Genomic DNA, 57,671 nt, shown 5'->3' with positions numbered 1-57,671 from the left:
TACGAAGGCGTGCTGAGTGCCGCGACACTGACCTTTGGCGCGCTGTCGGACCTCAAGGGGCTGAACGGGGATGAGACCCTCAAGCGCCTGTCGGTCAAGGCCCAGCCCGGCGATGCTGGGGGTCCGGTCTTTGATGAGAATGGCCACGTCGTGGGCATGTTGCTGCCCCAGACGGAAGCGGACCGCAAACTGCCCGAAGACGTGAGCTTTGCCCTTGATGGTGATGTGATCCTCAAGGCAGCGCAGGAGGCCGGGCTGGCCAGCAAGCAGGCGCAGGGGGCCACCGGCCCGATCGCGCCGCGCGACCTGACCCTGCGCGCGCAGGGCATGACCGTCTTGGTCAGCTGCTGGGAATAACGCGGGGGGATCAGCCCCTAGCGACAAAGACAAAGGGCGGTGCCATCCGCGCCGCCCTTTTACGTTTCAAGCGCGCCAGAATTTGGCGGTGAACATGACGTAGACCGCCATCAGCTCCAACCGTCCGATCCACATGGCGATGATCAATATCCACTTCGCCGTGTCATTAAGGCTGCTGAAATTCCCCGCCGGGCCGATGATCTCTCCCAAGCCCGGGCCGATGTTCGCCAGCGCCGCCGCGGCCCCCGAAACCGAGGTGACGAAATCCAACCCCGTCAGGCTCAGCGCGACCGAGATCAGGCCGAGCGAAACGACGAAGAACATGAAGAAAGACATCACCGAGCTCAGCACGTCCGCCCCCACCGGGCGGCCATCGTAGCGCGGGGTAAAGACACCGTGGGGCGAACGGATCCGCCGCAGCTGCGCGCGGATCGACGCAAAGAGCAGTTGATAGCGGAAGATCTTGATCGAACAGGTGGTCGATCCGGCGCAGCCGCCGATCAGGCCTATGAAAAAGAACAGCGCCACGGCAAAACTGCCCCATTGCATATAGTCCGCCGAGGCATAGCCGGTGCCCGAAATGATCGAGGTGATGTTGAACAGCGCTTCGCGCAAGACCCGCTCGGATTCATAGGTCGTGCCGCTGCGCAGAACGAAAAAGACGATCACCACCAGAAAGGTCATCGTCATAAAAAAGCCGCGCACCTGCGGGTCGCGGTGGAGGGCCACGGGGTTGCCGTTGATCAGCTGCACATAGCGTACGAAGGGCAGCGCGGCGAGGATCATGAAAATCACGGCGACATATTCGGCGGGGCCGGAAAAGGTGCTGAAGGAGGCATCGTAGTTGGAAAAACCACCCGTTGAGACCGTGGTCAGCGCATGTACGGTCGCGTCAAAGGTGGTCATCCCAAGGGCCAGATAGCTCAGCATGCAGGCCAGCGTGAGCCAGAGGTAGATCACCGAAATCTGCGTTGCGATCTGCCCCGCGCGGGGCAGGATTTTCCCGAAAGTGTCAAAGGATTCGGATTTGAAGATCTGCATACCACCGACCCGCAACTCAGGCAGGAAGACCATGGCGACAACGACGATACCGATGCCGCCCAGCCATTGCAGAATACCGCGCCAGATCAACAGACCTTTGGGCAGGTCTTCCAACCCGGTCAGCACCGTGGCCCCGGTGGTCGTCAGCCCCGACATCGCCTCGAACATCGCGTCGGTCACGCTGGCCTCGGTCGCGCCAAGCACGAAGGGCAAGGCCCCGAAGAGCGGCAGCATCAGCCAGACGCCGGTGGTCAGCATGAATGTCTGTTGAATGGTGAGCCCTTCACGGACTCCATTGGCGCTGGCGAGGGCGATCATACCGCCACCCAGCGTCGTGATCAGCGCGCTTTCGACGAAGACCCACCACTGGCCCCGGCCTTCGGCCAGATCGACCAAGATCGGGATGATCATGGCAAGGCCGAGCACGGCCACCAAAAGGCCCACGACATATCCGACAGGTCGTATATCCAACATGCGCGCAGCGTTGGCTTGGCCGCTCGTCGCTGTCAAGCCGAGACGGGACCGGGGCGCGATTTGGCCCCGGTCCGTGTCGTCTTAGATGTAGTAGAGGTCTTTGAAAACGTGGTGAACGATGTCGTCACGCTTGATGCCCATGGCGGCCAGTTCTTCGTCGCTTTTCGCTTGCAGGCCTTGGACCTGCTCAAAACGGCGTTGGGCGGTGGAGCCCATCATGATGCCATGGCCGATCCCCGCGAAAAAGCGGCGCAGACCGGCGCCGGCGCGCCGCAGCCCTTCGAGGGGAGAGACGGAGTGGGCGGGGTGAGCAGTGCTCTGGTAGGTCATCTGATTGCCTTTGCAATTTCCAGTATTTCGATGACCGTTAGATAGGCAATGCTGCGCCGCAGCAGAACCGACGTTTTCGCATAGCCGCTGGTCGGGACTTGCAGGGCTGACAGGGCGACATTCACCATTTCCGCGCTAAGACAGGCGGAATGCCCCGCAAAGGGGCGCGGCGCGGGCTGCGAACAACCAATGCGCGATTGCCGCGCCGTCCGGGGTCAGCCGACGTGGAAGAGCGTGTTGAAAAGCTTGGGGTCGATGCTCTGCGCGGCAAAGGTCTCACCTTGGGTCAGCACGCTGATCGCATCGTGGCTGTGCAGGCTTTCTTGATGGCTGGCGACGATGCGGAAATCGCCCACCCGGTCATCGGCCAAAAGCTGTTCGCAAAACAGCCGCGCGGCATCCTCGACAAAGATCGGATTGGCGGCGTTAAGCTCTGCAAACGCCTGTTCGTCTTCGCGTTTGACCATGACCTGCGTCTCGGTCGGCACGGCGCGGCGGCAAATCTCGATCAGGTCTTCGAACCAAAGGCAATCGCCCTCATCCCGCGTCTCGATCGATATCCGCGCGACGGAGCGTTGCGAATGCGGCGTCGCCAATTGCCCGCGGGTCTGGCGCGCGTGTTCGCTCAGTTCCAGCGAACAGGGGCAGGTGCTGGAATAGACATAGTCGAGATGCACGATCTTCTTGCGCTCGCTGTTCTGTTCGACCAATTCGAGCGCGATGTCGTAATACTGATAGCCCGTGAGGCCCGAGCGCAGGCTGCCGATCTTCATCGGGAAGGAAAAGCGCATCTGAATTCGCGCGTCCAAGCTCTCAAGATCGGCCTTGTAATCGTCCAGCGCCGCTTCGATCACCTCGAAGCTGAAGGTCGCCTCGGCGTGGCGGTAGAAGCTGCGCATGATGCGGGACATGTTGATGCCCTTCTTCTCCGCATCGAGCGAGACCGTGCCGGTCACGGAAGTCTCAAGCCGCAGATCCCCGCCCTCGCGGCTGCGATAGCGGATCGGCAGGCGAAAGTTCGAGATACCGACATGCTGGATCAACTGTTGCGCGCCGCGGATCAGGCTGGAGGGGCCGTTTTGCAGATCCGGCAGGCTGGCGCGGTAATTGTCGCCCGCCGTGAAATCTTCGGGATAGGCGCGGCTGAGGGCGGGATATTCGGCAGGAGCCAGCATCCGCGCCATGGCCGGGTCCAGCGCCGCAATCTCGGCCGGGGTGGCCGTTTCGGCCCAAGCGCGCAGCGTGGCGAGCGCGGATTGCGCCGCCTCCCGGTCCGGTGTCTCGGACATCTCAGTCACGATGTTCATTGCGCGGCCCTCCGGTCTGTCGCTCTCAATGTATGATGCGCGGGGCCAAAATGCCACCGCGCCCGCGACTCATCAGGTCAGGCTTGCGCCGCCGCATCCAAGGCTTGCAGCAGATCAGCCTTAAGATCGCCGCTATATTCCAGCCCCACGCTGATCCGCACCAGCCCCGGCGTGATGCCCAAAAGGTCTTTGGTGTCCTGCGGCAGACGCTGGTGGGTGGTGGTGGCCGGATGGGTGACGATGGTCTTGGCGTCGCCAAGGTTGTTTGAGATTACCCCCACCTGCAACGCATTCAGGAAAGCGAAAGCTGCCGCCTTGCCGCCCTTGAGGTCGATGGACAGCACCGTGCCCCCTGCCCCCATCTGGCGCATCGCCAGTGCGTTCTGCGCATGGCCCGCAAGGCCCGGGTAAAGCACCCGCGCCAATGCCGCATGACCGTCCAACGCCTCGGCCAATTCCTGTGCGCTGGCCGCCTGCGCCCGCACCCGCAGGTCGATGGTCTCCAACCCTTTGAGCATGATCCAAGCCGTGAAGGGGCTCATCGAGCCGCCGGTGTGTTTCATGTAAGGCTCAAGCGTGCCGCGGATGAAATCGCGGCTGCCCAGCACCACACCGCCAAGCGCGCGGCCCTGCCCGTCGATATGTTTGGTCGCGGAATAGACCACCACATCCGCGCCCTGCGAGATCGCGCGCGAGAAGACCGGCGTGGCAAAGACATTGTCGACCACCACCAGCGCGCCCTTGGCATGGGCGAGCTTGGCCACGGCCTCAATGTCGATCACCTCAAGCGTGGGGTTGGCCACGGATTCAAAAAACACCGCGCGGGTGTCGTCGCGGATCGCGGCCTCCCAAGCAGAGAGATCGCTGCCGTCGACGAAAGTGACCTCCACCCCGTAGCGGCCAAGGATCTCTTCCAGCACATAGATACAAGACCCGAAGAGCGCCCGGGCCGAGACGACATGATCGCCCGCCTTTAGCATCGAGATCAGCGCGCCCGAGACCGCCGCCATGCCGCTGGCGGTGGCAAAGGCATCTTCGGCCCCTTCCAAAGTGGCGATGCGGTCCTCGAACATGGCGACCGTGGGGTTGCCATAGCGGGCATAGATGAACTCATCCGGGCCGATCTCTTCGAAACGCGCCTCGGCCTGTTCGGCGCTGTCATAGACGAAACCTTGGGTCAGGTAGATCGCTTCGCTCACCTCGCCATATTGGCTGCGGCGGGTGCCTGCGTGGATCGCTTGGGTGCGCGCGTGACGGTCGTTGCTCATCAATCTCATCCTTCCGGCCCGACCTCGCGGGCATAAAAAAACCCCAGACGCGGCCAAGCGAAAGGGGTCTTTCATCCTGACCTTTTAGCGGCATGTTTAACGTGGCCCACAATCCGGTAACAAATCGCCACGCGGGGTGGATTACGCCGCGCGACGCTACAGGTCAACAGTTTCGCGCGGGGCCTTCGTTAAATTTGAGCGGATCAGCCTTGGTCTTTCTTCTCGCCGTAGGCTTCGAACAGCTTGCCCTGCGCCATGAAGAAAACGAAAATCGCCGCCGTGAGACCGAAGGTTTTGAAGTAGACCCAAGTATCGGTCGAGAAGAACCGCCAGATCACCTCATTCGCCAGCGCCAGACCAAAGAAGAAATACATCAGCCGTTTGGTCAGCAGCATCCAGCCCTCATCGCGCAGGGGCATCATCTCTTCCATGACGTATTTCAGGTAGGATTGCCCGCGCAGCAGGCCGACGGCCAAGAGGCCGCCGAAAAGCACATAGATCAGCGTCGGCTTCATCTTGAAGAAGCGGTCATCGTTCAGCCAGACCGACAACCCGCCAAAGATCACCACCAGCACCACGGTGGCGACCTGCATCCGGCTGAGCTTGCCCGTCAGCGCCCAAAGCGCGCCGGTCGAGAGTACCAGCAGCGGCACGAACATCGCGGTGACGACGATAAAGCCGTCATACTCCGTCCCGCCGAAAGTGTAGGTGTTATCCTTGAGCCACAGATAGGCCACGAGGAAGGCCAAGACCGGCCCGTATTCCAAGCCTGCCCGCAGCATTGGGTTGATCTCTCTTGGTTCTGACATGCCTGTTCCTTCAGCCGCCCATTTCAACAATCACCGCCCCGGCTGCGATCAGCGCCATCAGCGCGATGCGGCGCGGGCCGACGGTTTCTTTCAGCACCAGCACCCCGATCAGCGCGGCAAAGACGGTCGAGGTCTCGCGCAGCACCGCCGCCTCGCCCACCTTGTCGAGCCGCGTGGCCAGCATGACCGACCCGAAACTCGCAAAAGCGATGATCCCGCCGATAAAGCCGCGCAGCATCAGCGGCGCCACCTCGGGCGGGTTCTCCATCGCGTGCCAGCGCCGCCATGCGATCACCGGCATCACCAACCCGTCGATCATGAAAAACCATGCAAGGAAGGTGAAAGGATCCGCCGTGGCGCGGATGCCGTATGCGTCATATGTGGTGTAAAGCGCCACGAACAAGCCCGTCAGCACCGCCAGGCCGAGCGCCGCGTGCAGCGTATCACGCGCGGCGACCAAATTGCGCAGGTTATAGAGGGCCAGACCAAAGATACCGCTCAGCAGCACCGCCACGCCCAGCCATTGCACCGCGTTGAACCGCTCGCCAAAGATCAGATAGGCCCCCACCACGGCAAAGAGCGGCCCCGTCCCGCGCACCACCGGATAGACCACCGTATAAGCGCCCTTGGTATAGGCCCATGCCTGCAACAGCTTGTAGATCACATGGATCACGAAAGCGCCGAGGAAGATCACCCACATATGCGGCTCGGGCCAAGGCACGACAAAAAGCGCGAAGGGTGCCGCCATCACGCCATAGGAGACATCAATCGCCCCGCGCGTGAGCCAAGGATCATGTCGCCCCTTTTGCAGGGCGCCGAAAACCGCGTGCAGGAAGGCTGCGGAAAGCGCCAGCCACAGGGCCGCGGTATGGCCCGCGGGGGTGCCTTCGATCGACAGGATCCAGTCGGTCATCCCGGAACCACCACAGCGGCGAGAGGTTTATACTTCAAAGCCTCTATCACCAACGGAATTTCCATGTTTGAAAGCCTGATCGCGGATCTCACCCACAGTTTTTCCAAAGTGCCGGTTACCGTGGCCGCGGCGCGGCTGCTCATGGCCGCCTTTCTCGCGGGTATCGTCGGATATGAGCGCGAGCGGCGCGACAAGCCTGCGGGGCTGCGGACCCATATCATGGTGGCCATCGCCGCCTGTCTCTTCATCATCATCGGGCAAGAGCTGGGCAGTTTGGAGTTCGGCGAAGGTGACCAGATGCGGTTTGATCCGCTGCGTCTGATCGAAGCGGTGACCGCGGGCGTCGCCTTCCTTGCGGCGGGGATCATTTTTACCTCGAACGGCGAGGTGCGCAACATCACCACCGGCGCGTCGATGTGGCTGGCCGGTGCCATCGGCCTGTCCTGCGGCGCGGGGCAAATCCTGCTGGCCTGTCTGACCGCAGGGGTCGTGGTGCTGGTTCTGACCGTTCTGCGCTGGATCGAACGAAAGCTTGGCACCCATGACTGAACAGGGCCGCCACTTTCGGCGGCCAGTGTACTCTCAGCCATCCGTGCCCACCAAGGCGGCGGCGAATTCATCCGGGTCAAAGGGCGACAGATCGTCAATCTGCTCGCCCACGCCTACGGCATGAATGGGCAGGCCAAAGCGATCCGCCAGCGCCACCAGCACGCCACCCTTGGCGGTGCCGTCAAGCTTGGTCATCACCAGACCGCTGACATCTGAGATCTCTTGGAAAACCTTCACCTGATTGACCGCGTTCTGCCCCGTCGTGGCATCCAGCACCAATAGGGTGTTATGCGGCGCACTCTCATCCTTCTTGCGGATGACGCGGACGATCTTGGCCAATTCCTCCATCAGGTCGCCCCGATTTTGCAAACGGCCTGCCGTGTCGATCAGCAACAGATCGGCCCCCTCTTCCTGCGCGCGGCCCATGGCATCAAAGGCAAGGCTCGCCGGGTCGCTGCCCTCGGGCGCGGTCAGCACGGGCACGCCTGCGCGTTCGCCCCAGACCTGCAACTGCTCGACCGCCGCGGCGCGGAAGGTATCCCCCGCGGCGATCACGACCTTCTTGCCCGCCGCACGGAATTGCGAGGCCAATTTGCCGATGGTCGTCGTCTTGCCCGAGCCGTTCACGCCGACCACCAGCACCACCTGCGGGGTCTTGGCATAGAGCGGCAGGGGCCGAGCCACGGGCTCCATGATGCGGCTGACTTCACTGGCGAGCAGTTGTTTGATCTCTGCCACCGAGAGTTTTTTGCCAAAGCGCCCTTCGGCCATATTCGCGGTGACCCGCAGCGCCGTGTCGACGCCCATGTCCGCGCTGATCAGCAGCTCTTCGAGCTGTTCGAGCATCTCGTCATCCAGCGTCCGGCGCACCACCGGCTGCGCGGCACCGCGGCCCATGAGACGGCCTAGAAGGCCCGGTTTGGCGGGGGCGGCCTCGGCTGGGGTTTCGTCCAGCGCCGGGGCGACGGGTGTCATCGCTTGGCGCAGGTCGGTCGCCGCGGGAACTTCCTCCGGGGTCGGGGCGGGCTCAGGATTAGCGGCGGGGGGGGCCTGCGCGGGCGTGGGGTCCGGCTGGGGCTCGGTCGGTTCGGGCTGCGGTTCAGGCGCAGGCTGCGGCTCGGGCTCTGGGAGCGTCTCGGGTTCCGGGGCGGGTTCAGGCGCGGGGGTCGGCTCTTCCGCCTCCCGCTCTGCCGCCAACATTGGGCCGCTGTCCTCCTGCCCGTCGGGCATCACGTCAGAGGCCGCGCCGGGCTGGTCCATCACCGCATCCACGGGGGCCGCTTCGGCCTCCGCCTCTCCGCCATCGCTGACGATTGCCTCCAACCCCTCGTCGAGTTTGGACGAGGATTTGAACAAGCGGTCCTTGAGCTTCGTGAAGAAGGCCATCGGCGTCTCCCATGCAGTTTCGTCTTGATCTATAGGCTTGCCCGCGCAGATGGAAGGGCGCCCGGGCAGATCAAGCCCGCCGGGAGGGGGCGGGGTCAGATTTCATCGGGGAAATGCTGCATCACCAGCCGGATCGGGTTCGGCGCCGCCTGCCCCAGCCCGCAGATCGAGGCATCGACCATGGCGGTCGACAACGCCTCCAGCAGGTCTTGGTCCCAGCGGTCCTCCTGCATCAGCTTCACCGCCTTTTCACAGCCGACCCGGCAGGGCGTGCATTGGCCACAGCTTTCATCCTCGAAAAACCGCAACATGTTGAGGGCGGCGGCCCGCGCGCTGTCGTGTTCTGACAGGACAACCACCGCCGCCGAGCCGATGAAAGACCCATGTGGCTGCAACGTGTCAAAGTCCAACGGCAGATCCGCCATCGACGCGGGCAACAGCCCCGAGGACGGGCCACCCGGTTGATAGGCTTTGAACAGATGGCCCTCTGCCATGCCCCCCGCCGTGGCGATGATATCGGTGATGGTCGAGCCTGCGGGCAGCAGATACATCCCCGGGCGCGCCACGCGGCCCGAAACGGAATAGCTCCGCAGCCCCTTGCGGCCATTCTTTTCGACGCCGTTCAACACCTGCGGCCCCTCGCGGCATATGCGGGCGATCCAATGCAGGGTCTCCACGTTATGCACCAAGGTCGGGCGACCAAAGACACCGACCTGCGCCACATAGGGCGGGCGGTGGCGCGGCAAGCCGCGCTTGCCTTCGATGCTTTCGATCATGGCGCTTTCCTCGCCGCAGATATAGGCCCCCGCCCCACGACGCAGATCGACATAGCCGGGCGCGATGAGGCCCGCACCTTCCAGAGCGGCGATCTCACGGCGCAGAATCTCCAGCACCGCCGGGTATTCATCGCGCATGTAGAGAAAGACTTTCTCCGCCTCCACCGCCCAAGCGGCGATCAACATGCCTTCGAGGAAGAGATGCGGCCTGCGTTCGAGATACCAGCGGTCCTTGAAGGTGCCCGGCTCGCCCTCATCGCCATTTACCGCCAGATAGCGCGGGCCGGGATTGCCGCGCACGAAGCCCCATTTCTTGCCCGAGGGAAAACCAGCCCCGCCAAGACCGCGCAGCCCGGCCTCTAACAATTGCTCCTGCACCGCTTCCCAATCGCCCCCCTGACGCAGGTTCAACAGCGCGTCGTAACCCCCTGATGCCGTGTAGGTTTCGTAAGCCTCATAGTCGGGCAGCTGGGCATGGGTATCTCCGGCGCCAATTGCCGCGAGGACTTTCTCGGGCGTCGCGTGGTCGATATGGTTATGACCCAGTTCCAGCACCGGCGCCGTGTCGCAGCGCCCCCTGCAGGGCGCGCGCAGGACGCGCACTTCTGTCGGGTCCAGCCCCTCCTCCAACGCGGTTTTCAAGGCCTGCGCCCCGGCCAGCTCGCAAGACAGAGAATCGCAAACACGAATGGTCAGCGCGGGCGGCGGGGTCTCGCCCTCTTTCACCACGTCGAAATGGGCGTAGAAACTGGCGACCTCATAGACCTCGGCCATCGACAGGCGCATCTCTTCGGCCAAGGCGCGCAGATGCGCGGCCGACAGGTGGCCAAAGCGGTCTTGGATCAGATGCAGAAACTCGATCAGCAGATCGCGGGCGCGCGGGCGGTCGCCCAGCAGCGCGCGGACCTCATCCCACGCCGTATCCTGCAACTGCCGCCCCTTGGGGTGATGCCGCCCCTTGCCCTTGCCGGATTTCCAAACGCCCTTTCGCGGCTCCCCCGCCGCAGCCTTGCCGTGATCGTCCAGCGCCATGTCTTTCCCCCGCCTTGCTTTCCGCCTTGGTAACAAATCCAAAGCCCTAGGCGCGATCAAAAAGCGACAATCGCGCGGGTGTTTGCGTTGTGCGCGGCCCCTGCGGCGGGCAGAATACGGGGGCCGAGCCGATTGGCCGGGGTCGCAGGGGAAAACGCATGCTGTGGTATGTGATCGCAAGTCTGACACCGGCGGTGTTGATCGCCGCCGCCGCCCTCTGGGGCGGGGTCTGGCCCGTGCTGGCACTGTTGTCGATCACGGTGCATGTGGCCTTCATGGACCGGTTGGGCCGCGCCCTGCGCCTTTCCGACAGCTCAGGCCGCGCCCTGACGCTGACCTTGGCCGCCACGCATTTCCTGCTGCTGCCGCTCGGGGTCTGGGCAATTGGCGCAGCCCCGCATCTTGAGGCGTTGGACCGCGCCCTGATCTTTGCCGCCCTTGGCCTGTTTCTGGGCCAGATCAGCAATTCCAACGCCCATGAGTTGATCCACGCCAGCCGCCGCCTGCCCCGGCGGATCGGCACGGCGATCTATATCTCGCTGCTGCACGGGCATCACGTCTCTGCCCATCTGCGGGTGCATCATCCCGCCGCCGCCACCCCGGCTGATCCCAACTCCGCCCCCAAGGGCATGGGGTTCTGGCGGTTTCTGCTGAGCGCAAGCTGGGGGGAGTTTCGCGCCGGGTGGCAGGCCGACAGTGCGCAGCGGGCGCGCACGACGGGGCCGCAGGGGCTGCACCCTTACACGCTCTACCTCACTGGCGCGGCGCTGGCGCTGCTCACGGCGCTGCTGCTGGGCGGGGTCGCCGGGCTGCTCGCCTATATCGGGCTGGCAGCCTATGCACAGATGCAACTGCTGCTGTCGGACTATGTGCAGCACTATGGGCTCCGGCGAGAGCAGCGCCCCGATGGCCGGTTCGAGCCGATGGGCCCGCTGCACAGTTGGAACGCGCCGAAATGGTACTCCGCCGCGATGATGCTGAACGCCCCGCGCCATTCGGACCACCACATGCGCCCCGCCCGCGCCTTCCCGGCGCTGGAGGTGACGCCAGAGATGCCGAAACTGCCCTATTCCCTGCCCGTGATGGCGGTGATCGCCCTCGTCCCCCCGCTGTGGCGGCGGGTGATGGACCGGCGCGTGGCGCGGTGGCATCAGCGCTGACCCCACTGGCGCGGGGCGCGCGCTTCTGGCAGGCTCGTGGCATGAGACATGCCTTTGCCCTGATCTGCACTCTCCTTCCCCTGCCTGCCTTGGCCGAGATGGCGGCGGCGGAGTTCGAAGACTATACTGAGGGCAAAACCCTCTACTTCGGCCAATCCGGCGCGCCTTATGGGGCGGAAATCTACCACGAGGACCGGCGCGTACAGTGGTCCTTTCTCGATGGCCACTGCAAAGAGGGGCGCTGGTATGAGGCCGATGGGCTGATCTGCTTTGTCTACGAAGACGACCCCACCCCGCAATGCTGGAGCTTTACCGAAAGCCCGACCGGACTGGTGGCGCGGTTCGAGAATGATCCGGCCCGGACCGAGCTTTACGAGGCACGAGAGAGGACCGATCCGCTGCTCTGCCTCGGGCCGGAAGTCGGGGTCTAAGCGGGTTCAGCCCTCGCCTTTGACCGGCAGCCGACCGTCGGCGAATTCGATCTCCAAATGCGCCGCCTTCTTGGCAGCCTCCGCGCTGGTCACCACATCACCGTCGCCCCGCACCACGGCGAAACCACGGGCCAGCGTTTCGCGATAGCCGAGCGTGCCGAGCGTGCGGCCCATCGCGGCGATCTGGCGGCGGCGGCGGTCCTGATCGGCGCGGCCTGCGCGCGCCAGCCGGGCCAGCACCTCTTTCAACCGTTGGTCTTGGCGCGAGAGGTCGCGGCGCAGAACCTCGGGGCGGAAGGTTTGCGTGCGGTCCAAAAGCCGCTCCCGGCGGCGGAGGATCTGACGGTGCAGCACCTCGGGGTGGAACCGGTCAATCCGCGCGGCCAGCCGCTCGCGCTGTCCGGCCAAATTGCGTTGCCACGCCGGGTCGAGCCGCGCCGAGAGCTGCGCCAGACGTTGGCGATCCGCCTCTAACTGGCGGCGCAGGGTGCCGGGGCGCAGAGCACCCGACATATCGGCCAGCTTGACGCGGCGACCTTGGACGCCTGCGATCAGCGCGGGGGCCAGTTTCTCCCCCCCACGATCAAGACGCTGGCGCGGCCCCTCCAGCAGCGTGTCGGCCCGGGGCAAGGCCCGCGCCAGATCCCGCATCCGCTGGCTGCGACGGGTCAACCCTTGGCTCAGCGCCTGACGCATCCTCGCGCCCTGCCCCTCCAGCCATGCCGCCAGCTCATGCCGCACGGGCACCGCCAGTTCCGCCGCCGCCGTGGGCGTGGGCGCGCGTTTGTCTGAGACATAGTCGATCAGCGTCGTGTCCGTCTCATGCCCCACGGCAGAGATCAGCGGAATGTCCGAAGCCGCCGCCGCACGCGCAACGCTTTCCTCGTTAAAGCCCCAAAGGTCTTCGACCGAGCCACCCCCACGGGCCACGATGATCAACTCAGGCCGGGGCAATGCGCCACCGGGGGTGAGCTGGTTGAACCCTTGGATCGCGCGCACCACCTCGGGCGCGCATTTCGCGCCCTGAACGGCGACCGGCCAGACCAGCACCTTGCGCGGGAAACGATCCCGCAGCCGGTGCAAGATGTCACGGATCACCGCCCCCGAGGGCGAGGTCACAACGCCGATGATCTCGGGCAAATAGGGCAGCGGGCGTTTGCGTTCGGGGGCGAACAGCCCCTCCGCCGCCAGCGCCGCCTTGCGTTTCTCCAACAGCGCCATCAGCGCGCCCATGCCCGCCGGTTTGATATCCTCGATAACGATCTGGTACTTCGACTGCCCCCCGAAAGTGGTGATGCGCCCGGTGGCGATGACCTCCATCCCCTCTTCAGGCTGGGTTTCAAGCCGTGCGGTCACGCCTTTCCAGATCACGCCCGAGATCACCGAGCGGTCATCCTTGAGATCAAGATAGACATGCCCCGAACGCGGACGGCTAACGCGGCCCACTTCACCGCGAATCCGCACATGGCCGAACTCCCCCTCGATCACCCGTTTGATCGCGCCCGAAAGCTCGGTCACCGTGAATTCGGGGCTGTTGCCACCGGGGGCGGGGTCGTCGAACAGATCCATCTGGGCACCTTGTGTCTGTGGGCCCCCCAGCTTAGAACGCGGAGCAACGAAGTCCAAGGGAGTGCGCGGCATGAATATCCTGATCCTCGGCAGCGGTGGCCGCGAACATTCACTTGCTTGGGCGGTTATGCAGAACCCCAAATGCGACAAGCTGATCGTGGCACCGGGGAACGCGGGCATCGCCGCCATCGCGCAATGCGCCAAGCTCGACATCATGGATGGCGCGGCGGTTGTGGCCTTTTGCGAGGGCAATAACATCGACTTCGTCATCATCGGCCCCGAAGCGCCCCTCGCCGCGGGTGTGGGCGACGATCTGCGCGCGGCGGGTTTCGATGTCTTTGGCCCCTCCAAAGCAGCGGCGGCACTGGAAGCTTCCAAAGCCTTCACCAAGGAAATCTGCGACGCCTGCGATGCACCCACGGCGGGCTATGGCCATTTCACCGATGCCGCCAGCGCGCGCGCCTATGTCGAAAAGCAAGGCGCGCCCATCGTGATCAAGGCAGACGGTCTGGCGGCTGGCAAGGGCGTCATCATCGCCATGAGTGACGCCGAAGCCCTCGCCGCCGTGGATGAGATGTTCGACGGCGCCTTTGGCGACGCGGGTGCCGAGGTCGTGATCGAAGAGTTCATGGAAGGCGAAGAGGCGTCTTTCTTCGTGCTTTGCGACGGGGAGACGGTGCTGCCCATCGGCACGGCCCAAGATCACAAGCGCGTCGGCGAAGGCGACAGCGGCCCCAACACCGGCGGCATGGGCGCCTATTCCCCCGCCCCGGTGCTGAGCGACGAGATCGCCGAACGCGCGCTGGATCAGATCATCCGCCCCTGTATGGCCGAGATGGCCAAGCGCGGAATGCCCTATCAGGGCGTGCTTTACGCTGGATTGATGATCAAGGACGGCCAGCCGCGGCTGGTGGAATACAACGTGCGTTTCGGCGACCCGGAGTGCCAAGTCCTGATGATGCGCCTCGGCGCGCAGGCTTTCGACCTGATGCAGGCCTGCGCCAAGGGCACGCTGGCCGATATGCAGGTGACCTGGGCCGAAGATCACGCGCTGACCGTGGTGATGGCCGCCAAAGGCTATCCCGGTGACTATGAAAAGGGCAGTGAGATTAATGGCCTCTCCGCCCTGCCCGAGGACAGCGCGAATATGGTGTTCCACGCGGGCACCAAGGCGCAGGACGGGGCGATCTTGGCCAATGGCGGGCGCGTGCTGAATGTCACCGCACGCGGGGCCACGCTGGCCGAAGCGCAAGAGCGTGCCTATGCGATGGTCGATGGGATCGATTGGCCCGAAGGGTTCTGCCGCCGCGACATCGGCTGGCGCGCGCTGAGCTGACGGATGGCGGCTCTACCAGAGCCGCAGCCGCCCCTCATTCACAGGCCAGCGCCTTGGCAAAGCTCTCGCCCCCCGCGAAGGGGCCGATATCGCGCAGTGCAAGCTGTCCGCCTGTCAGGCGCACCCCCACCACATGCTGCCAGTCGGCATCCGCCAGCACCATTTCCGGCCCCGCACCGCAATCGCGCAGACCGCCTGAGATATGCCGCTCTCCGATGCGATGATTGGTCAGCCCCGTCATTTGCGCGACTTCGCTGAGATGCCCATCGGCAAAGCGCCAGACCCGCAGCACCCGCGCCAGATGGGGCCGGTCGACATAGGCGATCTCGACCGCGCCATCGCCATCCAGATCGGCGGCACCTATGGGGGCAAGCCATCGGTTGCTTTGGCCGATATGCGGGGTCTCGGTGATCTTGCCCTCGGGGCCGTAGATCGCCAGCGCCGCGCCACGATTCACGTCGGTCTCGACCACCAGAACCTCGGGCGCGCCATCGCCGGTCACATCCACGAGCCGGGGGGCGATATCTTCGAAAACATGGTCACGCGGCAAATGGAAGCGCCGCGCGCCGCCATCTGCCAGAGAGACCTGCAAGCCACCCCATTCCAGCGCGTCGCCAAGAATGCCGTGGGCGTAGCGCCCCGTAGGCGTGATGTAATGCGCGGCGGTGATGGTCTCCGCCGCCGCATCTGTTGCGATCAGCGCCAGCAGTGCCGCGCCGATCGCCCGCATCAGATTTGCTTTTCCGGCATCTGCACGCGCAGACCGTCCAGCGCATCGGTGACCTTGATCTGGCAGGTCAGGCGCGAGCGCGCGGGATCGGGCTCGAAGGCGAAGTCGAGCATGTCTTCTTCCATGTCGTCCATCGTCGGCAGTTTTTCTGCCCAAGCCGGATCGACATAGACATGGCAGGTGGAGCAAGCGCAGGCCCCGCCACAGTCGGCTTCGATACCGGGAATGTTATTGTCCCGCGCGCCTTCCATGACGGTGAGACCATTGGCCACCTCGACCACATGTTCGGTGCCGGAGTGTTCGACATAGGTGATTTTGGCCATGATGATGCCCTTTCGTCCTAAAAGTTCGGCCTTGTTTAACGGGCTATGGCAGCCGGTTCCAGCCCCCTTTTCGCAAGGTCTCGGCGCGCCCGACATTGCGGTGGGCAAGGCCCGCGCATCCCGCTAGTCTGCCCGCGAACAACAGGCGAGCCCGAGAGACCGGCATGACACAGCCCCTCCCCCTCAGAACCGCGCGGCGCTGCGCCGCTTTGCTGCTGACCGTCGCGGCCTTGGCGGGTTGCGAGACAGGGGCACCGGCCACGCCCCGCCCCGAGCCGGGAGTGTTGGAGGCCACCCGCAACGGCCCCGCAGGCGCGCCGGAGGGAAGCTGCTGGGGCCGCACGGTCAGCCCTGCGGTGATCGAGACGGTGACCGAACAGGTCGAAGTGACCCCGGCCAAGATGAACCCCGATGGCAGCATCGCCAAACCGCCCGTCTACAAGACCGAGACCCGGCAAGAGATCGTGCGCGCACGGGTCGACAATTGGTTCGAAACCCCCTGCCCCGATGTGCTGACGCCCGAGTTCAACAGCAGCCTGCAACGGGCGCTAGAGGCGCGCGGGTTCTACGCAGGGCCGATCACGGGTGAAATGGACGCGGCCACGCGGCAAGCGGTGCGGCGCTATCAGGCGCGGCAAGGGCCGAACAGCGAGGTGCTGTCGCTCAACACCGCCCGCGCGCTTGGGCTTGTGACGGTGCCGCGACAGGGCGGCTGACCTCAGAAACGAAAAAGGGCGCCCCGCAGGCGCCCTTCCCCAAACCTTGATGCTAGGTCACTCGGCCAGTGAGAGTGCCACAAAACGCGGGTCGCCTCCGCGGCGGACCAACAGCAGCAGAGACCGGCGGCCCGCCTCTTTTGCCGCCTCGATCCGGGCTTCGAGGTCGGCGATGCTCGACACCTGCTCCTGCCCCGCTTCGGTGATGATGTCGCCCATGCGCAGACCCTTCTCAAAGGCCTCCGACGTCTGATCCACATCCGTCACGGCAAGGCCGGTCATACCGTCATCGGCCCCCAGTTCGGCGCGCAGATCATCCGTAAGCGGCATCAGGGTCAGGCCCATCAGCATGGTCGACTGCGGCTCGGCCTCGGCCCCCTCATCGGCGTTGTCATCCATACCGGCAGGAACCGCGCCATCAGCCTCTTCGCGGCGGCCAAGTACGACCTTGATGGTCTGGGTCTTACCGTCACGCAGCACGGTCACGCGCACCGTCGCGCCCACGGGGCTGTTGCCCACCTGACGGACGAGACCACGGGTATCGACCACTTCGACACCGTCGAAGGATTTGATCACGTCGCCGGTTTTCAGCCCCGCTTCACGCGCAGGCCCCTCGGGAACATCGGTGATCAGGGCGCCGACGGCTTTCTTGAGGCCCATGGCATCGGCCACGTCATCGGTCACGTCTTGAATGCGCACGCCCAGCCAGCCGCGGCGGGTCTCGCCGTATTCCTGCAGTTGGTCGATCACGCGGGTGACCACATTTGACGCCATCGAAAAGCCGATGCCGATGGAGCCGCCGTTGGGCGACAGGATCGCGGTGTTCACCCCGATCACCTCGCCATCCATGTTGAACAGCGGCCCGCCGGAGTTGCCCCGGTTGATCGCGGCGTCGGTCTGAATGTAATCGTCATAGGTGCCCGACAGCGCCCGGTTGCGCGCTGACACGATGCCAGCCGAGACCGAAAAGCCCTGTCCGAGCGGGTTGCCCATGGCAATCACCCAGTCCCCCACCCGCGCGGCGTTGCTGTCACCGAAAGAGACGAAGGGCAGCGGCGCGTCCGCTTCGACCTTCAAAAGCGCGATGTCAGTCTTGGGGTCGGTGCCGATGACCTCGGCGACCAGTTCCTCGCCCGAGAAGAATTCGATGGTGATCTCATCCGCGCTTTCGATGACGTGGTTGTTGGTCACCACATAGCCGTCTTCGGAAATCACGAAACCCGAGCCAAGGGCCGAGGAGCGGCGGGGCCGGTTGCCTTCGCCATTGTTACGGTCCTGAAACTCACGAAAGAAGTCTTCGAAGGGCGAACCTTCGGGCACGATGCCCTGCGGCCCGGTGCGGCCCTCAACCGTGGTGGAGGTGGTGATATTGACCACCGAAGGGCTGATTTTCTCGGCCAGCGGGGCGAGGCTTTCGGGTTTGGCCAGCGCCATGCTGGCTTGCAGGATCAGGAGGGTCAGCGCCATCACCCCCATCGCCATCGCTCGCATCCATTGGGTGTGTTGTGCTGTTGTGGACAGGGAAACCGCCTTGGCCTGCATTCATCGTCTCCTGATTGTTCCTGTTGTTGCCAACGTGGGCAGAGTGCATTCCGAAAGGACGCGCTGCAACAGCAAAGATGGGGCCGATCACGGGCATTTCAACGGGTGGGAGTGTGACGATTTGCGCCCCCGGCCTGCGAGGTCGTGGGCAAAACGGACGCCGTTTCACCCCGCCTGCGCGGCGTCACAACCCCAGTTGAAAGGCGAGCCAAACCAAGATCAACCCGGCCACCACCGCCAGCGCGCCAAGCTGGCGCAGCGCGGCCTCTGGGATGCGGCGGAGCATTTCGAGCATCTGTTCCAAAAACGAAGGGGCCAGTGCGTACACCAGCCCCTCGAAAATCAGAACCGACCCTAGAGCCAGTAGAACCAGCGTCATTCTTCCAGCGCCGCTGGCAGATCTGTCTCAGCCTCCGGTGCGGCGGGGGCTGGCGTGGCGGGGGCCGCGGGGGCAGCCTCCTCCTGCGTATCTTCTGCCGCGGCGGCGTTATCTGCCTCCGGCGCAGGATCAGCCGCGGGCACATCGGCGGCAGGGGTCTGCGGCGGTGCAACCGCATCGACCGAGGTCGTGGCGCTGCGATCCGACCGCAGGTAGTTAAAGAACTCACTATCCGGCGACATCACCATGGTGGAGTTCTGCCCCTGCAAAGCCTGCTCATAGGCGCTGAGCGAGCGGTAGAATTCAAAGAATTCCTGATCCTTGCCATAGGCCTGCGCGAAGATGTTGTTCCGCTGCGCGTCCGCCTCACCTTCGATGATCCGCGCGTCACGGCGGGCCTCCGAGAGGATCTCTTCGTAGGTACGATCGGCAAGGGCGATAACACGCTGCGCGGCTTCGCGGCCACGGGCGCGTTCGTCGGTCGCTTCACGCTCACGCTCGGCGATCATCCGTTGCAGGGTCGCGTCGAAGTTCTGCTCGGGCAGGTTTGTCTGACGCAGACGCACATCCACCACCTTGAGGCCAAGCGCCTGCGCGCGTGCATCGGCGCGAACACGGATCTGCTCCATCAGGTCGGCCCGTTCGGGTGACAGGATGGTGTTGGAGGTCACGCCCTGCGAGCCAAGCACGGCACGGATTTGGCTTTCCATGATGCCGCCCATTTCGCTTTCGGCCTGACGTTCGCCGCCCGCACCCAAAGCTTGCCGGTACTGCACCATATCGTCGATCCGGTAGAGCACAAAGGCGTCGATCTCAAGACGACGGTCATCGGCGGGGGTGACTTCGATCACCGGGGTTTCCAGCGACAGAATGCGGTCTTCGTAGCGCACGACCTCATCCAAAAGCGGAACTTTGAACCCGATGCCCGGCTCGTTGCGGACCTGTTTGATCTGGCCGAAACGCAGCACCAGCGCTTTTTCACGCTCGTCCACGACAAAGACAGCCGAAAGGACACCCACGATGGCGATCACCAAGATGGGAATGATAAGACTTGTTTTCCGCATCAGTTCGACCCTCCGCCGCGCCGCAATTCATTGAGTGGCAGATAGGGAACGACGCCCTGCCCACCTTGGCCGCTGCCGTTTTCGAGGATGATTTTATCCACGTCGCCCAGCACCTTTTCCATGGTCTCAAGATATAGACGTTTGCGCGTCACATCGGGGGCGTTGCGGTATTCTTCCAACACGGCTTCAAAGCGGCTGGCCTCACCCACAGCGTCGTTCACGACGCGGGCGCGGTAACCTTCGGCTGCTTCCAGAAGCTGCGCGGATTCACCGCGTGCCTCGGCAGTGCGCCGGTTGGCATAGGCGTCAGCCTGACGTTCCACCCGGTCACGCTCCTGCTCGGCGGCTTGCACGTCGCGGAAAGCATCGACGACAGACTGCGTGGTGGTGTTGCCATTGGCATCGGTGACCTGCACGGTCTGGCTGGGCGGGTCGACCTTGTTCACGTTGACACGCAGCACGTTGATGCCGGTGTTGCGGTTGTCGAGGGTGTTCTGGATCAACTCCTTCACCCGATCCGCCACCGCACCACGATCCCGGTTGAGGATCGGCGCCAGTTCGGACTGCGCGATGACTTCACGCATGGCGGATTCCGAGATCGCCCTGACCGAGGCTTCGGGATCGCGCAGCGAAAATTTGAAGTCGCGCGCGTTCTTGATGTTCCAGACCACTTGGAAGTCGATGTCGACGATGTTCTCGTCCGTGGTCAGCATCAAGCCTTCGTTGCCGCCGCCGCCGCGCCGCACGCCCAACTCCTCGGTGCGGTTGGTGGTGACGTCGAATACCTCCGCCGTGACCAGCGGCCATGGGGCAAAGTTCAAACCCTCGGTGCCGATGCCGGAAAATTCGCCCAAGAACAGTTCGATCGACTGCTGTTCGGGCCGCACGGTGTAGAAGCTGGCAAAGCCCCAAAGCGCCACACCCGCCAAAAGCGCGATGCCAAGGGTTGAACGTGTCACGCCCGGCCCACCAGAGCCGCGACCGCCGCCGCCGGTGCCATTGCCCCGGTCGTCGCCGCGCCCCCCCATCAAGACGCGCAGTTGCTCTTGCCCCTTGCGCACCAGATCGTCGATCTCGGGCATCTGGGGGCGGTCACCGCCCTGCCCGCGTGGACCCTGCGGCCCGTCGTTGCGACCCCCGTTGCCCCGGTCTCCGCCGTTGCCCCGGTTGCCGCCTCCGCCGCCCCCCCAGGGGCCTTGCGAATTTCCTGCCATTGATATGTTCCCCTCTGGGCCGCCCATGCGGCCTATCGTTCCAAAAATTGTACGCTTTCGCGTGATATTCAAGCCGTGCGAGTCGGATTACGCATGGTCACCAGTTCTTCGGACATGGTCGGGTGCACCGCGCATGTGGCGTCGAACTGCTCTTTCGTGGCGCCCATCTTGACCGCGATGCCAACCATCTGGATCAATTCGCCCGCGTTGGGTGCGACGATATGACAGCCCAGCACCACCCGCGTGTCGGCGCAGACGATGAGCTTCATCAGCACCCGGTCGGCCTTGCCCGCAAAGGCGCCCTGCATCGGTTTGAAAGAGGTCGCATAGACCTCAATCGGCCCCGCCTCCCGCGCGGCCTCCTCGCTCAGCCCCACGGTGCCCATCTCGGGTTGGGTGAAGATCGCCGAAGGCACCAGATCATGATCCACCGGCGTCGGGTTGCCGCCAAAGACGGTCTCGACAAAAGCCATGCCCTCGCGGATCGCCACGGGGGTGAGGTTGATGCGGTTGGTCACGTCGCCGATGGCATAGACGGAAGGCACCGCCGTCTGGCTGTATTCATCCACCTCGATCTCACCGCTGCGGCCCAGTTTCACGCCCAGGTCTTCCAGCCCCATGTCATCGCTATTGGGGCGACGGCCCGTGGCAAAGAGCACTTGGTCGAACATCTTTTCGGTGCCGTTAGTCGGCTTGACCTTCATCGGGCCGCTGCCGTCTTCGTGGCTGGGCGTCATCTCCAGAATGTTGGTGCCAAGATGCAGGTCGATCCCCTTTTCCTGCATCATCTCGGCCACCATGCCTCGGGCTTCGTCGTCAAAGCCGCGCAGGATCTGCGCGCCGCGGTAGTATTGCGTCACTTCGACACCCAAACCATTGAGGATACAGGCGAATTCACAGGCGATATAGCCGCCGCCGATGATCAGGATCGACTTGGGCAGCTTTTCAAGGTGGAACAGATCGTCAGAGACCAGCCCCAGTTCCGCATTCTCGATCTCGGGGCGCACGGGGCGACCGCCGCTGGCGATGAGGATGTGTTTCGCGGTCTTCTCGGTCCCGTCGGAGAGCGCGACGGTATGGGGGTCCTTGATCCGCGCGCGGGCGTCGAATGTGTCAACGCCGGAGTTCTTCAGAAGCTTGCGATAGACACCTTCGAGACGGTCCAACTCAGTGTTCAGACGGCCCTTGAAGTCATGCCAGTCAAACGGCCCAGCCTTGAGATCCCAGCCAAAGCACTTCGCCTCATCCACCACATCGGCATAGCCCGAGGCAAAGACCATCAGCTTTTTGGGCACGCAGCCCCGGATCACGCAGGTGCCGCCATAGCGGTCTTCCTCGGCCAGACCGACCTTGGCGTCATGTTCGCCCGCCGCGACACGCGCCGCGCGCACACCGCCCGAGCCGCCACCGATGACAAACAGGTCGTAGTCGAATTCATTCTTGGCCATTTGGCGCCTCTCTTAGTCGTTTTGGGTCTTGCGCGGGATCGCGCATATTTCGGTGTTGCGCGGGGTCGCGCGTGTCTCGCTGTGTCGGCGTTAATCGCTCAGGTCGGAAAACAGGTTGTCGGTCTCGACGAATTCCAAACGGTCGGTCGCCACGGTGCCTTCATTTATGTCGCGCACCTCTACCCTGCCATCCCCGTAACCGATCACAACCGCGTCACAGATATCTATGAACAGGCCGTTTTCCACCACACCGGGCATCTGGTTCAGCACCAGCGCCAATTGCCGTGCGTTGCCGATGCGCCCCAGCCGCAGGTCTAGGATATAGTTCCCCTCGTCGGTGATAAAAGGCACCTCGCCATTCATCCGCAGGGTCGAGCTTTGGCCCAGCACATCCATTGAGATCAGCGTCTCTTCGACCAGCGCCTGCGTGGTCTGCCAGCCAAAGGGAATCACCTCAATCGGCAGGGGGAATGCACCCAGATGATGCACCTCTTTGCCGATATCGGCGATCACGACCATCTGGTCGCTGGCCGTCGCCACGATCTTTTCTTGCAGCAAGGCCCCGCCGCCGCCCTTGATGAGGTTCAGGTCACCGTCGAATTCATCTGCCCCGTCAATCGTCAGGTCGAGCCATTTCGCCTCATCGAGAGAGATCACCTCGATCCCTACATCCCGCGCCAGTTGCGCGGTGCGCGAGGAGGTCGGCACGCCTTTGATCCGCAGCCCATTGTCGCGCACCATCTCGCCCAGACAGCGCACCAGCCACGCCGCAGTCGATCCGGTGCCAAGCCCCACGCGCATCCCGTCTTCCACGAATTCGCACGCCCGTTTCGCGGCCACGAATTTGGCCTTGTCGATCGGTGATAGGTCTCCGGACATCGGGTGCTCCCTTGCAGGCGTTTGCCGCGTTATAGGGCGAATTGGCATAGGGTGCGAGGGGCAAGTCGGCGGTTTTTGGACGCGTGGCGTGGCGAGAGGACGGCCAAAGTGCGCGCCCTGTCGCTTTCGGCGCGCCGTGGGGCGGCGGGAAATGGTTGGATCGACCCACACCGCTTGCAATGCGCCAGAGGTCTGGGCGATACCCGTTCCACCGCGCCCCGACACCCGCAACCATAAAAGGGTCCGCCGCCTGATGTTTCTTTCGGTCTTCGACATGTTCAAAGTGGGCATCGGCCCCTCGTCTTCACATACCATGGGGCCGATGGTGGCGGCGGGGCGTTTCCTTGACCAAATGCGCGCATCGCCCTTCCAGTTCGCCGGGCTGCGCGCGTCGCTGCACGGCAGCCTCGCCTTCACCGGCGTCGGCCATGCGACCGACCGTGCCACGATCCTCGGCCTCGCCGGGTTCACGCCCGAGGACTATGACGCCGATGCCGCTGAAAAGGTGCTGGAAGAGATCAAACAGACCCGCCGCATCAGCGTCGACGGTCTGCCCGAACTCCGCTTTGACCCTGAGCGCGACATGATCTTTGACTATGACACCAAACTTGCGGGCCATGCCAACGGCATGATGCTGATGGCCATCGATGCCCAAGGCGACGTGACCTTACGCGAGACCTATTATTCCATCGGCGGCGGCTTCGTGATGACCGAAAAGGAACTCGCCGCAGGCAAGGACACGGATGAGGGCGCGCCGGTGCCCTTCCCCTTCAAGTCCGCCGCGGAAATGCTTGAGATGTCGGCCAAATCCGGCAAAACCATCGCGGGCATGAAACGCGCCAATGAAGAGGCGCGTGGCGGGGCCGAGAATCTGCGCACCGGCAGCAAACGGCTGTGGCAGGTCATGCGTGACTGCATCGACCGGGGGCTGACCTCCGAGGGCACCCTGCCCGGCGGGCTCAAGGTGAAACGCCGCGCCAAGGGCATTTACGACGCGCTGATGGCGGAGCGCGGACAGAACCAATCCGCGCCACATACGATCAACGATTGGATGAGCGTCTATGCCATGGCCGTCAACGAAGAGAACGCCGCGGGCGGGCATGTCGTGACCGCGCCGACCAACGGGGCCGCAGGCGTGATGCCGGCGACCTTGCGCTATTACCTCGACCATGTCCCCGGCGCGTCAGAGGCGCATATCGAAGACTTCCTGCTCACCGCCGCCGCGATTGGCGGGCTGGTGAAATACAACGCCTCGATTTCGGGGGCCGAGGCTGGCTGTCAGGCGGAAGTCGGCTCTGCCGCCGCCATGTCCGCCGCCGGGCTATGCGCCGTGATGGGCGGCACCCCGCAGCAGATCGAAAACGCCGCTGAAATCGCGCTGGAGCATCACCTCGGCATGACCTGCGACCCGGTGAAAGGGCTGGTGCAGGTGCCTTGTATCGAGCGCAACGGCCTGGGCGCGATCAAGGCGGTCTCGGCGGCCTCTCTGGCGCTGCGCGGCGATGGCACGCATCTTGTGCCGCTGGATGCCTGCATTGAGACCATGCGCCAGACGGGTGCGGACATGAGCGAGAAATACAAGGAAACCTCCCTCGGCGGGTTGGCGGTGAATGTGCCGAACTGCTGAAGCTGCGCAAATTTGCACAGGCCCCGTTCGCCGGGGCGAATTGTTGAGGTGACCGCCGCCCCCTATCTTCCGAGCAACTGCAAAGGAGAGCATCATGTCCCTCAGACCCACATTGGAAACCCGCCGCGCCACGCCTACGATGGAAGGCGCCGGGGTGAAACTGCATCGCGCTTTCGGCTTCCACGACCCGTCGGAGCTTGACCCCTTTCTGCTGTTCGACGACTTCCGCAACGAGCATCCGCGCGACTTCGAGAAGGGCTTCCCTTGGCACCCGCACCGCGGGATCGAGACGATTACCTATGTGCTCGAAGGCACCGTGGCCCATGCGGATTCGCTCGGCAATACCGGTGATCTGAGCGCGGGCGACGTGCAGTGGATGACCGCCGGATCGGGCATCCTGCACCAAGAAATGCCGCGTGGGAACGGCAAGGGGCAGATGCACGGCTTCCAGCTTTGGGGCAACCTGCCCTCGGCCCAGAAGATGACCGCGCCACGCTATCAAGATATGAAATCCGCCGAGATCCCGGTGGTGACCGATGATGACGGCACAAGGGTCAAGATCATCACGGGCGAGTTCTGGGGCAAACGCGGCCCCGTCGATGGCATCGCCGCCGATCCGCAGTATCTGGATATCTTCGTGCCTGCGGGCGTGAAAAAGACCTTTCGGATCGACACCTACCGCCGGGCCTTTGCCTATGTCTTCCAAGGCGCGGGCGCTTTCGCCGATGCCTCCGCCCCTTCGGGCGTGCTGCTGGAGAAAGAAGTCGGCGGCGAGGAGGTGAACATCCGCGATATGTCGGGCGACCGCACGCTCATCCGCTTTGGCACCGGCGATGAGGTGACGGTTCAGGCCGGGCCGGAAGGTGTGCGCTTCCTCTTGATCTCGGGCGCGCCGATTGAAGAGCCTGTGGCTTGGCACGGGCCGATCGTGATGAACACCCGCGCCGAATTGCAGCAGGCGATGCGCGATCTGAACAACGGGACCTTCATCCGCCCCGCCCATTAACGCAGGAGGCCGTGGCTCTTCAGGCGGTCACGGCCTTGCGCACCATATCCCAATACTGTGCCACGACCTCGTCCAGCGACAGCCGTCCGCCCGCGCGGTACCAAGTGTTCACCCCGGTCAGCATGGCGATAATCGCCAGTGTCACGATCTTGGTATCGGCGACGGCGAAATCGCCGCTCGCCACCCCGGCACGCAGGATCGTCTCCAACCGGTCCTCATAGTCGCGGCGCAGGCGCTCGATCACGGCGAAATTCTCCTCCGTCAGATTGCGCAACTCCATATAGGCGATGAAAACCTCATCGGGCCGATCCGCATGAAACCGGATGTGGAAGGCCACGAAATCCTGCAACTGCTGCATGGCGGAGCGGTTGGGGTCATGGGGTGTTTCGGCCAGCAGGTCGGTCATATGCGCCTGCATCAGGTCGAACAGCAGGCTCTGCTTGTCGGGCGTGTAGTTATAGAGCGCCCCGGCCTGCACGCCGACTTCGGCGGCGATGGCACGCATTGACACGGCAGCATAGCCGCCCCGTGCGAAAAGCCGCAGCGCGGCTGCGCGGACACGCGGGCCGGTGATATCGGAGTGGGAGCCTGTGGTTCTTGCCATGGCAGCAATTTAATGAACAAGCGTTCAAAAGCAAACCCCGCTTGCGCGAAGATCACGGCTGGGGCAGAACGAGGCATGACCCAAGCGCGCCCGCCCCGTCCCCTCTCGACCATCGCCCTGCTTCTGGGCGTCTCGCTGCTGGCGGGCTGCACGCAGTTTCCTGAACTTGACCGCACCATCACGCCTGAACTGGAGGCCGCCCCCTACCCCGATCTGGTCCCGATCGACCCGCTCTTGGCCAAGGCCACCGCCGGGCGGATCGACCCTGCGCGGACCGAAGCGGCGCTCACGGGGCGTGCGGCCAATCTTGAAGCCCGCGCGGCGCGCGTCAGCCGCACAAGCGCCCAATCCGCCACTGCTGCGCGGGTGGCGCGGCTCAGGGCGCGTGCTGCCGAACTCCAGCGCGCCCGCCAAGCCGCCGAGGACAGCGAAAGCGCTGAATAAACGGGCATCCCCGTGATGCGTATGCGCGTTGCACGCAGGCGCCGAACCCGCTACATCGCGGCTATGCCCGGCCCCGCCTGCCGGGCCTTTCGGATCAGACCAGAAGGACCACCGCCATGTCTAAGCCGCTTCGCCTCGGGATTGCCGGATTGGGAACCGTGGGCGTGGGTGTGCTGCGCATTCTGCGCCAGCAGGCCGCCCTGTTAGAGGCCCGCACCGGCTGCGCGATGACGGTCTCGGCGGTTTCTGCCCGCACCCGGAACAAGGATCGCGGGCTGTCGCTGTCTTCCTATGATTGGGAGGATGACCCCGTAAAATTGGCAACCCGCGACGACGTGGACGTTTTCGTGGAACTCATGGGCGGCGCGGATGGCCCCGCCAAGGCCGCGACCGAAGCCGCGCTGGCGGCGGGCAAACATGTGGTCACCGCCAACAAGGCGATGCTGGCGATACATGGCCAAGCGCTGGCCGAACAGGCCGAAGACGCGGGCGTGGCCCTGCGCTATGAGGCGGCTGTGGCGGGCGGCATCCCGGTCATCAAGACGCTGATGGAGGGGCTCGCCGGGAATGAGATCACCCGGATCATGGGGGTGATGAACGGCTCGTGCAATTACATCCTGACGCGGATGGAGGACTCGGGCAAAACCTATCAAGAGATCTTTGCCGAGGCCGATGGGCTGGGCTATCTCGAAGCCGATCCGCAATTGGACGTGGGCGGCATCGACGCGGCGCATAAGCTGGCAATCCTGTCCTCCATCGCCTTCGGCACCAAGATCGACTTTGACGGCATCCAGCTTGAGGGGATCGAGCGGGTCGCCATCGAAGACATCCGCGCCGCCGCCGACATGGGTTATAAGATCAAACTGCTGGGCGTGACCCAGAAAACCGGCCGCGGGCTGGAGCAGCGGATGATGCCCTGCCTTGTGCCACAAACATCGCCTTTGGGGCAGCTTGACGGCGGCACCAATATGGTGGTGATCGAAGGCGATGCCGTGGGCCAGATCGTGTTGCGCGGTGCCGGTGCGGGTGAAGGGCCAACGGCCAGCGCCGTGATGGCCGATGTCTGCGATATCGCGCGCGGGTTGCGTGGGCCGGTCTTTGGCCAGCCTGCCGAGACGCTTGAGCAAACCACCCCCGCCAGCAGTCAGCGCCCTGCCCCCTACTACCTGCGCATGGCGCTGGTCGACAAACCCGGCGCTTTGGCGAAAATCGCCACGGTGCTGGGCGAAGCGGGTGTGAGCATTTACCGGATGCGCCAATATGAGCATGCGGATGTCTCGGCCCCCGTGTTGATCGTGACCCATAAGACCAGCCGCGATGCGCTGCTGGAAGCGCTGGCGGATATGGACAAGACGGGCGTGCTGGCCGGTGAACCGGTGGCGCTCCGGATCGAAGAGGTCTGAGGCTGAGGGCCAACGCCTGCCCGCGGACGGGCGGGCGATGAGCGGTGCTTCGTCCCACATTATGGCTCAACCATAGTGCGCGCCCGCGGGGTCGCACCCAGCCCCACCAAATCGCCTACCCTGTCGCACCAAAGCTGCGCCTAGATAGACCCACCCGCCTTCGGCGTGACGAGGCGGGCAGGCGATGGCCCGGCGCCTACGGCTTGTTCCCGGGCCGGGGTGGCAGTTTCGGCTGAAGCGGCAGCCCCTTCCACAACCCAAAACTTGCCCCGAGGCCCGCGCGAGGGTACAGGACAGGAAACACATTGCACCCAAGGACACTCCATGACCGCTTCCGCCGAATTCCAAGACCGCATGCTCTCTCTGGGCCTCGCCCGCGTATCCGAAGCCGCCGCGCTGGCCTCGGCCAAGCTGATCGGCAAGGGTGACGAGAAAGCCGCCGACCAAGCCGCCGTGAACGCCATGCGCGAACAGCTTAACATGCTCGACATCGCGGGCGTCGTGGTCATCGGCGAAGGTGAGCGGGACGAGGCCCCGATGCTCTATATCGGCGAAGAGGTCGGCACTGGCAACGGCCCCGGCGTGGACATCGCGCTCGACCCGCTGGAAGGCACCACGCTGACCGCCAAGGACATGCCCAACGCGCTGACCGTGATCGCCATGGGCCCGCGCGGCTCCATGCTGCACGCGCCGGACACCTATATGGACAAGCTCGCCATCGGCCCGGGTTTCGAAACCGATGTCGTCACCCTCGACATGAGCCCCGGTGAGCGCGTCGAAGCCTTGGCCCGCGCCAAGGGCTGCGCCGCCTCCGACATCACCGTCTGCATCCTCGAACGCCCGCGCCACGCCGACATGATCGCCGAGGTTCGCGCCACCGGTGCCGCCATCCGTCTGATCACCGATGGTGACGTGGCTGGCGTGATGCATTGCGCCGACCCTGAAACCGGCATCGACATGTATATGGGCCAAGGCGGCGCGCCCGAGGGCGTCTTGGCAGCCGCGGCGCTGAAATGCATGGGCGGGCAGATGTATGGCCGCTTGCTGTTCCGCAACGAAGACGAAAAGGGCCGCGCCGCCAAGGCCGGGATCACCGAGTTCGACCGCATCTATTCGCGCGACGAGATGGTCACCCAGGACGTGATCTTTGCCGCGACAGGCGTCACCGGCGGCAACATCCTGCCGGGCGTGAAACGCGAGCCGGGCTGGCTGACCACCGAGACGCTGATCATGCGCTCGCGCACCGGCTCGGTCCGTCGCATCAGCTACCGCACCCCGGCGGAGTGAGGGCCAGACTGGCCCTCCCCACCCCCTTCCATAACGGCCAAATGAGGTCCGCATGAGCTTTCTCGGTGTCGAAACATCTTTGACCGGGCGGCGCTGGATCGGTCCTGACGTGGAACTGACCCGCGCGGCGGAACTGCTGATGCAGCGCGCGGGCCTGCCCGATCCGGTGTGCCAAGTGCTGGCGCGCCGCGGCGTGGTCGATACCCAAGCGGCGGGCTTTCTGGCCCCCGCTTTGCGCGACCTGCTGCCCGATCCCCGCTCCCTGCGCGATATGGAGGCGGCAGCGACGCGGTTTCTTTCGGCCCTGCAAAACCGCGAACGCATCGCGATTTTCGCGGACTATGACGTGGACGGCGGCTCTTCCGCCGCGCTGCTGCTGGTCTGGCTGCGCGACATGGGCCACCACGCAACCCTCTATATCCCCGACCGTATCGACGAGGGCTATGGCCCCAATGACGAGGCGATGTCCGCCCTCGCCGCGGAGCATGACCTAATCGTCTGCGTCGACTGCGGCACGCTTTCCCACGGACCGATCGCCGCCGCCAAGGGTGCGGATGTCATCGTGCTCGACCACCACCTTGGCGGCGAAACGCTGCCCGATGCGCTGGCCGTGGTGAACCCCAACAGACAGGACGAAGATGGCACGCTGGCGCATCTCTGCGCCGCTGCAGTCGTGTTCTTGATGCTCGTCGAAGTGGGGCGCCAACTGCGCGAAGCGGGGCGCAAGGGGCCAGACCTGATGGCGATGCTTGATTTGGTGGCGCTGGCCACCGTCGCCGATGTGGCCCCGCTCACCGGCGTCAACCGCGCCTTCGTGCGTCAGGGGCTCAAGGTCATGGCCCGGCGCGCGCGCCCCGGCCTTGCCGCCCTGTCGGATGTGGCGCGGATGGACACCGCCCCCACGGCCTATCACCTCGGCTTTCTGCTCGGCCCCCGCATCAACGCGGGCGGGCGCATCGGGCAAGCAGACCTTGGTGCGCGTCTCTTGGCCACCGCCGACCCGCATGAGGCCGCGGCCCTCGCCGAACGGCTGGACCAGCTCAATACCGACCGCCGCGAGGTTGAGGCCGCTGTGCGCGCCAGTGCCATGGCACAGGCCGAAGACCGCGGCTTTGACGGACCGCTGGCATGGGCCGCTGGCCCCGGCTGGCATCCCGGCGTGGTGGGCATCGTTGCCTCACGCCTGAAAGAAGCCGCCAACCGCCCCTCTATCGTCATCGGCATCGAAAACGGCATCGGCAAGGGCTCGGGCCGCTCGATCAGCGGCATCGACCTCGGCGCGCCGATCCAGCGTCTGGCCGCCGAAGGGCTGCTGATCAAGGGCGGCGGGCACAAGATGGCCGCAGGCCTGACCGTGGCGGAAGACAAGATCGACGCGGCGATGGCGCGCTTAGGCGAATTGCTCACCAAACAGGGCGCGCATTTGGCAGGCCCCGCCGACCTCAACCTCTGCGGCATGATGATGCCCGGCGCAGCCACCGTGGAGCTGGCCGAGATGGTCGACCAAGCCGGCCCCTTCGGCGCCGGCGCCCCTGCCCCGCGCTATGCCTTTGCGGACATGCAAATCCGCTTTGCCAAACGCGTGGGCGAGAACCACCTGAAAGTGAGCTTTGGCGACGGCCTCGGCGCGAATCTAGAGGCGATTTCCTTTGGCGCCTACGACGGCCCCCTCGGCCCCGCGCTGGAGAACCACGGCGGCGCACGTTTCCACCTCGCGGGCCGTCTCGACATTAACAATTTCCGCGGTCGGCGCACCGTTCAACTGCGTTTGGAGGACGCCGCACGGGCCTGAAAACTTTTTCTGAAGAAACTTCATTTTTCCGCTTGCAGCCCCCCGCAGTATTACTTAAACGTCCGCTCACAGACAGAGCAGCACACACTAAACGCTGCACTGACCTGCCAGACAAAAGAGTGGCCCGTTCGTCTATCGGTTAGGACGCCAGGTTTTCAACCTGGAAAGAGGGGTTCGATTCCCCTACGGGCTGCCACTTTTCTTCTCTAAAATCCAAAGACAAGCCTCTAGAGACACTAAAGAATCCCCTCGGAATCGCGCAGCCGATCCGCGGTTTTTGGCGTTTACCCACCTGCCCCCTGCGCCCAACTGTCGCCCATTTATCGCCCTGACATTATTGTGAGAATTGCGCGATGGCTGGTGGCTTGTGCCTCTGCAACCTCGCTATCCGAAGGCACATAAGCTTAGTGGCCGACACCTAAGACAGATGATTACCCGGAACTTCAGAACCCTATAAGTCTCATATTTATCAACGACTTAATATCTCATCTACGCCTGCGCACGCCCTCCCCTCCACCATCGAACGCCACACATCTGCACCCCATGGCGCTCCCATAAGGCCCTCAACTCACTCCTAAATTCCCACCTGCCCGCCGCCCCGCGAAACAGTCTGTTTCTGAGAAAAAGGATCGAATAAGGCGAAAAGGTGGTAACAAATGATACATATCCTACCTGAACGTATAGGCCGGATAGGTCGTTGAGACGGAGCGGTGCGAAGGCGCCGTGGGCCGAAACGGTCCGAATGAATGCGATTGAACCCTGGGGGGTTTGGAATGAAGTACTTTGACGCACACAACCATGTCTATGGCTCGATGGAAGTGATCGCCGGTCCGGTGCTGGGCCGTGCGCAGCCTGCCATGGCGGGGACTGCGGTGCTGCCCGCGCCGCGCGCGCTGGCGGCCCTTCGTCTGCGTCCGACCGGCCTTTATGGCCGCTACGCGAAACCGCTTCTCGACCGGCTGCTGATCCTCGCGTCCCTGCCCATCGCCCTGCCGATCATCGCGCTTTGCGCGCTGGCGCTGTGGATCGAAAGCGGTCAGCCCTTCTATACGCAAAAACGCCTTGGGCGGGGCGGCAAAGGCTTCTCAATCCTGAAGCTGCGCACCATGGTGCGCGATGCCGACGCGGTGCTGGAGAGCTACCTTGCCGCTAACCCGGCGATGCGGGCGGAATGGGATGAGATGCAAAAGCTGAAGGACGATCCGCGCATCACGCGGGTCGGCGCTTTCCTGCGGGCCACCTCGCTGGATGAGCTGCCGCAGCTTTGGAACGTGTTCAAAGATGACATGAGCCTGATCGGCCCGCGCCCCATGATGCCCGACCAGCTTGAGATGTATGGCGATGCGAAAGCCTATTTCGCGCTGCGCCCCGGCATCACCGGGCTGTGGCAGGTCTCGGCCCGTAACAACAGCCGTTTCACCTACCGCAATGAGGTCGACGCCGCCTATCGCCGCAATCTGTCGCTGCCGATGGACCTGACCATTCTGCTGAAAACCGTCGGCGTCGTCTTGCGCCGAACCGGGTGCTAAGCGATGCTCGCCGCGCCCGGCAATAACGAGAAATCCAGCGCCTTATGTTCAAGAAATCGAAAGGGAAGACGATGAGGGACCTCTACGCATCCGATGCCCTCGGCGCGGATAACAGCGATGTGACGGCGCAGTTCGGCGGCCCGGGGATGCGCCACAGCATCCGCCCGCGCCGCACCGGGATCGACCATGAAGATGAGTTCGACGGCGATTTCTCCGAAGGCGACCTGACCTTTGAAGACAGCCTACCCGCCGCCCCTGCCGTTTCCCGCTACATCGGTGACGACCGCGCGCCGCGCTGGCAAGATCTGCCCATCGCCACCCCTGGCCCCGGCGGCGACATGCCGCTGGTCGACGATCATCGCAACAGCGCCGCCGCGCGGGCCTTTGACCTGCTGCGCACACGCCTGCGTCAGACAACGTTAGAGCATCGCTGGGTCAATATCGCCATCACCGCCCCCACCTCTGGCTGCGGCAACAGCTTTTCGGCGACCAATCTGGCGCTGAGCCTGTCGCGGGTGCCGGGATCGCGCACCGTGTTGATGGACATGAACATGCGCAGCCCCGGTCTGGCCCGTGCCTTTGACATGCAGGCCCCCGGCGCGATGAGCGATCTGCTCAGTGGCCGCGCCGACCTCGGCAAGGGGATGCTGCGGGTGAGCGATACGCTTGCCCTTGGGCTGAACGACCGGGCCGAAGTGAACGCCGCCGAAATCTTGCAAGACAGCGCTACGGCGGAAACCCTGCTGCGTCTGCGGGCCTCGCTCCAGCCTGAAATCGTCCTCTACGACATGCCGCCGATGCTGGAACATGATGATCTTTCGGCCTTCTTGCCGCAATTGGACGGTGTTTTGCTGATCTCGGACGGCAGCCAGACCATGGCGCGTCACCTGCGCGAATGCGAACGGATGCTCGAAGGTCAGGTGCCGCTCTTGGGCATCGTGCTGAACCGGGCGCGGGCCTCTAGCCTGCCGAAATATGCCTGACACCCCCTGTCGCCGTCCTTGCTTGCGCCCTATTATCGCCCAAGTCATCTGATCTAGGCAGGGAAACTCCGCCGGGCAACGGTCGGGGGCTTTGGGCAGGTTGGAAAGAGGCACATGGGACCGATCTATACATTCGATGACTTCATCGACATGATCCGCCGCCGCGCGGGCGTGATCATCTTGATCACGCTTCTGGGCTGTATCGCCTCGGTCTATTGGGCACTGTCGACGCCGCATGTCTACCAATCCTCCGAAGTCATCCAGATCGAGCAGCCCAAGATCGCCAATGATCTTGCCCCCTCTACAGTCGAAGGGTCTTCGGCGCGGCGTTTGCAATTGATCGAACAGCAGTTGATGGCGCGCGGCACTTTGGTCGATATCATTCAACGCTTTGATCTTTATGACGATCTGACTGCGCTGCGCATGTCGGAAAAGGTTGATCTGCTGCGCCGTTCGGTCACCATCACCGGCGTCGCGGCCCCGCGCGAAGGCTATGCGGATGACGGCACCATCTCGGTCATGACCTTCACCGCCGAGATGGACAATCCCGCCGACGCGCAGGCCGTGGCCCGCGAATTCGCCGACCGCACGCGCCAGATGTCCGCCGCCCGACGCCAGAGCCAGACGCAAGAAACCTTGGAGTTTTTCCAGCGCCAAGAGCAGAACCTGATCCGCGACATTTCTGAGCTTGAGGCCGAACTGGCCGATTACCGGGCCGAAAACGATCTGTCGCTCGAAGGCAGTCTTGAGTTTCGCCGCGGCGAGATCAGCAGCCTCAATGACGCCATTCTTGAACTTGACCGTGAAATCATCGCCACGCGGCTGGCGCGCGATCGGGTCAACCCCGATGCCCGCGCTGCCACCATCGCCCGCGAACAGGCCGAGTTGGATGCCACGCTCGAAAGCCTGACCACGCAGCGCGACCTGCTGCAAGAACAGCGCGAAACCCTGACCGCCAGCCTGCAAACCTCGCCCGAGGTCGAGCGGGAGCTGGCCCGGTTCGAACGCCGTCTGACCCAGCTGCAAGACCAGTTGGAGGTGATCACCGCCCGTCGGAATGAGGCGGAGGTGGGATTCTCGCTCGAATCCGATCAGCGGGGCGAGAAGCTGATCACGTTGGAGCAGGCCGAACTGCCCGAATACCCCGTATCGCTCAGCCGCAAGAAACGCGCGGCGGTGGGCGGGATGGCCAGCTTGGCGCTGGCGCTGATCGTGGCCTTTCTGCTGGAACTGCGCCGCCCGGTGATCCGCTCGGCCCGCCAGATGACGCGCGAGACGGGGTTGATCCCTGTCGTGTCGATCCCCGACCTCAGCCCGCGCGAAAAGCGCCGGACCTTGGGCAAAGTCTGGCAGGAGCGCCTGAAGGCCGGGAAAGAGGGCCGCGCCGCGCGGATGGCCCGCAAGCAAAAGGGGTGAACCGCTCAGACCGTGGCGCTCAGCCCCAGCACCCGGTCCCAATGCAGCCAAAGCGCCAGCGCGCCGAGCGTCAGCCCCAAGAGGGCGAAGGTCAGATCATGCCGCGCGTCCCAGACGCCATGCGCCCTTGCGAGCCAGATCAGCACCAGATGCGACAGCACCATCGCGGCCCCCAACCCGATCAGCGCCCCCGGCAGACCGGCGGTGACCACCCCCGCCAGCAGCAGCCCCACTTGCAGGCTGGCCCTTGAGGCCGAAGAGATGAAGAACCGCCGCGAATCCCCAGCGGCCAAAGCCGCTTGATCATAGGTCATCCCGATCACCTGCGGCATCAACGCCAGCGCCAGCATCACCAGAATCGCGCCGCTTTGCAGATAGCGCGGATCATAGAGGACCGAGACCAACCAAGGCCCCGCAAGCGCCATGACCACCAAAAGCGCCAGCAACCCAGCACTCAGCCCATAGCGCATCCGCTTGAGCTTGGGATGATCGCCGCACCCCGCCTCACGGTAGATCGGGATCATCACCCGCCCGGTGACGTTCTGCCCCAACAGCAGGGGGAAGCTGGCAAGGAAATAACCGATATTGTAGATGCCCAACCCTTCGAGCGAGAGGAACTTGCCCAAGATCGCCTTGTCACCCTGACTGGCGAAGAACCAGAACATGGTCGACAGGAAAATCCACTTGCCGAAATGAACCAATTCGCGCACCGCCGGACGCTCCCAGCGAAAGCGGTTGCCCGGCCCCGGCAGAAAGGCATGGGTCAGCGCCAGTTTCGCCACGGCCCCCACCACGCCGCCGATCACCAACGCCGCCACCGATTGATAGAGCGCCGCGCCCAAGATCATCACCGCGATGCCCATTACCTGCGATGTCAGGTCCAGCAGCGTCAGCCGCCCCATTTGCAGATGCCGATGCGCCGTTTCGATCCGGGTGGGGTTGAACCCGGCCACCACGAGGCTCAGCGCCGCGATGGGCAGATAGGTCAGCAGGAGCGGCTCGTCGTAAAACGCCGCCACTGGCCATGCCAATGCAGAGGCGGCCAGCCACAGACACGCCCCCCGGATCGCTTGGATTGTCCAGGCAGTGTTCAGGAAATCCGGATCATCGCCACGCTTGCTCTGCGCGATGGAGGGGGCGATGCCCACGTCCGAGAACAGCGTCAGCCCGACAATCACCACCTGTATTAACGCCATCAGACCAAAGGCTTCGGGAAAGAGCAGCCGCGTCAGGATCAGGTTCGACGCCAGCCGGATCGCCTGCGACCCGCCATAACCCAAGACGATCCAAGAGGTCGAGCGCAGCGCCCGTGCCATCAGGCGATTGCCCGTTACCGCTTGGGAAAGCTTGGAAAACACTCGTTGCTGCGCCTCTGCCAGTTCTCTGTGAAAGCCTAAAGCCTTGCCCGCCCTTGTGCCAGTGGCAAGCGGGCGGGTAACAAGGTTTATCAGCCCCAAGCCAAGGCCGCACCGCCCGTGAAGATCGCCTATATCCTCAACACCTATCCGCAGCCCTCGCATTCCTTCATACGGCGCGAGATCGCGGCGCTAGAGGCGGCGGGCTATGAGGTGGACCGTTTCGCCATGCGCGGCCCCGATGTCCCTTTGGTCGATCCGCAGGACAAGGCCGAGGCGGCAGCGACCCAGTATGTGCTGGCCGCCGGTGGCAGCGCCCTAGCCCGTGCCGGTCTGCGCCTGATGCTGCACGCGCCGCGGCGGTTCGGCCAAGCGCTGCGCGATGTCTGGCAAGCCGCCCGCCGGGCCGAGACGGGGCTGGCCCGCCATCTGATCTATCTGGCCGAGGCCTGTTATCTGCGCGCCCGGCTTGAGGGGAGCGACATCCAACATCTGCACGCCCATTTCGGCACCAACGCCGCGATGGTCGCGATGCTCTGCCACAGGTTGGGCGGGCCGCGCTATAGTTTCACCATCCACGGGCCCGAAGAATTCGACAGCCCGCGCGCCCTTTCGCTCGGTGCGAAAACCCACCACGCGGCCTTTGCCGTGGCGATCAGCCAGTTCGGGCGCAGCCAGATGTGCCGTTGGGCCGACCCGGGGGATTGGCCGCGTATCAAAGTCGTGCATTGCGGCATTGAGCCCGCCAAATTCGCGGCCCCCGCCCCCCTGCCCGATGGCCCGCGCCGTCTCGTCTCCATCGGACGTTTCGTGGAGCAGAAAGGCCAGCTTGCCCTGATCGACGCCATGGCACGGCTGCGCCAGAGCCACCCCGATCTGCATTTGACCCTGATCGGCGACGGCCCCCTGCGCGGCGCGATCGAGGCCGAGATCGCCCGCCACGGCCTGCAAGAACGCATCACCCTGACCGGCTGGGTTGATGAGGCCCGCGTGACGGCGGAACTCGGCGCCGCCCATGCGCTCGTCATGCCCAGTTTCGCCGAAGGTCTGCCCATGGTGGTGATGGAGGCGATGGCCGCCGCCCGCCCGGTGATCGCCACCTATATCGCAGGCACGCCGGAATTGGTGCAGCCGGGCGAGACCGGATGGCTGGTGCCCGCAGGCGATGTGGCGGCCTTGGCCGAGGCGATGGCCGCCCTGCACGACGCCCCCCTCACCGCGTTAGAGGAAATGGGCACGAAAGCCCGCACGCGGGTCTTTGCACGCCATGATGTCGCCCATGAGGTGGCGAAACTCGCCCAGCACATGCAAGAGGCCGCCCGCTAGCGCCCCCGCACCCAGCGGTTGGCACTGCGCAGGACCGGCGCATGGATCGTGAGGCGCACAGCCACAAAGACCAGCGCGCCCAAGGGATCGGCCAACGCGCGCCGCCAAAAGGGGCGCAGTCGGTCATGGGGATCATCGTTGCGCATCAATTCAGGGAACAGCCGCGCCACTTCGGCCACGCCTGCATCCTGCCGCCGGCGCACCCGCACCAGTGGCGCGAAACCTTCGATCATCGGCCAGTCATAGCGGGCGGGCACGGCGATGCGCTCCTCGGGGCGAAAGTTCAGCCGCGCGAAAGTGTCGTCCGAGATGATATCGGGCCACGCCCCCCACCGCGCCCGCCCGGCGCGGTTCATCGCAAAGACGCCGAAGCCCGGCACGCCATGGGTCATGAAACCGGTCGTCCGCCAGAACCGTGTGTAATGGCGCGTTACCCAATCGCCTGAGGTCGTCACCCGTGGCACCCCGCTGCCATAGCGCGGCGCGTCTCCGTCCAGCGCTTTGGCCAGCTGCGCCAGCAAGGGAGGTGAGACCAGCACATCGGCATCGAGATAGATCAGAACCGCCCCCCGCGCCGCCGCCTCGCCTGCGTTCCACGCGCCAAGCTTGCCGCCTTGGGCTAGTTCCAGCACCCGCAACACCCAGCCCCGCACCTCGAATGACGGGATCGCCGCGCGGGCAAGTTCGGCAGTGTTGTCCGAGCAGCCATTGGCCACGACGATCACCTCAACCGGCCCTGCCAGCGGCGCGGAAGCGCAGAGCGCATCCAGGCAAGCGGGCAGCCAGACGGCTTCATCATGGGCGGGGATCAACACGCTCACCCCTTGGAACGCGTTGGTCACTTCCATGCGGTCAAAGCGTCCCACCGCGGATTGTCATCCGCCAGATAGCGCAGCGCCCCCCAAGAGCCCCAATTCGTCGGGGCGTAGACGTCGGAGTAATGGGTGAAAAGCTGCCCGCCCACGACCAGCCAGCCCGCCATCAGATCGGTATAGAGCGCGCCCATCTGTGCGGAGTAATTCAGGTGGTGAAAGAACGCGGTCAGCCCCTCGTCATTCACCTGCGCGCCGAGGCCGACCACATGGCTGCCGCCTTCGTACATCACCAGATCGAGGTCATGCGCCCGGGCCACAGCGGCGTGATGGGGCCAAACGCGGCCAATGAGATCGGCCAGCGTGTCGGTCTCCAAACCGCGGGTGCCCCCGTTGCGCAGGTCCTGCGCCGCAAGGGCTGTTGCCGCGTCAAAGCGGTGGGCCGCGATATACTCGGCCAAAGCGCCGCCGCTCAGCCCCTGCGCCTCCCCCTCGGCGCGGGCCTTGGCAAGGCTATCGGCCAGCCAGCCGCTGACCAACTCGGCATTCTCCTCCAACCCCAGCACGCCGCCGAAATACCCGGTGATCGCATAGGCATCAAAGGCCGTGGCGGGGGCGCTGTTGCCCGCCTGCTCGGCCACGTAGAGCGGCGCGTCCAAGGCTTCGCGTTCAAGCCCCAGCCACCCCGTTTGGCTCGCGATCACATTGCGCAACCGCGCCTCGGCCTCACCGCCGAAAACATCCGTCCAGATGCGCGCCACTTCGGCGGCCCGCAGGCCGTAGAACTGCATCCCCTTCTCGGCCTCATCCCAGCGGGCCTGCGCCATCTCATCGGCCCATTTGGTCTGGGCGAATTGCCAGTTCCACACCTCGTTCGAGAACTCCACATAGGCTTTGCGCTCGCCCTCCAACGCCTCTTCGACATAGGTCGCAAAGGCGGTCACATAGCCATCATCCGCCATATGCGGCATGTTGAACCACGGGTCGATCCCCAGTTCATTGGCCAATGCGACCATCACCTCCACCGGGACACCGCGCAGGGCATAGGTCACGTCTTCCGGGCGCGGACGGTCCTCCCAAGTGGCGATGGGGCTGTCGTTGGTGGCCATCCAATCCATGAAGCGCAGCACCTTCATCCCCGTCAGATGCCGCGTCCAATCAGGGTTGAAACGCGCCCCGGCGTCGTAATCGGCGACGCGGTCTTCGCGGACCACGGTGATCTCGCGCGGCGGGTTGTTGCGGTGCATGCGCTGAATGCGAATGTCGACACTGCCCGGCCCCGGCGCATAGTCGAACCGCACCTCGTTCTTACCATAGCGCACATTCTCGGCCCGGCCCGTGACCTCGATCACGCCCTGCCCTTTGAAGCGGAGCAGATAGCGGCCTTTCAGCGTCGTCGCCTGCGCCGGCATGTCGGTTAGGATCAGCGTGCCAATGCTGCCAAGTTCGCGCGGCATCTTCACCGGCCAGCCCTCGGCATCGAGATAGCCGCCTTCGACCAGTTGCGCATATTCCATCCCGCCAAAACGCCCGGCCACATGGCCAAGCCACGGGCGGGCGGTTTTCATCAGGTCGAGGAAAGGGGCCTGCACGCTCCAATCCGCGATGGCGGCGAGGCCGATGCCCATGTCGCGGGTGCCCGCAACGGCCTCCTCGGGGGCGGTAATCTTAAATGGGGCTGGCGGATCGAGAGGTTTCGCGGTCTTGGGCGCATCGCTGACCGGGGTCTGCGCAGGCGGGCCGGTCGGGGTAATCGGCGCGGTCTGGGCGTTGTCCTCGGCCACGGGCCGCGTCGCGAGGGGCGCCGGCATCACGGCACCGCCCTGATAGTCCTGCACCGCCTCCCAGGCCACCCGCTGCAGGGCGCGGGCAAGATCAGGCTGGGGCGTGTCGAAAGCCTTGCCCCAGCGATCGTTAAAATCCGTCGGCAGCCCCAGGGGGTCTTTGCCCGTCAGCCTGGCATATTGCACCATGGCGACGAAGTAGTGGCCGAGGTCGTTCAAATGGATGTCATCCGCGAAGAGCGCGTCGATCCCGGTCAGCCCAGAAAGGTTTTCGGCGGCGATTTCGTCATAAAGATGGGCCATCGCTTGCCCGGCTGGGATCACCTCGATCGTCGCGTTCTCCGAACTGCGCCCCGCACGCATAGCCGATGCGATCCCCTCCCACGCGGGCAGATCGCTCTCCAACCTCTCGCGCCACGGGATATGGGCGTGATCGTCATAGGCCACCGCCTCCCCGCTGCCGCTTTTCAGCGAATGCCATGTCTCTTGCAGATAGACTTTCACTTCCGGATTGGCCGCCGCCGCAAGATCAAAGAAGGCCTGCGCATAGACTTCGGTGTCCGACCAGCGGGTGTGATTGGCCAGCGGGATCGCCTCGGTCAAGATGAGATGGGTGATGTCCCCCTCGGGCAGCAGCGCACGGGCATCGACCCCCTCGGCCCGGTCCGATTCATCCCAATTGTAGCGCAGGGGCGCGCCGTTGATGATCTGCGCGCGCACCTCGCCTTGGCCCACCCCGGCGCGCAGCGCCTCTTGCAGCATATCCGGCCCTTCGGCCCCGAAAAGACTGTGGCCCACCATCAGGACCGAGAACAGCCCGCCCAGACCGCTCATGCCGCGACCCCGCTGTCAGGATGGGCGCGGACCACGTCCCAGACCACCCGCTGCATCAGCCGCGCGGCCTCCGCGCTTGGCGCCTGCGCCGGGGTGCCGTCGGCGCGCAGCAATTCGTGCGGCAGCCCTGCCGGGTCGCGGTGATAGAGGGTCGCGTAATGGGTCAGCGCCACGAGGTAAGCCCCCTGATCGTTAAAGTGGATCGTATCGGGGCGGCCATTCTCATCGCGCGAAAAGAGGTCATGCAGGCTGATGATACCGCCCATCCCGCCGGTGGCGTCGACCGCCCGGACAAAGGCCGCCATGACCTGCCCGGCGGGGATCAGATGAATGGGCACCTCCGATTGCTGCAAGGCGGGGTAGATCACCTGCCGCCGCCAGTATTTATCCAAGTCCCGGTCGATGCGCTTCAGCCAGCCGTGGCCGTCATCCGTGTGGTGCCACGTCTCATAGAGGTAGACGCGAGTGTCGGGCCGGGCGGCATGGGCCAGCCGCGCCCAATGGGCAAGGTAGTCGGGGCTGTCGTGATAGCGGATGGCATCGGCAATTTCGACCATCTCGGTCAGCACCACCGCGTCGTAATCGCCCGAGCCGATGGCCGCCCGGGCGGGCCGGTGCTGCGCGTGATCGTTGGACCGCTCGAACCCGTTCACAGGCACATCCGGCTCCCAATGGTCGCGCAGCGAACTGCCCCAGCCGGTCTGGCTGTGATAGCTATGCCCCGTCCCCGCCAACTGCGCCAACATCGCGGGCATGTCGCGGCCCACCAGTGAATGCCCCAGATGATAGACCTGCAGCGGCCCCGAAGGCGCGTTCAGCGGCGTGGCATAGAGTTCCTCCGCCCGGTCCTGCAACTGCGCCCGGCGAAAGACCCAAGACCCGCCGCCGAGGCTGGCAAGCGCGGCGCCCCCCAGAAAGAGACGGCGTGAGAGTGCGACCATGAGATCAAGCTCCTTTGCGATCAATCTGCCCAATCGCCACCCCGCTGACAAGGTGGCCCGCCACCGACGCGATCCGCCCCGGCAGCTTATCGCCGCGGCTAAAGCCCTCTGTGTCTTGGGTAAATCGCGCGTCGAAGGTGGTATTACCGCCAGATAGGGTGACCTCAAGCCGATCAAAGCCAAAAAGCGCCTTGGTCGCTGGGTACTGCGCCTTATAGGCCGCCTCCTTGGCGCAAAAGATGCGTTTCGCAACCGCTAGGTCCGCACCGCCGAGGCGGGTGATTTCCGCCGGAAGGCAGATTTCGGTGAGCAGGTCTGCGGGCAGCGGGCTGTCGTCTTCAATATCGACGCCGAGGGTCTCCACCTCTGCCCTGCGCGCCAGAACCGCGATGCACCAGTCGTCACAGTGGCTGATTGAGCCGGTCAGGGCGGGTGGCCAAATCGGCGCGCGGTCGGCGCTGGCCAGCACCCGCGCAGGCGGATGGCCAAGCGCCTGCATCGCCTCCCGTGCCGCGTGGCGTCCGGCGGTGAATTCGGCTGCACGCTTGGGTCGTGCCCGTGCGATGAGGGTCGCCTCGTCCCCCAGCAACGGCGGATAGGCTCCGTCGGGTCGGGTCACGGCAACAGCGACCGGGAGATCGAAAAGAGCCTGAACGGCAGTCCTGATCTCGGCTTCCGCCGTCACTTCAACCCCGCCCGCGGCCACGCGCGGCCCGCATGAGGCGACGTTTCGACATGGTCTCGGACCGCGCGGAGGGCTCGGCGGCAGAAGGCGTCTTGGCCGGTGCGGTGGTCTTGCCCCCCAGCCCGTCGATATGTGCCGCCAGTCCGGCAAGGGTAGGGAAACGGAAGATATCGGTGATCGACAGGGCGCTGACATCCAAAGCCGCCTTAATGTCGCGATGCGCCTGTACCGCCAGCAGCGAGTGGCCGCCGAGGGCAAAGAAGTTATCCTCGCCGCGAATGTCCCCTAGCCCCAAAAGCGCGCTCCAGACCTGCGCGATCGCCGCTTGGCTGCCGCCTGCGGGCGTCTCGGCCTCCGGCGCGGCAGGGGCCGGCGCGCTTTGTCGGCTCGGGGCGGGCAGCGCCTTGCGGTCGATTTTCTTGTTTGGCGTCAGTGGCATGGCAGAGAGGGTGACGATGGCCTGCGGCACCATGATATCAGGGAGATGCGCGGCCAATTGCCGCCGCGCGGCGTCGCTATCCACCGTCTTTTCCGCGACCACATAGCCGATCAACTGCGCGCCACCCTGCCCGGCATCCTCGCGCAGCACCGCCACGGCTTGGCGCACCCCCGGCAACTCGGCAAGACGCGCCTCAACCTCGCCCAGCTCAATCCGGTGGCCACGGATCTTGACCTGCGCATCGGCGCGGCCCTCGAAATGCAGCACGCCCTCGGCGTCCATCCGCACCAGATCGCCCGTGCCGTAAAGGTGGCCCCTGCCGGTGAAAGAATCGTCGATGAAACGCGTCGCTGTCATCTCGGCCCGTTGCCAATAGCCCTGCGTGACGCCATCGCCCCCGATCCATAGCTCCCCCGAAGCACCGATGGGCAGCGGCTGCCGCGCGGGGTCGAGGATATGAACCTGCGTATTGGCGATTGGCCTGCCGATGGGCGCGGTGGTGGCCTCGGCACTGTCGAGCATATGGGTCGTGGACCAGATCGTCGTCTCGGTCGGGCCATACATGTTCTGGATCTGCGCCGAGGTCGCCGCGCGCAGCCCGCGCAGCAGGGTGCCGGGCAGCGCCTCCCCCCCGATGATCAGCGATTTGATCCGCGCCAAAGCGCCGCGCGCCTCGTCGTTCATCACCATCATCTGCGCCATCGAAGGCGTGCATTGCAGATGGGTCACCCCGTGGCGGATGATCTGCGCGGCGATGGAGTGGTCATCCGCCGCCGGTTGCCCGCCTGCATTGGCGCGGTGCAACACCTCGGCCAAGGGCGCAAGCCCCGCCATCACCTTGTCGGTCGGAATGCCATAGTCGATCAGACAGGCGATTTCATCCACGCCGATACGCTTGAGCTGCTCGGCCCGCGCCAGACCATCGGCCACGGTGCCGAACATGCCGCTGTCGTTGAAATAGCGTTGAAAGGCGAACTCAAGGATCGCGTCCATTTCCTCAGGCGAGAGACCTTCGAGGTCGATCTCAAACGGATTCGTCGTGCCCGCCGGTTTCTTGAAGGCCGGGAAGGCCCATGCGTATTGCTTGATCAGCCCCGCCGCCGACCGCAGGTATTCCTTCATCGGCCCGCGCGCCGTCTCTTCGGCCTCGGCGCGGGTCTGGGCGAGATAGCTGTGCAGCATGACGGTGACCCGATGGTCCGCCGGATCATGGCCCGCCGCGCGCAGGGCGTCATGGTAAATCTTGATCTTCTCGGCAACCTCCTCCACGGACTGGCCCAGCAGGTGGGTCAGCACATTGGCCCCAATCTCCCCCGCTTCCTTCCAAGTCTGCGGATTGCCCGCCGTGGTCACCCAGATCGGCAGTTTGTCAGAGACGGGGCGCGGCTGGGTCACCACCGCGTGGGGCGTGCCATCGGCGCGGGGGAACTCTACCGGCTCCCCGGCCCAGAGCCTGCGCAACTGGTCGATGGCGTCATACATCGCGGGCTTGTTTTCGGGCGGCGTGTTCTCCGGGCGCAGCACGAAATCGTCGGGCTGCCAGCCGCTGGCAATGGCGAGACCGACGCGCCCATTGGTCAGATTATCGATCACCGCCCATTCCTCGGCGATCCGTGCGGGATGGTGCAGCGGCGCCACGCAAGACCCCGCCCGAACGTCGAGGTTTTGCGTCACCGCCGCAACTGCCGCGCCGGTGACGGAGGGGTTGGGGTAAGGGCCGCCAAAGGCATGAAAGTGCCGCTCGGGCGTCCAGACCGCGTTGAACCCGTGGGCGTCGGCGAATTTCGCCCCTTCAAGCAGCAACTCGTATTTCTTGGGGCCGACGCCATCGTCATTGCCCCAATAGAACAGGTTAAAGTCGATCCTGCGGTCGCTCGTGGCGATTGGGCCGTTCGACATGAGCGCCCGGTTGTCATCGCCCGCCAGCACCAGCTTGAAGCCTCGCGCGAGGGTCCAAAACAGCTCCAAGACCGAAATGTCGAAGCTGAGACTTGTCACAGCAAGCCAGACCGCCCCCGCCTCATGGTCGATCCGGTCGTCCATCCCGGCAAAGAAATTCGCCACATTAGCATGGCTGACCATCACCCCCTTGGGCGTCCCGGTCGAGCCGGAGGTGTAGATCAGATAGGCGAGGTCATCCGGCCCGGCGCTGGCGGCTGGGTTCGCCGTCGGTGCCGTGGCAAGGCGCGGGTCGCGGTCGATCTCAACCACCTGGGCGTCATGCCCGGGCAGGCTGGCGGTGAGGGCCGATTGCGTGACCACAATAGATGCGCCGCTGTCCGAGAGGTAATGCGCCAGACGGTCTGCCGGATAGGCCGGATCAAGCGGCACATAGGCGGCCCCGGCTTTCAGGATGCCAAGCGTGCCGACCAGCAGGTCCACCCCTCGTGCGACGCAAAGCGCCACCGGCATCCCCGGTCCCGCCCCCCTATCGCGCAGCAGATGCGCCAATTGGTTGGCGCGGGTGTTCAATGCGGCGTAGCTCAGCGTCTCACCTTCAAAGACCAGCGCGGGCGCGTCGGGGGTGCGCTCCACCTGCGCCTCGAAAGCGGCGTGGATGGTGTGGGGGTCATAGGCGCGCGTCGTCGCGTTGACGCGGGCCAAGGTCTGCGCCTCGGTCTCTGGAAGCGCCCAGACGGTGCCGCAGTCCGAGGCCTCGATGATCTTGGCAAAGGCCGCCTCAAGGCGTGCGGCGAGGAGGTCGACCGCGGCGTCGGTCAGCCGTGTGCTGTCGGCATGGAGCTGCGCGCCTTGTGGGGTGAGGCAGAGGGTTAGCGCGGCGCCCGCAAGCGGTTCATCGCTAAAGGAGATCGCGAACTCCGGGGCGGCAGCCACATCAATCGCCGGATCGCGCAGCGGCAGGTCGCGGGCGAAACCTGCGGCATCCTTCGCGCGGGTGAGTTGGGGATCCAGCTGAGCCAGCAACTCAGTCAGGGGGGTCTTCGCCTCTGCCGTGATGGTGATCGGCAGCCAGTCGGCGATGAGCGGCGCGGGCGCGCCTTCACGCCGCAAAGCGATGCCGCCTTCGGTGGCCCCGGCGCTGCGCAGGGCAACTAAGGCTGCGGCTGCGACCTGCTGCGCGGGGTCACTCCCCTGCGGCAAGGTGATCTCCCGCGCCACCCATGTCTTCGGCGTTTCGGTTGCGGTGGCCAAGGGGACCGGCAGCGCGTCGAAGCCGGTCAGAGCGCGCCGCCAATATGCCTCTTCAGCCGGTGCCGGAACCGGGCCTGCCGTCTGGAGCAACATATCCCCGGGGGCGAAAAACTGCGCGGGAGCAACGCTTTCGCCCGCCATATCGCGCAGGTCATGGAGGGCGATATGCGCATTCTGCGCCGCCACGATCAGCCGCGCCTCGTCGACCTCAACAACCTCGCCGGGCGTGCCGCCCTGCCCCGCCGCGCGTTCCACGCGGGACACGGCCAGCACCGTGCCACCCGTGCCCAGAATTTTCGCCGTGGTCAGCGGGTTCCAATAGCTTCCGAAATCAAGGCCGCGGACCAGCGCGCCGATCTCCTCCGCCGTTTTGGTAAAATCGATCAGCCCGCCGTTCTCGGGACGTTTGTCCTTCGCGAGATAGCTGCGCTGGCTCAGGTCTTGGGCGGTGCCTTGCAGGCTGCCGCTTTCCAACTGGGCCAGAACCTCGCCAAAGCTTTCCATCCCGGCGGCGTAGCATTTGGAATTGAGGCTGAAGGCCGTCTCATCGGCTGCGATATCAACCTCGCGCTGCGCCAGCAGGTCGCCGGTATCGACGCCGGTCTCGATCAGATGCCAACTGACCCCATGCCGCGCCTCGCCATTGATGATCGCCCAAGCGGGTGTGTTGAGCCCGGCATAGCGCGGCAGCGGACCATCGTGAAAGTTGACCGCCCCGCGTTTGGGCAGCGCCAGAACCGTGTCGGGGATCAGCCGCAGGTTGGCGATGCTCAACATCCAGTCGGCGGACAGCCCCATCGGCAAGAGTTCCTCGGCATCGCGGCAAAGCGCCAGCCCCTGCCCCTCGGCCCAAGCGCGCACGGTGTCGTCGCGGGTGATCACGGCAGCGATCCCGTGCCCGCCCGCCAGCAGCATTTCGCCGCAGGCGATGGTGAGGGATTCGTCGCCCATTAAGAGGGCGGTGAACGGGTCTGTCTTGAAGCTGACGGTCATCAACGGTCCTCCGTGGCGGGGCTACGGCTTGGGTCTTGAACAGCGGGGGTCGCGCGCCGCGCGGTGAGCGCATGGGCCGCAAGGTCGCGATAGAAACCCGGCGCGTCTTCCGGGCGGCGCCCGGTGAGCAGGCAGCGCAGATGGTGCAACCCGCCCCCGGCAAGCCGCGCGAGCGTGGCCAGTGCGGCATAGGCGCGGCCATGGTTCTTGGCGAAATAGCGGTGGCGGCTGTCGAACCAATAGCGCGGCATGCGCCGCCATTCCTTCATCCCGGTCGAGACTGAGCCGACATGCACGCAGCGCGCCTGCGGCACATACCAGCAGTCCCAACCCGCCCGCGCGGCCCGAAGGCAAAGGTCGGTTTCCTCATAATAGAGGAAATAGGCTTCGTCGAAGAGGCCGATCTCGGCCAACATCTCCCACCGCATCATGACGCTGGCCCCGGCCACCCAATCGACCTGCGCCGCCTTTTCAGGCAGGGGCGGCGCCACGACCGAGGCAGCGAGCAGCCGCGTCAGCGGGCCAAAGCGCGCAGCGGCCTCCAACTCTCCGGCGGCAGAGGGGAAACGAAAGGCCGTGGCATGTGGCAGATCATCCTCTCCGCGGACATGGCTGCCAGCCAATCCGGCGCGGGGGTGGTTTTGCAGATGATTTAAGAGCGCCCCGATACAGCCGCGATCGAGGAAGGCATCCGAGTTCACCACATGCACGAAATCCGGCGCGGACCCGTCGGACATTCCCGCCCGCATGGCCAAGTTGTTGCCCGCGCCAAAGCCGCCATTGCGGGGCGAAGCGATCAGCCGCACCCGGTTGCCCGCGCCCCAGCCCCGCGCGGCGATCTCCTGCGCCAGTAGCGCGGCAGAGCCATCGCCGCTGTCATTGTCGACGATCACCAATTCGGCACCCGCATCGGGCATATCGGCCAATGCGGCCTCAGCCGCGCGCAGGGTCATCTCTGCGGTGCGGTAATTGAGGATGACGACCAGAAGGCGGGGCGGTTGTTGCATCATTCCGCCGCCGTGGCTTGGGTGTGGTCGTGGCCTGCGCCTTCGGACAGGGCCGCCGCGATCACCTCGGCCAACTCTTGGGCCAGCACGGTCACATTCGGGGCCAGCACCATGCTGACGTGATCGCCCGGCACTTCGATCACCTGCAAGCGCGGCGCGTATTGCCGCCACTGGTTGTCCTCATAGACATATTCCTTTTCCGCCGTGACATACTGCCCGGCAGAGACCGCCCAATGGCGATCCAACGGCGGGCGGAACAGGGTCATCGGCCCGTCCCACTGCGGGGTTTCATACCGCCCCACCGCGCGGAGGAACGCCGCCTGAATGCGCAGGCTGTTAAAGGAAACCCCCTCGCCCTCGCCGCTCGTCTCTTGCGGCGCCCGGCGCCGCTCACGCTCCCACGCCCAGCGGTTGCGCGCCCATTCCAGCAGATAGGCCGGGCCTTTGCAGCGCAGTTCGGCCAGCTTGATATGCACCTTGTCGATTTTGCTGAGCGACGGGCGCACGGGCAACGGCGTGTCGAGCATCGCAAGAACGGCCACCTCCTGCCCCGCGGCTTTCAACTGCTGCGCCATCTCATAGGCCGTGATCCCGCCGCCGGAGTATCCGGCCAGCAAATAAGGCCCTTGGGGCTGCAAGGCGCGGATTTCGGCGATGTAATCCGCCGCGGCGGCTTGCACCTTTTCATGAGGGGCCGCGTCTCCGATCAGCCCACGGGCCTGCACCCCATAGACCGGGCGCTCATTGCTAAACGGCAGGGCAAGATGGCGCAGGTTCAGCACATTGCCGAACATCCCGGCGACCACGAACAGCGGCGTCGCGTTCTGCGAGGACTGGTTGAGCGGCACGAGGTAGTCAAAGCGCTGTTGCGAGCCCGCCGCCTGCGTCTCGACCGCCTCCGCCTGCGCCAAATCCCCGCGCTCCGCCGCGATCAGCGCTGCGCATTTGGCGATGGTCGGCGCTTCGAAAAGGACGGAGATCGGGAACTCCACCTTGAACTCCCGTTTGACCGCCGCGAAGAGGCGCACCGCCATCAGGGAATGGCCGCCGAGGTCAAAGAAACTGTCCTCGACCCCCACGGGGCTGACGCCCAATAGGTTCGACCAGATCTCGGCCAATCTCTCTTCGATCCCATTGCGCGGCGCCACGAAGGAGCCGTCGAGATCGGGCCGCTCGAAGCTCTGCCCTTGGGCGGCCGCATCGGTCAGCGGCGCATCGGCCTGCGCGATCAGCCCCTGCAAGGGCAGCGAAGAGACCATGACCTGCGGCGCCTCCAGCGCCAGCGCGCGGCGCAGCGCCTCTGGCCCCTCCTGCGCGCGGATGCCTTGGCGCACCAGACGGGCCAGACGCTCCTCGGCGGGGCTGAGGCTTTCGCTGCTGTCGGCATCCTCAAAGATCACTTCGCGGGCGTCAGGCGGGGACACATCGGCAAAGGCCCCTTCAAGCCGCTTCATCGCGAAATCGCGAACCTCGACCAGAACCATGCCCTGCGGATCGGTGATCGTCACGTCGAAACGGGCCAAACCCTCGGCCCCCGTGCCCTCGGCCAGCCGGACATGCGAGCGGACCTCGGCTGGCAGCGGGGCGTGGAGCGTGATCTCCCCATAGGACAGCGGCACCCAAAGGTGGCGCGCGGCATAGCCGGGGATCAGCGCCATGGCCCAGCCGGTGGCGATATCCATCAGACCGGGGTGCATCAGGTAGCCATCGGTCAGATCACCCTGTGCTGCCTCAGGCAGGTGCAACGTGGCGATGCCCTCACCTTGCCCGAGGGCCATGCGCTGCAATACATGCCAGCGCGGGCCGAACTTCAAATGTGCCTCTTGAACAGCGGGCAGATGGCGCCCGGGTGCGGCCTCGGCCACATCCTCGCACCGGGCGGCGATGGCCGCGAGGTCAAGCGGTTCGGCCCTGCCGTCCGCCGGAGACATCCGCGCTTGGACATGCAACTGCCACGCAGGCTTGCCGTTGACCACACAGGCGCTGCGCAACTCGGCGGCAAAGCCCGCACCCTCAGGCGCCAGGGTGATCTTGATCCGACGCTGCGCCCCATCGGCCAGCGGCAGGGGGCGCAGGAAATAGAGGTCTTGCAGGGTGAAGCCGCCTAGCCCTTGGGCCGCCGCCGCTTCGGCCAAAAGCTCGATATAGCCCGTGCCGGGCATGATCGCGCGGCCATCCAAGGTGCGGTGTTGGGCGAGCAGCCAATGCGAGGCTGCAATCTCGGTCGTAAATTCGGGCGCGCCGCTCTCGCCCGACCCGGCGGTTTCCAGCAGCGCTGCCTTGATCGGGCGGGCAGGCAGCGCAACGGCACCGCCGCCACCAAAGCTCTCTGCCGCCATGCCGACATCGGCCCAAACGCCCCAGTTCACCGCCACCACGCGGGTCTGCGCCGCGCGCCGCGATTGCGCAAAGGCGTTGAGCCAGGCATTGGCCGCCACATAATCCACCTGCCCCGCCGCGCGGGTCGCGGTGGAGGTCGAGGAAAAGAGCACCATGAGGTCGAGCGTGCCATCGGGCAGCAGTTGATCCAAGACCCGCAGCCCCTGCACCTTGGGCGCAAGCACCGCATCGATATCCGCATCCCTCTTGGCCAAAAGCGGCGCATCATCCAGCACCCCCGCGGCATGGATCACCCCCGTCAGCCCGCCGTGGCGCGCGGTCAGGTCGTCGATCACCCGGCGCATCTGCGCAAGGTTGGCGACATCAGCCCGGGCCACTTCGACCGCCCCGCCCGATTGCGCCGCCTTGGCCTCAAGCCGCAGGACAGCCCGCAGGCGGCGCGCCGTGGCATCAGCCGGGCCGTGGCTGGCAAGGTAGCTTTCCCATTCATGGCGCATCGGGAGGGCCGCGCGGCTTAGCAGGATTACGCGGGTGCCGGACGTCTCCAAAATATCCGCCGCGAGGGTCAGGCCGATGCCCCCGAAACCGCCGGTGATGAGGTAGCTTCCCTGAGACTTCCAGCCTGGCAGATCAGCCTCGGGCAGCGCGGCGGCGCGGTAGCCCAGCTCATAGCGCCGGCCAGCACGGTGGGCGACTTGGAGGTTGGCGGGGGTCGCCAAAAGCTCTTCGATCAAGTCCGAGGGGTCAATCACCGGCGCGGGCGCCACCGGTTTTGCGAACCATCCCGAAGGGGCCACAGGCGCGACCTCGGGCAAGTCGATCTGCGTTGCCGTCAGCCCCGGCACCTCGCGCGCCATGACCCCGACGGGGCCGGAGATGAGCGCTTTTTCAGGATAGGCCAGCCCCTCCTCTGCCACCTGCGCGGCACCGGTTGTGAAGACGCTGAGGTGCAGCGGCGCGGGGTTCTCGGCCTCAGCCAAAGACTGGGCGAGCCACGTCAGGCTCCAGAACCCCTGTTCGACATTGCGGTCAAACCGGCTGGAGCCGGGGCGCGGGGCGGCCTGATCATCGGTCAGCCAGAAATGCGCGATCCGGTCGGGCCTCTGCCCATCGGCCTCAAGCGCTGCGATCAACTGGTCATAGCCCGACCGCCCCTGTTCGGCGGCAAGCGTGAAATGATCGGCGCTGACGCGGTCAAAGGCATCACCCGCCGTGACCTCGACCACCCGGTGCCCTTCGGCCCGCAACCGTGCCGCGGCCTCGGCCCCCAGCCCCGCCGTGTCGGAAAAGACGAGCCAGTTCAGCGGGCCGGAGAGGTCCAAATCCCGTTCGGCATAGCGCGGTTGCCAATGCGGCAGCGCGCCCCAGTCGCCGGTATCCTCCAGCCGCTGGAGCGGTTGTTCGGCAGGGCGCGCCGCCGCCTCACCCGGCTCGATGAAATAGCGCGCGCGCTGGAATTGATAGGTCGGCAGCACCACGCGGTTGCGCCGCGCCTCGCCCCAGATCTGCGCCCAGTCAGCCTCGACCCCGCAGGCCCAGAGCCGCCCAATCACGCTGAGGAAATAGGCGTCGTCCGCGATCTCTTGTTCAGGATGGCGCAGTGAGGAGATCACCTGCCCCGGCGCCACATCCGCGTTCATCTGCGCGAGGGCCGACAGCGCCTTGCCCGGCCCGACCTCAAGGAAAACCCGCGGCACATCGCTGCTCAGAGTATCGATGCAAACGGCAAAATTCACCGTGTGACGCAGCTGTTCGACCCAATAATCGGGGTCCGTCGCCATCTGCGCCGTGATCACCTCGCCACTGCGGTTCGACAGGAAGGGCATCTGCGGCGCGCGCAGGTCAAGCGTGGCGAGGAAGGCACGGTAACGGTCAAGGATCGGGTCCAACATCCGCGAGTGGGCGGCGATGTCGATGGCGATGCGCTGATGATCGAGACCGGCGGCGTCGAGCCGCTCTTGCAGCGCCTCCAGCGCGTCTTCGGGGCCGGAAACGGCGATCAGTTCCGGGCCGTTCACGCTGGCGATATCAAGGGCGTCGCCCAGAAGCGGCGTGATCCGCTCCAGCGGCGCGGCGATACTAATCATCCCGCCCGATGGCACCTCATCAAAAAGCCGCCCGCGCAGCAGCACAAGGTCGATACAGTCTTCAAAACGCATCACCCCGGCAAGGCAGGCGGCGACATTCTCGCCCATGGAATGCCCCACCATCGCGGCGGGTTTCACGCCCCAAGACAGCCAAAGCTGCGCCAGCGCATATTCAACGATCATGATCAGCGGCAATTGCACCGAGGGGCGTTTCAGCTTGGCTTCGGCTGCCGCGCGGCCCTCAGGCTCCGGCAGCCAGATCGCGCGAATATCGTAGTCGAGTTGCGGGGCAAGATGGGCCAGCCCCCGGTCCATCCATTCGGCAAAGACCGGCTCGGTCTCGTAAAGATCGCGCGCCATATCGGCATATTGCGCGCCGCCGCCGGGGAACATGAAAACGACTTCGGGATCAGGGCCGAGGTGGTCATGGGTAAAGACGCGGCGGCTGTCGCCCGCCTCCAGCAGGGCCGCGGCCTCCTCATGGCTTTCGGCCACCAAGACGCGGCGTTTGTCAAAACCGCGACGGCCCTCTTTCAGGGTGAAGGCCACATCGGCCAAGGGCTGTTCGGGAGGGGCGCGCAGATGTGCTGCGAGCGCGGCGCTATTGGCGTCCAAGGCCGCCTTGCTGCGCCCCGAGAGGCAGAGCACATGGAAAGGGAAATCGCTGTCTTCCGAGGCCGCGCGGGCCGGTGCCTCTTCCAAGATCATATGCGCATTGGTGCCGCCCACGCCAAGCGCATTGACGGCGGCGCGGCGCGGGGTGCTTTGGCCGGGCCAGTCGTAAAGCCGGTCATTGACGCGGAAGGGCGAGCCCTCAAAAGGGATCGCGGGGTTCGGCGCCTCATAACCCAGCGAAGGCGGGATCTGCTTGTGGTGCAGCGACAGCGCCGCCTTGGCCAGCCCCGCCACCCCCGCCGCGGTGTCGAGATGGCCGATGTTGGTCTTGACCGATCCGATGCGGCAGAAGTCTTCGGCCTGCGTCTCGGCGCGGTAGGCTTGGTTCAGCGCGGCCACCTCGATCGGGTCGCCCAGATAGGTGCCGGTGCCGTGGCATTCGACCATGCCGATGCTCTGCGCCGCCACGCCCGCATCATTGAGCGCGCGGGCGATGGCGGCGGTCTGTCCGTCCACGGAAGGTGCCAGATAGCCCGCCTTGGCCGCCCCGTCGTTGTTCACCGCCGAGCCTTTGATGACCGCCCAGATGGGATCACCATCGGCGATGGCATCCTCCAACCGTCTGAGCGCCACGGCGCCTGCGCCAGAGCCGAAGACGGTGCCCTGCGCGCGGTGGTCGAAAGCGTGGCATTCGCCATCAGGCGAAAGGATCTCGTTTTCCTTGAACTCATAGCCGCGCCCCTGCGGCAGTTCGATCGTCACCCCGCCGGCCAGCGCCATGTCGATCTCACCCGCGCGCAGCGCCTGCGCGGCGTAGTGGATCGCCACCAGTGAAGTCGAACAGGCGGTTTGCAGGCTGATCGACGGGCCTTTGAGGTCAAGCACATGGCTCACCCGGGTCGAGAGGAAATCCTTGTCGTTCCCGGTATGGCGCAGCAGGAACATGCCCACATCGTCGACGAGGTCTGGGTTCGAGCAGATGTTGAAATAAAAATAGCTCCCCATGCCGCAGCCGGCATAGACGCCCACCGGGCCGGAGAGGCGTTCGGGCATATGCCCCGCCTGCTCCATCGCCTCCCATGCGACCTCGAGAAACTTGCGGTGCTGCGGGTCAAGGATGGCGGCGTCTTTTGGCGAAAAGCCAAAGAACTCCGCATCGAACATGTCATAGCCGGGCATATCGGCGGTGACGGGCAAATAGTTTGGCCGGGCCATCCGCTCAGCGCTTTCTCCGGCGGCGCGCAACTGGTCCGCGTCGCGCCGCTTGAGCGCGCTTACCCCGTCGCGCAGGTTCGCCCAATAGGCATCAATCCCTTCGGCGCCGGGCACCGTCACCGACATGCCGACGATCGCGATGTCACCGCGCGAAAGAGTGTTGTCCGTGCTATTCATTGCGACACATGTCCCACCGCCCGCTTGGCCACAGTGCGGCACCCTTGAGGTTCAATTTAAGCTTCGGGTGAAGCATACAACAGGCGAATCTGGCGAAAATGAGCCGATAACGTGCCCTAGCGTCACTTTCGGCCAAAATCACTTCACAGCGCCGTGAATGGGACGCGGTTTAGAAAACCGTCCGCTTTGCGTTCAACGCGGGGGCGTCCATCCTGTTCCGCCCCTTGCGCGCCGCCACCAACCCTTCGGCATGGCCAAGGATCGCTCCAGCCGTGAGCCAAGTAAGCGGCGTCAGCGTGGCATTAAGCAACATGTCCATCATGGTAATGCCAAGGATCAAAAGCAGCGGTGCCAGCCATGGGGATAGGCCCGCATCGCCCATCCGGTAGAGGTGCAGCCCCACGAGGATGATCGGCAGCGCCAGAAGGCCCATCTCACATAGGTAGCCCAGCCAGCCGAAAGTGCCGAAAACGATGATCCAGCGGCCATCGGGGATCGACAGGATATTGCCGTTCGTCGCATCGCGGATCAGGTTGCGCCCCCATCCGCCCCAGCCGAACCACGGTTTCTCGGCGGCCCGCGCCAGCAGTTGCTCTTCGTTCATAAAGCGGTAGCCAAGCGATTGCGCCCGGTCCGCGCTGATCGCCTCGGCCTGTGCAAGGATCGCATCGAGCGGCACCAGACCGGCATTGCGCAGCATCGGATAGATCACCGCCACGATGGCAAAGACCACCGCCAGACGGATCTGCCACCGCGCCGGGGTCAGCAGCACCATCGGCACCAAAAGAAGCGCATAGGCCAGCGAGGCAAGGCTTTTGCACAGCAGCAGAACCACGGCGAGATAGCCCGCCAGCAAGAGCATCTTCCAGCGGTCGATCACTGGGGTCTGCCGCGCCAGCGCCACCGCCGACAGCAGCGCGATACACATAAACAACGCCAGCCACAGCGCATGGGGAAGGAACACGATGGGGCGAAAGCCCCCATTGCGCATCATCTGTTCAAAGGAGTGCTGGAAGAACCCGTAGATCCATGTGTTGAGCTGCGGTGAGAACCGGATCTCGAACAGCGAAGGCACGGAGTAGATCACCCCGCCAACCATGAAGGCCAAGAGCAATTCCCGCAGCCCGTTTTCATCCGCAAGGAACTGCCGCGCCAGCAGGAAGGGCACCAGCATCAGCACCTGCCCGATCAGCACCGAGCCGATGTCACGGATCGAAAGCCCCGGCAGCGTGTCGACGGGGAAAAGGATCGGCTCAAAGCCGCGGATCGACTGAAACAGGATCGGATCGCCGTTGGTCAGCACCGTGGGCACCGCCGAAAAGACCAGCCCCAGCACCAAAAGCCCCGCCAGACGCGAAGTGGGCCAAAGCTGCAATTTCTCCTGCGTGCCCAGCCAGATGATCAGCAAGACGCTCAGGTTCGGGATCGACACTTTGTCGAGCCCCGGCACCAGCGGCAGGTTGAACTCCGCCAGCGGGGGCAGGAACAGATAGCCGCCGAGGATCGACCAGATCAGCGCCCGCTGGAGCGGCAGGTTGCGAAACAGGGCCAGACAGACGAAGGGCCAGATCAGCAACATCAGATAGGCGACGGGATTTGGCATGACGTCCTTCGCGAAAGCCGCGTCGGGGCGCGGCAGGATGGGGCCGGGCGAAAATACCATCTGGCCCCAGCCCTGTCATCCCGCTAGTTTTGCGGCAGGTTCACTTTGGCGCGGGCGTGTTTGATAGATGGCACATGAAATCAATGGGATAGAGTGCGAAGCTTATGCTTCTTTGCCTGCCAGCGTCGGTGCGACAGCGGAAGGCGCGGCATGAAGTATGGCACGGGCACTGCCGCCGTGGAGGTCAATGTGGCGACGCGGGCCGCATTGTTTCAGGCCCTGCGCGCCCGCTTTGCCACGGATCAGGGATTCGCCCTTGCCACGCTCAACCTCGACCATCTGACCAAATTGCCCCGCGATGCGGGCTTCGCCGCCGCCTATCGCGCGCAGGATTTCATCGTGGCCGATGGCCGCCCCGTGGTCTGGCTTTCGCAACTCGCCAACCAGCCGGTCGAGCTGATGCCCGGCTCCGATCTGATCCTGCCGCTTTGCGAATTGGCCGCCGCGCACTCGCTGCCTGTCGCCTTTTTCGGCAGCGATAAAGACGCGCTGCAAGGGGCCGCAGTGGCCCTGCGGACCCGCCTGCCGGGGTTGGAGATTTGCCATATCGCCGCCCCGCACATGGGCTTTGACCCAGAAAGTGCCGGGGCGGATACCGCCCTGCGGCAGATCGCCCAGAGCGGCGCCCGCCTTTGTTTTCTCGCCCTTGGCGCGCCTAAGCAAGAGATCCTTGCCGCACGCGGGCGCGACATCGCGCCGGGGGTTGGCTTTGCCTCGATCGGGGCGGGGTTGGACTTCCTCGCCGGGCGGCAGCGCCGCGCGCCGAAATGGATGCGGATGCTGGCTTTGGAGTGGCTTTGGCGGGCTATGCAAAGCCCGGCGCGGATGGTGCCGCGCTATGCCCGTTGTTTCGCGATCCTCCCGCGCCTGACGCTTGAGGCTTGGCGGGCGCGCTAGCCCTCAGCGGTATTCGATGATCCGCCCGTCGCGGCGCATGTGGTATTTGAGCACGCCCAAGGCTTCGGGGAATTTGCCCAGCAGGGTGAAGAAGCCCCAAGCCACCCCGCCCCGCCGCATCAACCGCAACAGTTGCAGCGGATAAAGCAATGCCAGCCCAAGCCCGGCCCAAGGGAGCACCAGCGCCAAGAGCAGGATCACGGCGGGCAGAAGCGCCCCCCAGA

45 protein-coding genes, 1 tRNA gene and 1 riboswitch (2 of these 47 cut by a window edge) are annotated in these 57,671 nt (G+C 64.9%); of the genes, 18 read left to right on the top strand and 28 right to left on the bottom strand.

Translation table 11 applies throughout. The annotated features are described in order from the left end of the window. A protein-coding gene (locus ACGYLA_RS12550) for a serine protease (protein WP_394432843.1) crosses the window boundary here: on the top strand, window positions 1-357 show its end. The gene continues 1,494 nt to the left of window position 1, outside the view; only the last 357 of its 1,851 coding nucleotides appear in the window; its start codon lies off the left edge, out of view; it ends in the stop codon at window positions 355-357. Window positions 358-423: 66 nt separating this feature from the next. Here ACGYLA_RS12550 and ACGYLA_RS12545 read toward each other — a convergent pair whose 3' ends face one another. The 6 genes from ACGYLA_RS12545 to ACGYLA_RS12520 form a co-directional block, all read right to left on the bottom strand. Beyond that, a complete protein-coding gene (locus tag ACGYLA_RS12545; protein ID WP_322328020.1) occupies window positions 424-1,872 on the bottom strand; it encodes a TrkH family potassium uptake protein in 1,449 nt (482 codons plus the stop codon). 81 nt (window positions 1,873-1,953) lie between these two features. Continuing rightward, window positions 1,954-2,202 carry a hypothetical protein gene (locus tag ACGYLA_RS12540; protein ID WP_067262845.1) on the bottom strand — a complete coding sequence of 83 codons (249 nt, stop codon included), beginning with the start codon at window positions 2,200-2,202 and terminating at the stop codon, window positions 1,954-1,956. A gap of 215 nt (window positions 2,203-2,417) precedes the next feature. Then, a complete protein-coding gene (gene folE2, locus ACGYLA_RS12535) occupies window positions 2,418-3,509 on the bottom strand; it encodes a GTP cyclohydrolase FolE2 (protein ID WP_394432840.1) in 1,092 nt (363 codons plus the stop codon). A 77-nt stretch (window positions 3,510-3,586) separates the two neighbouring features. Then, window positions 3,587-4,777 carry an O-succinylhomoserine sulfhydrylase gene (gene metZ / locus ACGYLA_RS12530; protein ID WP_394432838.1) on the bottom strand — a complete coding sequence of 397 codons (1,191 nt, stop codon included), beginning with the start codon at window positions 4,775-4,777 and terminating at the stop codon, window positions 3,587-3,589. A 64-nt stretch (window positions 4,778-4,841) separates the two neighbouring features. Beyond that, a riboswitch (SAM riboswitch) is annotated at window positions 4,842-4,918 on the bottom strand. A 62-nt stretch (window positions 4,919-4,980) separates the two neighbouring features. Then, a complete protein-coding gene (locus ACGYLA_RS12525) occupies window positions 4,981-5,586 on the bottom strand; it encodes an inner membrane-spanning protein YciB (protein ID WP_209217881.1) in 606 nt (201 codons plus the stop codon). A 10-nt stretch (window positions 5,587-5,596) separates the two neighbouring features. Continuing rightward, window positions 5,597-6,499 (bottom strand): DMT family transporter, encoded by a 903-nt coding sequence (locus tag ACGYLA_RS12520; protein ID WP_271693343.1) that lies wholly within the window; start codon window positions 6,497-6,499, stop codon window positions 5,597-5,599. A gap of 63 nt (window positions 6,500-6,562) precedes the next feature. On the opposite strand from ACGYLA_RS12520, the gene ACGYLA_RS12515 reads away from it, so the two are divergent. After that, window positions 6,563-7,048 (top strand): MgtC/SapB family protein, encoded by a 486-nt coding sequence (locus ACGYLA_RS12515; RefSeq protein ID WP_168611952.1) that lies wholly within the window; start codon window positions 6,563-6,565, stop codon window positions 7,046-7,048. Between the two features lie 33 nt (window positions 7,049-7,081). Here ACGYLA_RS12515 and ftsY read toward each other — a convergent pair whose 3' ends face one another. Beyond that, window positions 7,082-8,434, bottom strand: coding sequence for a signal recognition particle-docking protein FtsY (ftsY, locus tag ACGYLA_RS12510; protein WP_394432835.1), 1,353 nt, complete (start codon window positions 8,432-8,434; stop codon window positions 7,082-7,084). A 95-nt stretch (window positions 8,435-8,529) separates the two neighbouring features. Then, window positions 8,530-10,242, bottom strand: a complete 1,713-nt coding sequence (locus ACGYLA_RS12505; RefSeq protein ID WP_394432833.1) for an NAD(P)H-dependent oxidoreductase subunit E — start codon at window positions 10,240-10,242, stop codon at window positions 8,530-8,532. 158 nt (window positions 10,243-10,400) lie between these two features. Between ACGYLA_RS12505 and ACGYLA_RS12500 the strand changes: the two genes are divergently transcribed. Together ACGYLA_RS12500 and ACGYLA_RS12495 are read left to right on the top strand one after the other, a co-directional pair. Further along, window positions 10,401-11,402 (top strand): alkane 1-monooxygenase, encoded by a 1,002-nt coding sequence (locus tag ACGYLA_RS12500; protein ID WP_394432831.1) that lies wholly within the window; start codon window positions 10,401-10,403, stop codon window positions 11,400-11,402. Between the two features lie 41 nt (window positions 11,403-11,443). Beyond that, window positions 11,444-11,833 (top strand): hypothetical protein, encoded by a 390-nt coding sequence (locus ACGYLA_RS12495; protein ID WP_394432829.1) that lies wholly within the window; start codon window positions 11,444-11,446, stop codon window positions 11,831-11,833. Window positions 11,834-11,839: 6 nt separating this feature from the next. Here ACGYLA_RS12495 and xseA read toward each other — a convergent pair whose 3' ends face one another. After that, complete coding sequence (gene xseA, locus ACGYLA_RS12490) at window positions 11,840-13,402, bottom strand: exodeoxyribonuclease VII large subunit (RefSeq protein ID WP_394432827.1); 1,563 nt, start codon at window positions 13,400-13,402, stop codon at window positions 11,840-11,842. A gap of 70 nt (window positions 13,403-13,472) precedes the next feature. On the opposite strand from xseA, the gene purD reads away from it, so the two are divergent. Continuing rightward, entirely contained in the window at window positions 13,473-14,738 is a 1,266-nt protein-coding gene (gene purD / locus ACGYLA_RS12485; RefSeq protein WP_394432824.1) for a phosphoribosylamine--glycine ligase, read from the top strand. A gap of 34 nt (window positions 14,739-14,772) precedes the next feature. Here purD and ACGYLA_RS12480 read toward each other — a convergent pair whose 3' ends face one another. Continuing rightward, window positions 14,773-15,468, bottom strand: coding sequence for an FG-GAP repeat domain-containing protein (locus ACGYLA_RS12480; protein WP_394432822.1), 696 nt, complete (start codon window positions 15,466-15,468; stop codon window positions 14,773-14,775). Continuing rightward, the gene (locus tag ACGYLA_RS12475) at window positions 15,468-15,791 is read right to left on the bottom strand and encodes a 2Fe-2S iron-sulfur cluster-binding protein (RefSeq protein WP_394432820.1); all 324 of its coding nucleotides are present in this window, start codon (window positions 15,789-15,791) and stop codon (window positions 15,468-15,470) included. The genes ACGYLA_RS12480 and ACGYLA_RS12475 overlap by 1 nt, the downstream gene beginning before the upstream one ends. A gap of 164 nt (window positions 15,792-15,955) precedes the next feature. On the opposite strand from ACGYLA_RS12475, the gene ACGYLA_RS12470 reads away from it, so the two are divergent. Beyond that, a complete protein-coding gene (locus ACGYLA_RS12470) occupies window positions 15,956-16,507 on the top strand; it encodes a peptidoglycan-binding domain-containing protein (protein WP_394432818.1) in 552 nt (183 codons plus the stop codon). 57 nt (window positions 16,508-16,564) lie between these two features. On the opposite strand, the gene ACGYLA_RS12465 is transcribed toward ACGYLA_RS12470, so the two are convergent. From ACGYLA_RS12465 to rpiA, 6 genes are all read right to left on the bottom strand, one after another. Further along, on the bottom strand, window positions 16,565-17,998 hold the full coding sequence (locus ACGYLA_RS12465) for a Do family serine endopeptidase (protein ID WP_394432856.1): 1,434 nt from the start codon (window positions 17,996-17,998) through the stop codon (window positions 16,565-16,567). A gap of 235 nt (window positions 17,999-18,233) precedes the next feature. Then, window positions 18,234-18,428, bottom strand: coding sequence for a DUF2065 domain-containing protein (locus ACGYLA_RS12460; RefSeq protein ID WP_067266191.1), 195 nt, complete (start codon window positions 18,426-18,428; stop codon window positions 18,234-18,236). Then, on the bottom strand, window positions 18,425-19,492 hold the full coding sequence (hflC, locus tag ACGYLA_RS12455) for a protease modulator HflC (protein ID WP_394432816.1): 1,068 nt from the start codon (window positions 19,490-19,492) through the stop codon (window positions 18,425-18,427). The genes ACGYLA_RS12460 and hflC overlap by 4 nt, the downstream gene beginning before the upstream one ends. Continuing rightward, window positions 19,492-20,706 (bottom strand): FtsH protease activity modulator HflK, encoded by a 1,215-nt coding sequence (gene hflK / locus ACGYLA_RS12450; RefSeq protein WP_394416455.1) that lies wholly within the window; start codon window positions 20,704-20,706, stop codon window positions 19,492-19,494. Before hflK ends, hflC begins: the two co-directional genes overlap by 1 nt. 68 nt (window positions 20,707-20,774) lie before the next feature. Beyond that, on the bottom strand, window positions 20,775-22,154 hold the full coding sequence (gene gorA, locus ACGYLA_RS12445) for a glutathione-disulfide reductase (RefSeq protein ID WP_168612717.1): 1,380 nt from the start codon (window positions 22,152-22,154) through the stop codon (window positions 20,775-20,777). 90 nt (window positions 22,155-22,244) lie between these two features. Continuing rightward, complete coding sequence (gene rpiA, locus ACGYLA_RS12440; protein ID WP_394432814.1) at window positions 22,245-23,033, bottom strand: ribose-5-phosphate isomerase RpiA; 789 nt, start codon at window positions 23,031-23,033, stop codon at window positions 22,245-22,247. Between the two features lie 253 nt (window positions 23,034-23,286). Between rpiA and ACGYLA_RS12435 the strand changes: the two genes are divergently transcribed. Together ACGYLA_RS12435 and ACGYLA_RS12430 are read left to right on the top strand one after the other, a co-directional pair. Then, on the top strand, window positions 23,287-24,660 hold the full coding sequence (locus tag ACGYLA_RS12435) for an L-serine ammonia-lyase (RefSeq protein WP_394432812.1): 1,374 nt from the start codon (window positions 23,287-23,289) through the stop codon (window positions 24,658-24,660). 94 nt (window positions 24,661-24,754) lie between these two features. After that, window positions 24,755-25,666 carry a pirin family protein gene (locus ACGYLA_RS12430; RefSeq protein WP_394432810.1) on the top strand — a complete coding sequence of 304 codons (912 nt, stop codon included), beginning with the start codon at window positions 24,755-24,757 and terminating at the stop codon, window positions 25,664-25,666. Window positions 25,667-25,685: 19 nt separating this feature from the next. Here ACGYLA_RS12430 and ACGYLA_RS12425 read toward each other — a convergent pair whose 3' ends face one another. Beyond that, the gene (locus ACGYLA_RS12425) at window positions 25,686-26,270 is read right to left on the bottom strand and encodes a TetR/AcrR family transcriptional regulator (protein WP_394432808.1); all 585 of its coding nucleotides are present in this window, start codon (window positions 26,268-26,270) and stop codon (window positions 25,686-25,688) included. A gap of 75 nt (window positions 26,271-26,345) precedes the next feature. Here ACGYLA_RS12425 and ACGYLA_RS12420 point away from each other — a divergent pair, with 75 nt between their 5' ends. From ACGYLA_RS12420 to ACGYLA_RS12385, 8 genes are all read left to right on the top strand, one after another. Beyond that, window positions 26,346-26,714 (top strand): hypothetical protein, encoded by a 369-nt coding sequence (locus tag ACGYLA_RS12420; protein ID WP_394432806.1) that lies wholly within the window; start codon window positions 26,346-26,348, stop codon window positions 26,712-26,714. 116 nt (window positions 26,715-26,830) lie between these two features. Beyond that, complete coding sequence (locus tag ACGYLA_RS12415; RefSeq protein ID WP_394432804.1) at window positions 26,831-28,117, top strand: homoserine dehydrogenase; 1,287 nt, start codon at window positions 26,831-26,833, stop codon at window positions 28,115-28,117. A gap of 324 nt (window positions 28,118-28,441) precedes the next feature. After that, a complete protein-coding gene (gene glpX, locus ACGYLA_RS12410) occupies window positions 28,442-29,404 on the top strand; it encodes a class II fructose-bisphosphatase (protein WP_394432802.1) in 963 nt (320 codons plus the stop codon). A gap of 52 nt (window positions 29,405-29,456) precedes the next feature. Then, window positions 29,457-31,196, top strand: a complete 1,740-nt coding sequence (gene recJ / locus ACGYLA_RS12405; RefSeq protein ID WP_394432800.1) for a single-stranded-DNA-specific exonuclease RecJ — start codon at window positions 29,457-29,459, stop codon at window positions 31,194-31,196. A gap of 121 nt (window positions 31,197-31,317) precedes the next feature. Next, window positions 31,318-31,392: transfer RNA gene (locus ACGYLA_RS12400), tRNA-Glu, on the top strand. Between the two features lie 616 nt (window positions 31,393-32,008). Next, complete coding sequence (locus ACGYLA_RS12395; protein ID WP_394432853.1) at window positions 32,009-32,725, top strand: sugar transferase; 717 nt, start codon at window positions 32,009-32,011, stop codon at window positions 32,723-32,725. A 71-nt stretch (window positions 32,726-32,796) separates the two neighbouring features. Continuing rightward, window positions 32,797-33,708, top strand: coding sequence for a CpsD/CapB family tyrosine-protein kinase (locus tag ACGYLA_RS12390; protein WP_394432798.1), 912 nt, complete (start codon window positions 32,797-32,799; stop codon window positions 33,706-33,708). A 114-nt stretch (window positions 33,709-33,822) separates the two neighbouring features. Then, window positions 33,823-35,124, top strand: a complete 1,302-nt coding sequence (locus ACGYLA_RS12385; protein ID WP_394432796.1) for a GumC family protein — start codon at window positions 33,823-33,825, stop codon at window positions 35,122-35,124. Between the two features lie 5 nt (window positions 35,125-35,129). Here ACGYLA_RS12385 and ACGYLA_RS12380 read toward each other — a convergent pair whose 3' ends face one another. Beyond that, window positions 35,130-36,440, bottom strand: coding sequence for an oligosaccharide flippase family protein (locus ACGYLA_RS12380; protein WP_394432794.1), 1,311 nt, complete (start codon window positions 36,438-36,440; stop codon window positions 35,130-35,132). Between the two features lie 159 nt (window positions 36,441-36,599). Between ACGYLA_RS12380 and ACGYLA_RS12375 the strand changes: the two genes are divergently transcribed. Beyond that, a complete protein-coding gene (locus ACGYLA_RS12375; RefSeq protein ID WP_394432792.1) occupies window positions 36,600-37,805 on the top strand; it encodes a glycosyltransferase in 1,206 nt (401 codons plus the stop codon). On the opposite strand, the gene ACGYLA_RS12370 is transcribed toward ACGYLA_RS12375, so the two are convergent. The 8 genes from ACGYLA_RS12370 to ACGYLA_RS12335 form a co-directional block, all read right to left on the bottom strand. Then, window positions 37,802-38,653 (bottom strand): glycosyltransferase family 2 protein, encoded by an 852-nt coding sequence (locus ACGYLA_RS12370; RefSeq protein WP_394432790.1) that lies wholly within the window; start codon window positions 38,651-38,653, stop codon window positions 37,802-37,804. The genes ACGYLA_RS12375 and ACGYLA_RS12370 overlap by 4 nt on opposite strands. Continuing rightward, window positions 38,644-41,235 carry a hypothetical protein gene (locus ACGYLA_RS12365; protein ID WP_394432788.1) on the bottom strand — a complete coding sequence of 864 codons (2,592 nt, stop codon included), beginning with the start codon at window positions 41,233-41,235 and terminating at the stop codon, window positions 38,644-38,646. Before ACGYLA_RS12365 ends, ACGYLA_RS12370 begins: the two co-directional genes overlap by 10 nt. Continuing rightward, complete coding sequence (locus ACGYLA_RS12360; protein WP_394432786.1) at window positions 41,232-42,176, bottom strand: hypothetical protein; 945 nt, start codon at window positions 42,174-42,176, stop codon at window positions 41,232-41,234. The genes ACGYLA_RS12365 and ACGYLA_RS12360 overlap by 4 nt, the downstream gene beginning before the upstream one ends. A 4-nt stretch (window positions 42,177-42,180) precedes the next feature. Continuing rightward, window positions 42,181-42,795 (bottom strand): 4'-phosphopantetheinyl transferase, encoded by a 615-nt coding sequence (locus ACGYLA_RS12355; protein WP_394432784.1) that lies wholly within the window; start codon window positions 42,793-42,795, stop codon window positions 42,181-42,183. 67 nt (window positions 42,796-42,862) lie between these two features. Next, window positions 42,863-47,446 (bottom strand): MupA/Atu3671 family FMN-dependent luciferase-like monooxygenase, encoded by a 4,584-nt coding sequence (locus ACGYLA_RS12350; protein ID WP_394432782.1) that lies wholly within the window; start codon window positions 47,444-47,446, stop codon window positions 42,863-42,865. After that, the gene (locus tag ACGYLA_RS12345; protein WP_394432851.1) at window positions 47,446-48,453 is read right to left on the bottom strand and encodes a glycosyltransferase family 2 protein; all 1,008 of its coding nucleotides are present in this window, start codon (window positions 48,451-48,453) and stop codon (window positions 47,446-47,448) included. The genes ACGYLA_RS12350 and ACGYLA_RS12345 overlap by 1 nt, the downstream gene beginning before the upstream one ends. Next, on the bottom strand, window positions 48,453-54,887 hold the full coding sequence (locus ACGYLA_RS12340; RefSeq protein ID WP_394432780.1) for a type I polyketide synthase: 6,435 nt from the start codon (window positions 54,885-54,887) through the stop codon (window positions 48,453-48,455). Before ACGYLA_RS12340 ends, ACGYLA_RS12345 begins: the two co-directional genes overlap by 1 nt. A 169-nt stretch (window positions 54,888-55,056) precedes the next feature. Further along, window positions 55,057-56,550 carry a hypothetical protein gene (locus ACGYLA_RS12335; protein WP_394432778.1) on the bottom strand — a complete coding sequence of 498 codons (1,494 nt, stop codon included), beginning with the start codon at window positions 56,548-56,550 and terminating at the stop codon, window positions 55,057-55,059. 150 nt (window positions 56,551-56,700) lie between these two features. Between ACGYLA_RS12335 and ACGYLA_RS12330 the strand changes: the two genes are divergently transcribed. Then, window positions 56,701-57,447 (top strand): WecB/TagA/CpsF family glycosyltransferase, encoded by a 747-nt coding sequence (locus ACGYLA_RS12330; protein ID WP_394432776.1) that lies wholly within the window; start codon window positions 56,701-56,703, stop codon window positions 57,445-57,447. A 3-nt stretch (window positions 57,448-57,450) separates the two neighbouring features. Here the strand turns inward: ACGYLA_RS12330 and ACGYLA_RS12325 are convergent, their stop codons facing one another. After that, window positions 57,451-57,671, bottom strand: partial view of a glycosyltransferase family 2 protein gene (locus tag ACGYLA_RS12325; protein ID WP_394432774.1) — the 3' portion only. It continues 712 nt past the right edge of the window; the window shows 221 of its 933 coding nt (coding positions 713-933); the start codon falls outside the window, past its right edge; its stop codon occupies window positions 57,451-57,453.

Origin of the sequence: Sulfitobacter sp. 1A13679 (assembly GCF_043557115.1) — a bacterium.
GTDB classification, from domain to species: Bacteria; Pseudomonadota; Alphaproteobacteria; order Rhodobacterales; family Rhodobacteraceae; genus Sulfitobacter; species Sulfitobacter faviae.
This window is presented reverse-complemented; position numbering and strand designations above follow the sequence as displayed.

Bases quoted from the DNA above. Each gene is read 5' to 3' on its own strand.
- ACGYLA_RS12545 (WP_322328020.1), bottom strand. From the start codon at position 1,872: ATGTTGGATATACGACCTGTCGGATATGTCGTGGGCCTTTTGGTGGCC.
- ACGYLA_RS12540 (WP_067262845.1), bottom strand. From the start codon at position 2,202: ATGACCTACCAGAGCACTGCTCACCCCGCCCACTCCGTCTCTCCCCTC.
- folE2 (WP_394432840.1), bottom strand. From the start codon at position 3,509: ATGAACATCGTGACTGAGATGTCCGAGACACCGGACCGGGAGGCGGCG.
- metZ (WP_394432838.1), bottom strand. From the start codon at position 4,777: ATGAGCAACGACCGTCACGCGCGCACCCAAGCGATCCACGCAGGCACC.
- ACGYLA_RS12525 (WP_209217881.1), bottom strand. From the start codon at position 5,586: ATGTCAGAACCAAGAGAGATCAACCCAATGCTGCGGGCAGGCTTGGAA.
- ACGYLA_RS12520 (WP_271693343.1), bottom strand. From the start codon at position 6,499: ATGACCGACTGGATCCTGTCGATCGAAGGCACCCCCGCGGGCCATACC.
- ACGYLA_RS12515 (WP_168611952.1), top strand. From the start codon at position 6,563: ATGTTTGAAAGCCTGATCGCGGATCTCACCCACAGTTTTTCCAAAGTG.
- ftsY (WP_394432835.1), bottom strand. From the start codon at position 8,434: ATGGCCTTCTTCACGAAGCTCAAGGACCGCTTGTTCAAATCCTCGTCC.
- ACGYLA_RS12505 (WP_394432833.1), bottom strand. From the start codon at position 10,242: ATGGCGCTGGACGATCACGGCAAGGCTGCGGCGGGGGAGCCGCGAAAG.
- ACGYLA_RS12500 (WP_394432831.1), top strand. From the start codon at position 10,401: ATGCTGTGGTATGTGATCGCAAGTCTGACACCGGCGGTGTTGATCGCC.
- ACGYLA_RS12495 (WP_394432829.1), top strand. From the start codon at position 11,444: ATGAGACATGCCTTTGCCCTGATCTGCACTCTCCTTCCCCTGCCTGCC.
- xseA (WP_394432827.1), bottom strand. From the start codon at position 13,402: ATGGATCTGTTCGACGACCCCGCCCCCGGTGGCAACAGCCCCGAATTC.
- purD (WP_394432824.1), top strand. From the start codon at position 13,473: ATGAATATCCTGATCCTCGGCAGCGGTGGCCGCGAACATTCACTTGCT.
- ACGYLA_RS12480 (WP_394432822.1), bottom strand. From the start codon at position 15,468: ATGCGGGCGATCGGCGCGGCACTGCTGGCGCTGATCGCAACAGATGCG.
- ACGYLA_RS12475 (WP_394432820.1), bottom strand. From the start codon at position 15,791: ATGGCCAAAATCACCTATGTCGAACACTCCGGCACCGAACATGTGGTC.
- ACGYLA_RS12470 (WP_394432818.1), top strand. From the start codon at position 15,956: ATGACACAGCCCCTCCCCCTCAGAACCGCGCGGCGCTGCGCCGCTTTG.
- ACGYLA_RS12465 (WP_394432856.1), bottom strand. From the start codon at position 17,998: ATGCGAGCGATGGCGATGGGGGTGATGGCGCTGACCCTCCTGATCCTG.
- ACGYLA_RS12460 (WP_067266191.1), bottom strand. From the start codon at position 18,428: ATGACGCTGGTTCTACTGGCTCTAGGGTCGGTTCTGATTTTCGAGGGG.
- hflC (WP_394432816.1), bottom strand. From the start codon at position 19,492: ATGCGGAAAACAAGTCTTATCATTCCCATCTTGGTGATCGCCATCGTG.
- hflK (WP_394416455.1), bottom strand. From the start codon at position 20,706: ATGGCAGGAAATTCGCAAGGCCCCTGGGGGGGCGGCGGAGGCGGCAAC.
- gorA (WP_168612717.1), bottom strand. From the start codon at position 22,154: ATGGCCAAGAATGAATTCGACTACGACCTGTTTGTCATCGGTGGCGGC.
- rpiA (WP_394432814.1), bottom strand. From the start codon at position 23,033: ATGTCCGGAGACCTATCACCGATCGACAAGGCCAAATTCGTGGCCGCG.
- ACGYLA_RS12435 (WP_394432812.1), top strand. From the start codon at position 23,287: ATGTTTCTTTCGGTCTTCGACATGTTCAAAGTGGGCATCGGCCCCTCG.
- ACGYLA_RS12430 (WP_394432810.1), top strand. From the start codon at position 24,755: ATGTCCCTCAGACCCACATTGGAAACCCGCCGCGCCACGCCTACGATG.
- ACGYLA_RS12425 (WP_394432808.1), bottom strand. From the start codon at position 26,270: ATGGCAAGAACCACAGGCTCCCACTCCGATATCACCGGCCCGCGTGTC.
- ACGYLA_RS12420 (WP_394432806.1), top strand. From the start codon at position 26,346: ATGACCCAAGCGCGCCCGCCCCGTCCCCTCTCGACCATCGCCCTGCTT.
- ACGYLA_RS12415 (WP_394432804.1), top strand. From the start codon at position 26,831: ATGTCTAAGCCGCTTCGCCTCGGGATTGCCGGATTGGGAACCGTGGGC.
- glpX (WP_394432802.1), top strand. From the start codon at position 28,442: ATGACCGCTTCCGCCGAATTCCAAGACCGCATGCTCTCTCTGGGCCTC.
- recJ (WP_394432800.1), top strand. From the start codon at position 29,457: ATGAGCTTTCTCGGTGTCGAAACATCTTTGACCGGGCGGCGCTGGATC.
- ACGYLA_RS12395 (WP_394432853.1), top strand. From the start codon at position 32,009: ATGGAAGTGATCGCCGGTCCGGTGCTGGGCCGTGCGCAGCCTGCCATG.
- ACGYLA_RS12390 (WP_394432798.1), top strand. From the start codon at position 32,797: ATGAGGGACCTCTACGCATCCGATGCCCTCGGCGCGGATAACAGCGAT.
- ACGYLA_RS12385 (WP_394432796.1), top strand. From the start codon at position 33,823: ATGGGACCGATCTATACATTCGATGACTTCATCGACATGATCCGCCGC.
- ACGYLA_RS12380 (WP_394432794.1), bottom strand. From the start codon at position 36,440: ATGGCACGGGCGCTGCGCTCGACCTCTTGGATCGTCTTGGGTTATGGC.
- ACGYLA_RS12370 (WP_394432790.1), bottom strand. From the start codon at position 38,653: ATGGAAGTGACCAACGCGTTCCAAGGGGTGAGCGTGTTGATCCCCGCC.
- ACGYLA_RS12365 (WP_394432788.1), bottom strand. From the start codon at position 41,235: ATGAGCGGTCTGGGCGGGCTGTTCTCGGTCCTGATGGTGGGCCACAGT.
- ACGYLA_RS12360 (WP_394432786.1), bottom strand. From the start codon at position 42,176: ATGGTCGCACTCTCACGCCGTCTCTTTCTGGGGGGCGCCGCGCTTGCC.
- ACGYLA_RS12350 (WP_394432782.1), bottom strand. From the start codon at position 47,446: ATGACCGTCAGCTTCAAGACAGACCCGTTCACCGCCCTCTTAATGGGC.
- ACGYLA_RS12345 (WP_394432851.1), bottom strand. From the start codon at position 48,453: ATGCAACAACCGCCCCGCCTTCTGGTCGTCATCCTCAATTACCGCACC.
- ACGYLA_RS12340 (WP_394432780.1), bottom strand. From the start codon at position 54,887: ATGAATAGCACGGACAACACTCTTTCGCGCGGTGACATCGCGATCGTC.
- ACGYLA_RS12335 (WP_394432778.1), bottom strand. From the start codon at position 56,550: ATGGTATTTTCGCCCGGCCCCATCCTGCCGCGCCCCGACGCGGCTTTC.
- ACGYLA_RS12330 (WP_394432776.1), top strand. From the start codon at position 56,701: ATGAAGTATGGCACGGGCACTGCCGCCGTGGAGGTCAATGTGGCGACG.